54 protein-coding genes (2 of these 54 running past the window's edge) are annotated in these 57050 nt (G+C 61.4%); 18 read left to right on the top strand and 36 right to left on the bottom strand.

Annotated elements, in window-relative coordinates:
• From uvrD to NGM28_RS09430, 3 genes are all read left to right on the top strand, one after another.
• A protein-coding gene (gene uvrD / locus NGM28_RS09420) for a DNA helicase II (protein WP_240064200.1) crosses the window boundary here: on the top strand, positions 1–807 show its final stretch. It extends 1377 nt beyond the left edge of the window; 807 of the gene's 2184 nt are visible here — the last part of the coding sequence; its start codon lies off the left edge, out of view; it ends in the stop codon at positions 805–807.
• Positions 808–1013: 206 nt separating this feature from the next.
• Positions 1014–1859 (top strand): Tim44 domain-containing protein, encoded by an 846-nt coding sequence (locus NGM28_RS09425; RefSeq protein WP_240064199.1) that lies wholly within the window; start codon positions 1014–1016, stop codon positions 1857–1859.
• Positions 1860–1972: 113 nt separating this feature from the next.
• Positions 1973–2380, top strand: a complete 408-nt coding sequence (locus tag NGM28_RS09430) for an SMI1/KNR4 family protein (protein WP_213658949.1) — start codon at positions 1973–1975, stop codon at positions 2378–2380.
• 138 nt (positions 2381–2518) lie between these two features.
• Here NGM28_RS09430 and NGM28_RS09435 read toward each other — a convergent pair whose 3' ends face one another.
• Complete coding sequence (locus NGM28_RS09435) at positions 2519–4279, bottom strand: cation:proton antiporter (RefSeq protein ID WP_240064197.1); 1761 nt, start codon at positions 4277–4279, stop codon at positions 2519–2521.
• Between the two features lie 325 nt (positions 4280–4604).
• Here NGM28_RS09435 and NGM28_RS09440 point away from each other — a divergent pair, with 325 nt between their 5' ends.
• Entirely contained in the window at positions 4605–5090 is a 486-nt protein-coding gene (locus NGM28_RS09440; RefSeq protein ID WP_240064196.1) for an acyl-CoA thioesterase, read from the top strand.
• On the opposite strand, the gene pdxY is transcribed toward NGM28_RS09440, so the two are convergent.
• Positions 5087–5959, bottom strand: coding sequence for a pyridoxal kinase PdxY (pdxY, locus tag NGM28_RS09445; RefSeq protein ID WP_240064195.1), 873 nt, complete (start codon positions 5957–5959; stop codon positions 5087–5089). The two genes, NGM28_RS09440 and pdxY, sit on opposite strands and share 4 nt — an antisense overlap.
• Before the next feature lie 120 nt (positions 5960–6079).
• On the opposite strand from pdxY, the gene NGM28_RS09450 reads away from it, so the two are divergent.
• Complete coding sequence (locus tag NGM28_RS09450; RefSeq protein WP_023629680.1) at positions 6080–6472, top strand: DUF3301 domain-containing protein; 393 nt, start codon at positions 6080–6082, stop codon at positions 6470–6472.
• Here NGM28_RS09450 and NGM28_RS09455 read toward each other — a convergent pair whose 3' ends face one another.
• The 3 genes from NGM28_RS09455 to zigA all read right to left on the bottom strand — a co-directional run bounded on the left by NGM28_RS09455 (position 6473) and on the right by zigA (position 9450).
• Entirely contained in the window at positions 6473–7447 is a 975-nt protein-coding gene (locus NGM28_RS09455; protein ID WP_252089895.1) for a CobW family GTP-binding protein, read from the bottom strand.
• A 177-nt stretch (positions 7448–7624) separates the two neighbouring features.
• Positions 7625–8197 (bottom strand): DUF1826 domain-containing protein, encoded by a 573-nt coding sequence (locus NGM28_RS09460; protein ID WP_240064227.1) that lies wholly within the window; start codon positions 8195–8197, stop codon positions 7625–7627.
• Positions 8198–8241: 44 nt separating this feature from the next.
• A complete protein-coding gene (gene zigA, locus NGM28_RS09465) occupies positions 8242–9450 on the bottom strand; it encodes a zinc metallochaperone GTPase ZigA (RefSeq protein WP_252089896.1) in 1209 nt (402 codons plus the stop codon).
• A gap of 110 nt (positions 9451–9560) precedes the next feature.
• Between zigA and NGM28_RS09470 the strand changes: the two genes are divergently transcribed.
• Both NGM28_RS09470 and folE2 read left to right on the top strand, forming a co-directional pair.
• Entirely contained in the window at positions 9561–9938 is a 378-nt protein-coding gene (locus NGM28_RS09470; RefSeq protein ID WP_240064192.1) for a glutamine synthetase, read from the top strand.
• A 24-nt stretch (positions 9939–9962) separates the two neighbouring features.
• Positions 9963–10844, top strand: a complete 882-nt coding sequence (folE2, locus tag NGM28_RS09475; RefSeq protein ID WP_353620517.1) for a GTP cyclohydrolase FolE2 — start codon at positions 9963–9965, stop codon at positions 10842–10844.
• 5 nt (positions 10845–10849) lie between these two features.
• Here the strand turns inward: folE2 and NGM28_RS09480 are convergent, their stop codons facing one another.
• A complete protein-coding gene (locus NGM28_RS09480; RefSeq protein WP_240064191.1) occupies positions 10850–11377 on the bottom strand; it encodes a DUF3617 domain-containing protein in 528 nt (175 codons plus the stop codon).
• Between the two features lie 130 nt (positions 11378–11507).
• On the opposite strand from NGM28_RS09480, the gene cls reads away from it, so the two are divergent.
• Positions 11508–12947: a cardiolipin synthase gene (gene cls, locus NGM28_RS09485; RefSeq protein ID WP_252089897.1), complete on the top strand. Its 1440-nt coding sequence runs from the start codon at positions 11508–11510 to the stop codon at positions 12945–12947.
• Between the two features lie 35 nt (positions 12948–12982).
• Here the strand turns inward: cls and cfaB are convergent, their stop codons facing one another.
• Positions 12983–14167: a C17 cyclopropane fatty acid synthase CfaB gene (gene cfaB / locus NGM28_RS09490; RefSeq protein WP_240064189.1), complete on the bottom strand. Its 1185-nt coding sequence runs from the start codon at positions 14165–14167 to the stop codon at positions 12983–12985.
• Between the two features lie 209 nt (positions 14168–14376).
• Between cfaB and lpdA the strand changes: the two genes are divergently transcribed.
• Positions 14377–15777 carry a dihydrolipoyl dehydrogenase gene (lpdA, locus tag NGM28_RS09495; RefSeq protein ID WP_252089898.1) on the top strand — a complete coding sequence of 467 codons (1401 nt, stop codon included), beginning with the start codon at positions 14377–14379 and terminating at the stop codon, positions 15775–15777.
• A gap of 56 nt (positions 15778–15833) precedes the next feature.
• On the opposite strand, the gene hcnC is transcribed toward lpdA, so the two are convergent.
• From hcnC to rpmH, 24 genes are all read right to left on the bottom strand, one after another.
• On the bottom strand, positions 15834–17084 hold the full coding sequence (gene hcnC, locus NGM28_RS09500; RefSeq protein ID WP_240064187.1) for a cyanide-forming glycine dehydrogenase subunit HcnC: 1251 nt from the start codon (positions 17082–17084) through the stop codon (positions 15834–15836).
• Positions 17085–17086: 2 nt separating this feature from the next.
• Positions 17087–18481, bottom strand: a complete 1395-nt coding sequence (gene hcnB, locus NGM28_RS09505) for a cyanide-forming glycine dehydrogenase subunit HcnB (RefSeq protein WP_252089899.1) — start codon at positions 18479–18481, stop codon at positions 17087–17089.
• Positions 18478–18792 (bottom strand): cyanide-forming glycine dehydrogenase subunit HcnA, encoded by a 315-nt coding sequence (gene hcnA / locus NGM28_RS09510; RefSeq protein ID WP_240064185.1) that lies wholly within the window; start codon positions 18790–18792, stop codon positions 18478–18480. The genes hcnB and hcnA overlap by 4 nt, the downstream gene beginning before the upstream one ends.
• Before the next feature lie 225 nt (positions 18793–19017).
• The gene (gene glmS / locus NGM28_RS09515) at positions 19018–20853 is read right to left on the bottom strand and encodes a glutamine--fructose-6-phosphate transaminase (isomerizing) (RefSeq protein ID WP_240064184.1); all 1836 of its coding nucleotides are present in this window, start codon (positions 20851–20853) and stop codon (positions 19018–19020) included.
• A 2-nt stretch (positions 20854–20855) separates the two neighbouring features.
• The gene (locus NGM28_RS09520; RefSeq protein WP_240064183.1) at positions 20856–21632 is read right to left on the bottom strand and encodes a DeoR/GlpR family DNA-binding transcription regulator; all 777 of its coding nucleotides are present in this window, start codon (positions 21630–21632) and stop codon (positions 20856–20858) included.
• 311 nt (positions 21633–21943) lie between these two features.
• The gene (gene glmU, locus NGM28_RS09525; protein ID WP_252089900.1) at positions 21944–23311 is read right to left on the bottom strand and encodes a bifunctional UDP-N-acetylglucosamine diphosphorylase/glucosamine-1-phosphate N-acetyltransferase GlmU; all 1368 of its coding nucleotides are present in this window, start codon (positions 23309–23311) and stop codon (positions 21944–21946) included.
• A gap of 122 nt (positions 23312–23433) precedes the next feature.
• The gene (locus NGM28_RS09530; protein ID WP_011536500.1) at positions 23434–23853 is read right to left on the bottom strand and encodes a F0F1 ATP synthase subunit epsilon; all 420 of its coding nucleotides are present in this window, start codon (positions 23851–23853) and stop codon (positions 23434–23436) included.
• 44 nt (positions 23854–23897) lie between these two features.
• Positions 23898–25274: a F0F1 ATP synthase subunit beta gene (gene atpD, locus NGM28_RS09535; protein ID WP_028690019.1), complete on the bottom strand. Its 1377-nt coding sequence runs from the start codon at positions 25272–25274 to the stop codon at positions 23898–23900.
• A 27-nt stretch (positions 25275–25301) separates the two neighbouring features.
• Entirely contained in the window at positions 25302–26162 is an 861-nt protein-coding gene (gene atpG / locus NGM28_RS09540; protein WP_028690020.1) for a F0F1 ATP synthase subunit gamma, read from the bottom strand.
• A 48-nt stretch (positions 26163–26210) separates the two neighbouring features.
• Positions 26211–27755: a F0F1 ATP synthase subunit alpha gene (gene atpA, locus NGM28_RS09545; RefSeq protein WP_050707597.1), complete on the bottom strand. Its 1545-nt coding sequence runs from the start codon at positions 27753–27755 to the stop codon at positions 26211–26213.
• 21 nt (positions 27756–27776) lie between these two features.
• On the bottom strand, positions 27777–28313 hold the full coding sequence (locus NGM28_RS09550; RefSeq protein ID WP_023628561.1) for a F0F1 ATP synthase subunit delta: 537 nt from the start codon (positions 28311–28313) through the stop codon (positions 27777–27779).
• A 12-nt stretch (positions 28314–28325) separates the two neighbouring features.
• A complete protein-coding gene (locus NGM28_RS09555) occupies positions 28326–28796 on the bottom strand; it encodes a F0F1 ATP synthase subunit B (RefSeq protein ID WP_023383136.1) in 471 nt (156 codons plus the stop codon).
• A gap of 57 nt (positions 28797–28853) precedes the next feature.
• Entirely contained in the window at positions 28854–29111 is a 258-nt protein-coding gene (gene atpE, locus NGM28_RS09560) for a F0F1 ATP synthase subunit C (RefSeq protein WP_003097235.1), read from the bottom strand.
• 143 nt (positions 29112–29254) lie between these two features.
• The gene (gene atpB / locus NGM28_RS09565) at positions 29255–30124 is read right to left on the bottom strand and encodes a F0F1 ATP synthase subunit A (protein ID WP_240064181.1); all 870 of its coding nucleotides are present in this window, start codon (positions 30122–30124) and stop codon (positions 29255–29257) included.
• Between the two features lie 16 nt (positions 30125–30140).
• The gene (locus NGM28_RS09570) at positions 30141–30548 is read right to left on the bottom strand and encodes a F0F1 ATP synthase subunit I (protein WP_011536507.1); all 408 of its coding nucleotides are present in this window, start codon (positions 30546–30548) and stop codon (positions 30141–30143) included.
• Between the two features lie 149 nt (positions 30549–30697).
• Positions 30698–31570: a ParB/RepB/Spo0J family partition protein gene (locus tag NGM28_RS09575; protein ID WP_011536508.1), complete on the bottom strand. Its 873-nt coding sequence runs from the start codon at positions 31568–31570 to the stop codon at positions 30698–30700.
• Between the two features lie 9 nt (positions 31571–31579).
• The gene (locus NGM28_RS09580) at positions 31580–32371 is read right to left on the bottom strand and encodes a ParA family protein (RefSeq protein WP_011536509.1); all 792 of its coding nucleotides are present in this window, start codon (positions 32369–32371) and stop codon (positions 31580–31582) included.
• A gap of 18 nt (positions 32372–32389) precedes the next feature.
• Entirely contained in the window at positions 32390–33040 is a 651-nt protein-coding gene (gene rsmG, locus NGM28_RS09585) for a 16S rRNA (guanine(527)-N(7))-methyltransferase RsmG (protein ID WP_011536510.1), read from the bottom strand.
• Positions 33037–34929, bottom strand: coding sequence for a tRNA uridine-5-carboxymethylaminomethyl(34) synthesis enzyme MnmG (mnmG, locus tag NGM28_RS09590; RefSeq protein WP_240064180.1), 1893 nt, complete (start codon positions 34927–34929; stop codon positions 33037–33039). Before mnmG ends, rsmG begins: the two co-directional genes overlap by 4 nt.
• A gap of 544 nt (positions 34930–35473) precedes the next feature.
• Positions 35474–36844: a tRNA uridine-5-carboxymethylaminomethyl(34) synthesis GTPase MnmE gene (mnmE, locus tag NGM28_RS09595; protein ID WP_240064179.1), complete on the bottom strand. Its 1371-nt coding sequence runs from the start codon at positions 36842–36844 to the stop codon at positions 35474–35476.
• An 87-nt stretch (positions 36845–36931) separates the two neighbouring features.
• Positions 36932–38617, bottom strand: a complete 1686-nt coding sequence (gene yidC / locus NGM28_RS09600) for a membrane protein insertase YidC (RefSeq protein WP_011536513.1) — start codon at positions 38615–38617, stop codon at positions 36932–36934.
• A gap of 2 nt (positions 38618–38619) precedes the next feature.
• The gene (gene yidD, locus NGM28_RS09605) at positions 38620–38865 is read right to left on the bottom strand and encodes a membrane protein insertion efficiency factor YidD (protein WP_011536514.1); all 246 of its coding nucleotides are present in this window, start codon (positions 38863–38865) and stop codon (positions 38620–38622) included.
• Complete coding sequence (rnpA, locus tag NGM28_RS09610; protein ID WP_011536515.1) at positions 38858–39259, bottom strand: ribonuclease P protein component; 402 nt, start codon at positions 39257–39259, stop codon at positions 38858–38860. Before rnpA ends, yidD begins: the two co-directional genes overlap by 8 nt.
• Positions 39260–39272: 13 nt before the next feature.
• Complete coding sequence (rpmH, locus tag NGM28_RS09615) at positions 39273–39407, bottom strand: 50S ribosomal protein L34 (RefSeq protein ID WP_003253163.1); 135 nt, start codon at positions 39405–39407, stop codon at positions 39273–39275.
• A gap of 581 nt (positions 39408–39988) precedes the next feature.
• Here rpmH and dnaA point away from each other — a divergent pair.
• The 4 genes from dnaA to gyrB are packed head-to-tail and all read left to right on the top strand — an operon-like array spanning position 39989 to position 46203.
• The gene (dnaA, locus tag NGM28_RS09620; RefSeq protein ID WP_240064177.1) at positions 39989–41515 is read left to right on the top strand and encodes a chromosomal replication initiator protein DnaA; all 1527 of its coding nucleotides are present in this window, start codon (positions 39989–39991) and stop codon (positions 41513–41515) included.
• A 40-nt stretch (positions 41516–41555) separates the two neighbouring features.
• Positions 41556–42659 (top strand): DNA polymerase III subunit beta, encoded by a 1104-nt coding sequence (gene dnaN, locus NGM28_RS09625; RefSeq protein ID WP_248918080.1) that lies wholly within the window; start codon positions 41556–41558, stop codon positions 42657–42659.
• Positions 42660–42674: 15 nt separating this feature from the next.
• On the top strand, positions 42675–43778 hold the full coding sequence (recF, locus tag NGM28_RS09630) for a DNA replication/repair protein RecF (protein ID WP_240064176.1): 1104 nt from the start codon (positions 42675–42677) through the stop codon (positions 43776–43778).
• A gap of 4 nt (positions 43779–43782) precedes the next feature.
• A complete protein-coding gene (gene gyrB / locus NGM28_RS09635; RefSeq protein WP_252089901.1) occupies positions 43783–46203 on the top strand; it encodes a DNA topoisomerase (ATP-hydrolyzing) subunit B in 2421 nt (806 codons plus the stop codon).
• A 73-nt stretch (positions 46204–46276) separates the two neighbouring features.
• On the opposite strand, the gene NGM28_RS09640 is transcribed toward gyrB, so the two are convergent.
• Positions 46277–47578, bottom strand: coding sequence for a sigma-54 interaction domain-containing protein (locus NGM28_RS09640; protein ID WP_240064174.1), 1302 nt, complete (start codon positions 47576–47578; stop codon positions 46277–46279).
• Positions 47579–47824: 246 nt separating this feature from the next.
• On the opposite strand from NGM28_RS09640, the gene NGM28_RS09645 reads away from it, so the two are divergent.
• The 3 genes from NGM28_RS09645 to NGM28_RS09655 are packed head-to-tail and all read left to right on the top strand — an operon-like array spanning position 47825 to position 50846.
• Positions 47825–48709 (top strand): MBL fold metallo-hydrolase, encoded by an 885-nt coding sequence (locus NGM28_RS09645; protein ID WP_240064173.1) that lies wholly within the window; start codon positions 47825–47827, stop codon positions 48707–48709.
• Positions 48710–48750: 41 nt separating this feature from the next.
• Positions 48751–50031, top strand: coding sequence for an NAD(P)/FAD-dependent oxidoreductase (locus NGM28_RS09650; RefSeq protein ID WP_252089903.1), 1281 nt, complete (start codon positions 48751–48753; stop codon positions 50029–50031).
• Positions 50028–50846: a sulfite exporter TauE/SafE family protein gene (locus NGM28_RS09655; protein WP_252089905.1), complete on the top strand. Its 819-nt coding sequence runs from the start codon at positions 50028–50030 to the stop codon at positions 50844–50846. Before NGM28_RS09650 ends, NGM28_RS09655 begins: the two co-directional genes overlap by 4 nt.
• Here NGM28_RS09655 and NGM28_RS09660 read toward each other — a convergent pair.
• A complete protein-coding gene (locus NGM28_RS09660; protein WP_252089907.1) occupies positions 50835–51722 on the bottom strand; it encodes a LysR family transcriptional regulator in 888 nt (295 codons plus the stop codon). The genes NGM28_RS09655 and NGM28_RS09660 overlap by 12 nt on opposite strands.
• A 251-nt stretch (positions 51723–51973) precedes the next feature.
• Here NGM28_RS09660 and NGM28_RS09665 point away from each other — a divergent pair, with 251 nt between their 5' ends.
• Positions 51974–53623 carry a GMC family oxidoreductase gene (locus tag NGM28_RS09665; protein ID WP_252089909.1) on the top strand — a complete coding sequence of 550 codons (1650 nt, stop codon included), beginning with the start codon at positions 51974–51976 and terminating at the stop codon, positions 53621–53623.
• A 97-nt stretch (positions 53624–53720) separates the two neighbouring features.
• Positions 53721–55340, top strand: a complete 1620-nt coding sequence (locus tag NGM28_RS09670) for an MFS transporter (RefSeq protein ID WP_252089911.1) — start codon at positions 53721–53723, stop codon at positions 55338–55340.
• Positions 55341–55560: 220 nt separating this feature from the next.
• On the opposite strand, the gene NGM28_RS09675 is transcribed toward NGM28_RS09670, so the two are convergent.
• From NGM28_RS09675 to glyS, 3 genes are all read right to left on the bottom strand, one after another.
• Positions 55561–56331, bottom strand: coding sequence for a lysophospholipid acyltransferase family protein (locus NGM28_RS09675; protein WP_011531470.1), 771 nt, complete (start codon positions 56329–56331; stop codon positions 55561–55563).
• 65 nt (positions 56332–56396) lie between these two features.
• Positions 56397–56924 (bottom strand): D-glycero-beta-D-manno-heptose 1,7-bisphosphate 7-phosphatase, encoded by a 528-nt coding sequence (gmhB, locus tag NGM28_RS09680; RefSeq protein ID WP_240064168.1) that lies wholly within the window; start codon positions 56922–56924, stop codon positions 56397–56399.
• A 4-nt stretch (positions 56925–56928) separates the two neighbouring features.
• A protein-coding gene (gene glyS / locus NGM28_RS09685) for a glycine--tRNA ligase subunit beta (protein ID WP_252089913.1) crosses the window boundary here: on the bottom strand, positions 56929–57050 show its final stretch. It continues 1933 nt past the right edge of the window; only the last 122 of its 2055 coding nucleotides appear in the window; its start codon lies beyond the right edge, outside the window; its stop codon occupies positions 56929–56931.

A 57050-nucleotide genomic window follows, 5' to 3' on the forward strand; every position in this document is an offset into this window, starting at 1 on the left:
GCCCTGGGGGCGTTCATCGAGCTGCTCGAGAACCTCGCCGCCAAGGTGCTGGACATGCCACTGCACCTGATGACCCAGACGGTCATCGAGCAGTCCGGCCTGATCATCTACCACCAGGAAGAAAAAGGTGAGAAAGGCCAGGCACGGGTGGAAAACCTTGAGGAACTGGTCAGCGCCGCGCGCAACTTCGAGACCAGCGACGAGGATGCCGATCTGACGCCGTTGTCCGCATTCCTCGGCCACGCCTCGCTGGAGGCAGGCGACAGCCAGGCCGACGAGCATGAGGACAGCATCCAGCTGATGACCCTGCACAGCGCCAAGGGCCTGGAGTTCCCCTACGTGTTCCTGGTGGGCATGGAGGAAGGGCTGTTCCCGCACAAGATGAGCCTGGAAGAGCCCGGCCGCCTGGAAGAGGAACGCCGCCTGGCCTATGTGGGCATTACCCGGGCCATGCGTCAGCTGGTCATGACCTACGCCGAGACCCGTCGCCTGTATGGCAGCGAAACGTACAACAAGGTGTCGCGCTTCGTCCGCGAGATCCCGGCGGGCCTGGTGCAGGAAGTGCGCCTGTCGAACTCCGTCAGCCGCCCCTTCGGCGGCGCCAAGACCCCTGCCAGCAGCCTGTTCGCCAACGCCAGCATCCCGCAAACCGCCTTCAGCCTCGGCCAGCGGGTGCAGCACGCGGTGTTCGGCGAGGGCGTGATCCTCAACTTCGAGGGTTCCGGCGCCCAGGCGCGGGTACAGGTGAACTTCTCCGAGGGCAGCAAGTGGCTGATGCTTGGCTACGCCAAGCTCGAAGCCATCTGACGTAGGAGCCAGCCTTGCTGGCGAACCAGGCGACGCGGTGGATGACACCGGCTGCGCCGGTATTCGCCGGCAAGGCCGGCTCCTGCAATGCCACGCCCCTCCTGACTATCAGGCAAAAGCTCGAAACATCTTGTCGCTGGCCATGTCTGCTGCTTCATGTGCACCATGGCGCGCGTGCAATCCACAAAAATGGGAACCCCCAACTTATGCAACGTTTTCTTAGCATCGCTCTGGCGCTTTGCGTCGGCCTGACGCTGAGCCTCGACGCCAACGCCAAGCGCTTCGGTGGTGGCAAGAGCTCGGGCTCCGCGCCAATCCACCAGACCCGCCAGGCCACCCCGACCACGCCAGCCGCCGCACCGACCGTTCCAGGCCGTGCACCGGCCGCCAGCGGCGCTTCTCGCTGGCTGGGCCCGCTGGCCGGCATCGCCGCCGGTGGCCTGCTGGCCTCCATGTTCATGGGCGACGGCTTCGAGGGCATGCAGATCCTCGACTTCCTGCTCATGGGCCTGATCGCCTTCCTGGTCTTCCGCTTCATCGCCGCGCGCCGTCGCCAGCAGCAGCCGCAACACGCTGCCGCCGGTCACGCCCCGTACCAGCGCGAAGCCCAGCCGCAGGCAGCTCCGCAGTCGATCTTCGGTGGCTCCGCCGCACCAGCCGCCGCACCGGTAATCAACGCGCCAGCCTGGTTCAATGAAGCCAGCTTCCTGGCCGCCGCCCGTTCGCACTTCCAATCGCTGCAGCAGCACTGGGATGCCAACGAGATGGACAAGATCGCCGAGTTCGTCACCCCGCAGATGCTCGACTTCCTCAAGCGCGAGCGCGCTGAAGAAGGCGAAGGCTTCCAGTCCACCTACATCGATAACCTCGATGTGCAGCTGGAAGGCGTCGACGACCGCGCCGACAAGACCATCGCCACCCTCACCTTCCGTGGCGTGTCGAAGACCTCGCGCTTCGACCAGGGCGAGGTGTTCAACGAGAGCTGGCACATGGAACGCGCACAGGGCGAGAACCAGCCTTGGCTGCTGGCCGGTATCCGCCAAAACGGTTAACCGTCGCACGTTGCACAAAAAACCCCGGGCCTGTCCCGGGGTTTTTGCTTTTGCCAGAGCGGCCTACTAGGGTATAACGCGCAGCGTTGTCATAAGGTCAGAGGATGTGAACCGTGGAAGAAGTGATCGAACAACTCCGTGAAGCCAACGAGCCGGTGCCGGTGCCACTGGAGCTGCCGGACGAGGATCAGCTGGTCGAAGTCGAGGAACAGCTGTTCATCAACATTCCGTTCGTGTTCAAGGAATTCCTGCTGACGGTCAGTGACGTGGTGTATGGCAGCCTGGAGCCGGTGACCGCCACCGACCCGCAATCCCACACCTACCTGCCAGAAGTGGCGGCCAATGCCTGGGACGCTGGCGTCCCTCGCGATCTCATCCCGATCTGCCAGGACGGCGACGATTACTACTGCGTCGAGGAAGACGGCACCGTGGTGCTGTGGTCCGGCGAAGAAGAGATCGTCACCGAGGAAAGCTGGGAGTCGGTGTGGCACTGGGCCCGGGATGTCTGGCTGGAAAGCTGAATGAGAAATACCCGCACAAAATAATGGCTCTTAGCTATCAAGCCTCGTAGAATCGCCAGGCTCTCTGCGCCTGGCGACATCGCTACCGCTCCATCCCCTCGGACGACGATGAAGTCTCGCGCAGAAGGCGTTAGCCCCTCAGTGCGAACTTTCCCGGTTGTTCTCCAGTGTCTCCAGCAAGGCGACCTGCATCCGGGTATGCACCCGGACGAACCAGCGCCATAGCAACGCCACCACCACTGCCGCGACCACCGCGATGATCAGCAACAGTTCATTGGTTGGCAGGATGCTCGCCGACAACGCCGACAGCAGCAGGAAGATCACCAGCAGCGACAGCAGCGGAATCACCTCGGCGATCACCCGTCGCACGCGCTGGGTGTGCCGCCCGGCCATCTCCGGCTTGACCCCCATTTCCGCCAACAGCATCGACAATGCCTTGAGCTTGCGGTAGGCCGCGATCAGGAACGGCAGCGACAGCAGCAAGGCCGCACCCCAGATCAACGCCTTCTGCTGGCTCAGGTCGTCGACCCACTCGCTGAGCCAGGTACCGATGCGCCCGGCGAAATAACCACCACTGAAGAAGATGGCGATCACCAGCGCCAGGTTCACCCCTACCTGCAACAGGATGCGCCGAATCATCGCTGCCAGCATGGCCCCTTCACCCTGGGGCTGGATGCTCCGCAGCCATTCGCCATACAGCGACAGCACCCGTGCCAGGCGGCTCGGCACCACCTTGCCGAGCTTCAGCGACAACGGGTCGGCCGCGCGGATCAGGTAAGGCGTCAACAAGGTGGTGATGGCCGACACCGCCACCGCGACAGGGTAGAGAAAGTCGCTGGTGACCTGCAGGGTCATGCCCAGCGCGGCAATGATGAACGAGAACTCGCCGATCTGCGAAAGCCCCATGCCCACGCGTAGCGAAGTGCGTCCGTCGTTGCCGGCAATGAAGGCCCCCATGCCGCAGGAAAGCATCTTGCCCAGCACCACCGCCAGGGTGATCACCACGATTGGCCAGGCGTATTCGACGAGGATTGCCGGGTCGATCATCAAGCCGATGGCGACGAAGAAGATGGCGCTGAACAGGTCGCGCACCGGCTCGATCAAGCGTTCGATCTTCAGCAACTGGCGCGACTCGGCCATGATCGCGCCGATCAGGAAGGCCCCGAGCACCATGCTGTATTCGAGTTTGACCACCAGCAGGCAGAAGCCGAAGCACAGCCCCAGCACGGTGATCAGCAGCATCTCGTTGCTTTCGAACTTCGCCACGTAGGCCAACAGCCGTGGTACCAGCAGGATGCCGATGACCAGCGCGACGATCATGAACAGCGACAGCTTGCCCACGGTGGAGAACACCTCGCCGGAGCTGACCGAGCCGCTGACGGCAATGCCCGACAGCAGCGCGATGATGCCGATGCCGAGAATGTCCTCGACGATCAGCACGCCGAAGATCAGCTGGGCGAACCGCTCGTTCTTCATCTTCAGGTCGTTGAGCGCCTTGACGATGATGGTGGTCGAGGAAATCGCCAGGATCGCCCCGAGGAACAGCGAATCCATGGTGCTCCAACCGAACCAGCGGCCGATCTCGAAACCGATCCAGATCATCAGGACGATTTCCAGGAAGGCGGCGATGAACGCCGTGGCCCCCACCTTGAACAGCTTGCGCAGGCTGAACTCCAGGCCCAGGCAGAACATCAGGAATATCACCCCCAGCTCGGCAAGGGTCTTGATCGTGTCTTCGTCGTGAATCAGCCCGAACGGAGGCGTATGCGGGCCGATGATGAAGCCGGCGACGATGTAGCCCAGCACCACGGGTTGCTTGAGGCGGTGGAAGAGAATGGTGACCACCCCGGCGACCAGCATGATCACCGCCAGATCCTGGATGAAGCTGATGGCATGCATGGCGTGGCACTCCTTGTTCTCGATGCACGGGGCGAACCGCTCCTCTGCCGGAAAACCCTGAGCACGGAGCAGGCACATACTGTTCTGATAGACGGAAAAGCCCACGTTGCAGGGGCGTCGTCAGGTTAACATCGCGCCTTGCCACATATGGCCGATGCAATATGCGGAAACAGATCGGCCGATTCGACACCGCCCATGGCAAAATTGTCGTGACGATGGAGCGTCAGCCGACGTCCCGTACCAGGATGGGAAACCTCAAAAGAGGGGAACAGAAGTGTCTGCAGATACCCGCCCCGATTCAGCGCAAATTCACCGTGAGCTCTCTATGGAACCTGGAAACGCCCAGTTGACCATGACCGTCCTGATGACACCGGACATGGCCAACTTCTCTGGCAACGTACACGGCGGCACCCTGCTCAAATACCTCGACGAAGTGGCCTATGCCTGCGCCAGCCGTTATGCCGGCACCTACGTGGTCACCCTGTCGGTGGACCAGGTGATCTTCCGCGAGCCTGTGCATGTCGGAGAGCTGGTCACCTTCCTGGCATCGGTCAACTACACCGGCAACACCTCGATGGAAGTGGGTATCAAGGTGGTTACCGAGAACATTCGCGAGCGTTCGGTGCGCCACTCCAACAGCTGCTTCTTCACCATGGTCGCGGTCGACGACGACCGCCGTCCGGTGAAAGTGCCACCGCGCCAGCCCCAGTCCAGCGAAGAAAAGCGCCGCTTCCTGCAGGGCCAGCAGCGCCGCCAGATCCGCCAGGAGTTGGAGCAGCGCTATCAGGACCTGAAGACCGACACCATCTAGTACAAGAGTCGCTGCGCCTCGAAGCGCACCCGTGGGTGGGCGATGCGATCCTGGGCCCGCACCAGCTGCAGTTCGTAGCTGGCGCAGGCCTGGGTTTCCAGTAGCACCTCATGCACCGCCGCCGCCGCGAACTCGAATGCCTGCACGTCGCTGTCCCCCAGCAGCAGCCGGGCCAGGAACAGCCCCGAGGTCAGGTCCCCCACCCCGACCGGCTGGCGAGGGAAGGCCAGCAGAGGCCGGCGCAGGTGCCAGCTCTCCTCGTTCGTCACCAGCAGCATTTCGAACGCGTCGTCGGCGCGCCCAGGGTAGTTCAGGTGCTTGACCAACACGATGCGTGGTCCACGCGCCAGCAGGCCACGGGCCATGCCCACGCAATCCTCGAGGGACTCGGCACGCCGGCCGCAGAAGCTGTCCAGTTCAAGCTGGTTGGGGCAGAGTATGTCGGCCTTGGCGACGGCCTCTTCGAGCAGGAACTCGCTCACCTCGGCAGGGACGATGCAGCCTTTTTCGGCGTGGCCCATGACCGGGTCGCACAGGTACAACGCCTTGGGGTTGACCGCCTTGATTCGCGCGACCCCGGCCAGGATCGCCCGGCCCTGCTCGGCGCTGCCCAGGTAACCCGACAGCACCGCATCGCAGTTGCCCAGCTCGCCGATATTGGAAATGCCTTCCACCAACGCGGGAATTTGCGCAGGGGCAAGCACTTCCCCGGCCCACTGTCCATACTGAGTATGGTTGGAGAACTGCACGGTGTTGAGCGGCCAGACGTTGACCCCGACCCGCTGCATGGGAAACACCGCGGCGCTGTTGCCGGCGTGTCCAAAGACCACGTGGGACTGAATGGCGAGCAAGTGCGGCGTACGTTTCATGCAGGGCTATTCCGAAACTGTGTGGATAAGTGTGCGGCCCGCAGTATGAACCCGATTGCCATCTGTACGACAGGCCAGAGACGCAGTTAAGCTGGATCGACCTGTCTGGAGCTTACGCAAATGCTGACCCTGGAAAACCTTTTCGTCCTGATGCTGGTGGCGACCGCAGGCGCCTGGCTGTGGCACAACCACGGGCTGCGCGAAAAGGCCCTGGCCCGGGTCAAGCAGCATTGCGCCAAGCTCGACCTGGAACTGCTCGACGACGCCGTGGCGCTCAAGCGCATCGCCTTCGTGCGCGACGCCAATGGCAGAAAGCGGCTTGCGCGCATCTACAACTTCGAATTCACCGTTACCGGTGAGCAGCGCCATCCCGGCACCGTCACGCAGTTCGGCGCCCACACCATGCAGATCGAACTCGCGCCCTATCCCTTCGAGATCAAGACGCCGCCGCGCACCGACAACGTCATCGAAATGCAGCAATGGCGCCAGGAGCACAACCGCTGGCGCAACTGATCAGGCGCACAGCCGGCACGCGGCAAGCGCCTCCTGCAGCTCGTCCACGGGTTGCGCCTCGGCGAAAATCAGTTCCATGCGCGAATCCTTACGCCATTCGCTCGGCTGCCAGTCGGGCAACTGCCCATCGAGCCCATTGAACGACAGCCAGCTCAGGTCGCTGTGGATAACACCCTTGGCCCGGCGCCATGGCCAGGCCTGGAGAAAGGCACGCAATCTCGCCGCGTCGAAGCGTTGGCTGGGGTGCCAGCGCCAGCCGATGCTCCAGCCACCTTCGCCCTGCTGGGCCTGGCATAGCGGCCGGCTTGGATCTGTCCACAGGGCGGCAAGCGCCGGACCTGGATTGTCCACAAGCTGTCGGCTTGTATCAGAACTGCCCTTCCCTTCTGTGGAAAACCCTGGCAGCCGGATCAACGGCAGGGCGCCATGATCAACCCAAACCTTAGGTAGCTCGGGTAGTCTGTCAGTTATCAACAGGCGAGTCTGGCTGTCCACAGGGGACGACTTGTTCAACACCAGCAACCCTGAAGTGGGCAACGCCAATTGCTGCGCTTCAGGCAAGGCTTCGCCATGGGCCAGGGCCTGGGCATCCAGCACCATGAGCAGTGGTTGCACGGCCAATACGTCCGTCCAAGGTACTTGCTCCAGTTGTTGAAGCAACTGCAGGGGATGACCCAGGCCCGAAGGCTCGATGAACAAGCGATCGGGGCGTGCCTTGCGCAGGAGACGTCCCAGCCCGACCTGGAACGGCGCGCCGTTGACGCAGCACAGGCAGCCCCCCGCCACTTCGCCAATGGCAATGCCGTCTTCATCGCCGGCCAACAGTGCGGCATCCAAGCCAATCTGCCCGAATTCGTTGACCAGCACCGCCCAGCGTTCGTTAGCCGGACGCTGGCTCATCAGATGGCGGATCAAGCTGGTCTTGCCGGCCCCCAAAGGGCCGGCGATCACATGAGTGGGAATGTTCTGCAGCATGGCTCGGTGTCGGGTCGGGGTTGATGCAAGTCTATCGCGAGCCAAAGCAACACGACACACACACTCTGTAGGAGCGGCTTCAGCCGCGATCACCCGCCAAGCGGGTGCCAGACACTGCGTTGCCTGCATCGCGGCTAAAGCCGCTCCTACAGTTCCCGGCGCGATAGTGGGTGATACTTAGGCCAACCAATCCAGGCTCAGCAATAGCCGCCGCTCATTTGAAGAAGCCTGCGGCGAACGGTGGATAAGTCCGGCACCCTCGTTACCGTGCCATTTCTCACCCTTGAGCAATGCGACATCACCCACCGCCAGGCGACGAATGTTATCCACAGACGGCTGGTCACCGAGCAAGCGTGATCGATCAATTGCAGCTTCTTCCAACCACTCGCTGCCTGCGCCTGCATAACTGCTCAACAACCGCAGCGGCACATGATCCACATGGAAACGGGGGCACATCGCACTGTCCAGCACACGCAGACGCAACCCGACCCGTCGAGCGCCCAACAGGCAGGTGTAGGCCGCCACCAGCCAGCACACGTCGGCGACAAAGCCGTCATAGCCATGTAGGTCCTGCGTCTCCCTGAGCAAACCTGGCAGCCGGGGTGGCTGACGCTCATCCACCTCGATCACCCGCTCATCCGTCAGCGTCTGGCCAAGGCTGAGTACCAGTGCGGCGAAGTCTTCTACCTGGGCGGGCAGCCGTCGCTGCCATACCGCCAGGTTGACGCCCTCCTGAAGAATCTCCGTCATGACCTGGGGCGACGCACCGAACGCCTGGCGGATATCCACAGCCCTCACGCGGCCACCTCTTCGTGCCAGCCACCGAACGGATCAGGCAGCCGTAACCAGGCCAGCGGTCCCAGTTCCATTTCGTCATCATCCAGCAGACAGGCATCCAGCTCTGTGGATAACCTTGCAAAGTCGATGTTCTGCCCGATGAACACCAGTTCCTGCCGGCAGTCGCCCGCTTCAGGCGACCACTGCTTGAGAATCGCGGCCCGATCGTCTCCATCCTGCGGCCACTGTTCACGTGGCACAAAGCGCCACCAGCGACCTGCCAGGCCATGACGCATCATGCCACCGGCCTGGGACCAACTGCCGGCTTCCTGATACTTGCTGGCAAGCCAGAAGAACCCCTTCGAGCGCAGCAACCGCCCATTGCTCCAGGGTTTGTGGATAAAGTCGTGGAAGCGTTGCGGATGGAACGGCCGGCGCGCCTGCCAGGTGGTCGCGGCGATACCGTACTCCTCGGTTTCCGGCACATGCTCGCCCCGCAGTTCCTGTAACCAGCCCGGTGCCTGGGCGGCCTGGTCGAAATCGAAAAGACCGGTGTCGAGGATGCGCGAAAGCGCGACCTGGCCCATCACCATGGGCAGGATCTGTGCTCGGGCATTGAGGCCGCGCAGAATGGCGATCAATTCTTCACGTTCGTGTTGGCTGATCAGGTCGATCTTGCTCAGCAACAGCACATCGGCGAATTCGACCTGTTCAATCAACAGGTCGCTGATCGAACGCTCATCCTCCTCACCCAAGGTTTCACCACGGCTGGCAAGGCTGTCGGCAGCCTGGTAGTCGCGCAGGAAATTGAGGCCGTCGACTACCGTGACCATGGTATCCAGCCGCGCCATGTCGGAGAGGCTGCGGCCCTGTTCGTCACGGAACGTGAACGTCTCGGCCACCGGCAAGGGTTCGGAGATGCCGGTCGACTCGATCAACAGGTAATCGAAGCGTCCCTCCCGCGCCAGCCGGGCAACTTCCTCCAGCAGGTCTTCGCGCAGGGTGCAGCAGATGCAGCCATTGCTCATCTCCACCAGTTTTTCTTCGGCGCGGTTGAGGCTGACATTGCGCTGGACTTCACTGGCATCGATATTGATTTCACTCATGTCATTGACGATCACCGCGACACGCAGGTCGTCGCGATTGCGCAGGACATGGTTGAGCAGCGTGCTCTTGCCGGCGCCCAGGAAGCCGGACAGCACGGTGACGGGAAGACGGTTGGGCATGACGAACCTCATCGGGCGGGCGCATTCGAAACGATGCATTGCACAATGTTATATTATAACAATACAATTTAGCCAAGCCGCTTTGGCCGAACGGTTGTCTGGAGAGCGCCATGAAATCACTTGGCATCGCTGCATTGCTGCTGGTCATCCTGCCGGCCCCGATATTTGCCATGCCCCACACCGACCTCGCCCTTTGCACCCGCAGCGCCACCTTGCTCGCCTGCCAGGACAGCCAGGGCAACTACTACAGTGTTCGCACCGAAGGCAGCACCTTCTACCTGCGCGGCTATGAAGTGGCAGGCAAACGGTTGTGGGCGCAAACCAACAGCCGCCATGGCCCGCTGACCTTCTTCACCGGCCTGGCCAGCGACGGTGAAGCCTGGGTCGGCTACAGCCGGCGCGTCGGCTGGACCACCCTCAATCGTGTTTCCAGTTCCAGCGGCCAACGCTTTGACCTGCATTGCAGCCTGATCGGCGGCTGCCGCTGAACGCCCCCTTCCCAGGAACTTGCCATGACCAGCCTTACCCTTCCCGATATCGCCAAACAGAGTGCACAACAACCCTTGCCACTGGACTGGGTGGGCATGTGCGGTATTGCCGTGCCGTTGCAGTTCGAGGGGCGCCACCTGAGTGCGTTCGCCGATGCGGGGGTCAGCCTGGATGACGGCTCGGCGCGGGGCATTCATATGTCACGGCTGTACCTGGCGCTGGAGGCGCTGGAAGGAGAAGCGCTGACCCCATGGCTCATTCGCCGGGTACTCGGGCAGTTCCTGCTCAGTCATGAGGGCCTTTCGCACAGCGCTCACCTGCGCCTGCAGTTCGATCACCTGCTCAAGCGCCCTGCTCTGGTCAGCCCGCTGGCCGGTTGGAAACGCTACCCCGTGACCATCGATACGCGACTGAACAATGAAATGTTCCACGTGGAACTATCCGTAGACATTCCCTACTCCTCGACCTGCCCTTGCTCAGCGGCGCTGGCCAGGCAGCTGATCCAGGCGCAGTTCGACAGGGATTTCGCGGAAGAGGTACCGAACAGGCAGAGCATGAGGGCATGGTTGGGCAGCAGCAGCGGTATCGTTGCAACACCCCATAGCCAGCGCAGCATGGCCAAGCTAAAGGTACACCTGGTGGGAGATGAGATGCCGATCACCGCGTTGATCGACAAGGCCGAAGCTGCCCTGGGCACAGCGGTACAGACCGCTGTGAAGCGTGCCGACGAGCAGGCCTTCGCCTTGGCAAATGGACAGAACCTGATGTTCTGCGAAGATGCCGCCCGACGCCTGAACCTGGCCTTGCGCCAGATCGATTGGGTCGCGGGGTTCACTGTGCGCGTGGAACATGCAGAAAGCCTGCATGCCCACGACGCGGTGGCGGTGAGTCGTTTCCAGAGGTGAGGCGATCAGCTGCGCGGCTTCACTGTTCCACAGTCGTTGCCCAGCCATACCGCCCGGGTGTCCATGCTGCCGGCCTGCTGAACCCCAGACGCATTGAAGGTGCCATTGACCTTGGTCAGGAACTCCCGGTCGCTGAGGAACGTGGCCTGGCCTTGCCCCTGAGCCTTCGGGCAGCTGAACTGGAACTTCCAGACATTGCCAGTGCGCTCGGTGATCTTCTGGGTGCACCCGGACTGCGGATCCTGCAGCGGGATGTCATTGGTGCGGACCTGCTCCGGCGTCAGGCACGAGCGCACGCCCTTGCCACCCACGCTAATGCCCTGCTTGGCTAGCACCCCCTCCATCATTGCCCGCTGTTCGGGCGGCAGGTTCTTCAGTTGGCCCAGCATGAAGGCCATGTCCGGCAATGGCTTGCCATCGACCTGCATGTTGCTGGTGGTCAGCTCCCACAAGCCGGGTTGCAACATCTGCGCATGTACCAGCGGGCTGCCCAGTCCCAGGACCAGGGCAAGCAGTGGCAGACGAATCTTCATGGATCTAGGCTCCTCGAAATACCGGCTCCGGCCGGACTGTGCCGTTAGACGTCATTTTCCCCCACAGGTTGCAGCCCACCCCACGAACGTGGTCTGTTAGGCAGCAGTGTGATTGGCAAGCAGGATGCGTATGGATTACCACAGCCCCTACTTCTTCGGTTACTTGATCGGCCTGATTCATCTGCTCGGCATCATCGCTGCGCTACACGCGGTGTTCACCGTACGCACCGCACAAGGTGCGATCGCATGGGCCTTGTCATTGCTGTTCATCCCCTACTTCACCCTCATCCCCTACCTGATCTTCGGGGCCCGTTCGTTCTACGCCTATATCCAGGCGCGCCGCCAGGCCAACCAGGAAATGCACGTGGCCATGGCCAACCTCAACTGGCGCCCCTGGGTGGAAGAGGCGTTGACCGCGCGCGAGTCCGACAGTTACGCAGCCTTGCGAGCGATGCCCAAGCTCGGGCGGATGCCTTGCCTGGCCAATAATGAGGTCAAGCTGCTGATCGACGGCGAAGCCACCTTCAAGGCGATCTTCTCTGCCATCGAAGCCGCCCGGAACACGGTGCTGGTGCAATTCTTCATCATCCACGACGATGCCCTGGGCAGGCAGTTGCAACAGTTGCTGATACGAAAGGCCGCCGAAGGGGTACAGGTATTCGTGCTCTATGACCGGGTCGGCAGCCACGCCTTGCCGGGCAGCTACAGCCAGGTGCTGCGGGACGGCGGTGTGCAGATCCAGGCGTTCGCCACCCGCCGCGGTTGGTTCAACCGCTTCCAGGTCAACTTCCGCAACCACCGCAAGATCGTCGTGGTGGATGGCTTGCGTGGTTTCCTGGGTGGGCACAACGTGGGGGATGAGTACCTCGGCGCCAATCCCCATCTGTCGCCCTGGCGCGACACCCATGTGCAGATCGCCGGCCCGGTGCTGGCCTGCCTGCAGGAGTCGTTCGCCGAGGACTGGTACTGGGCCACGCGCCAGCTGCCGCCGCTGATCCTGCCAGACACCTACCCCGAGAACGGCGTGCTCTGCCAGGCGCTGGCCAGTGGCCCGGCGGACCCGCAGGAAACCTGTGCGCTGTTCTTCCTCGAGGCCATCCACTCGGCCACCCGCCGCGTGTGGATCACCAGCCCCTACTTCATACCCGACGAAGCGATTTTCGCGGCCCTGCGCCTGGCTGTGTTGCGCGGGGTGGATGTTCGCGTCCTGATCCCCTCGCGCCCGGATCATCGCATCGTCTACGCCGCCTCCAGCCTGTTCGCCTTCGAGGCGGTACGTGCCGGGGTGCGCATGTTCCGTTACCAGCCGGGGTTCCTGCACCAGAAGGTGGTGCTGGTGGACGATGAGGTAAGCGCGATCGGCAGCGCCAACCTGGACAACCGCTCCTTCCGCCTGAATTTCGAGATCACCCTGCTGACCGTCGATCGAGCCTTCGCGGACCAGGTGGAGCAAATGCTGCAAACTGACTTCGACCAGGCACGGGAGATCACAGCGGAGGACAGTCGCGATACCCACCGCCTGCAACAGTTGGGGATGCGCATCGCGCGATTGATTTCACCGATCCTTTAAAGCCAAGGGCCTGCTTGAAGCAGGCCCTTGGCGTCTCAGCGGTAGAGATCCTCACGCGTCCACGGCAGGTCATGGTGGCCGTCCGCGTAGGGTTTCACAGCGAGAATCTGGTGCAGGTTGATCCAACCCTTGGAGAACGCGTAGGCACAGCCGGCCAGGTACAGGCGCCAGATACGCAGGGCCTGCTCAGGCACCAGCGCTGCCGCGCGGTGCAGCTGGTTCTCCAGGTTCTCGCTCCAATGGTTGAGGGTCTTGGCGTAGTGCAGGCGCAAGCTCTCCACATCCACCACTTCCAGGCCCACCTCACCAATGCTGGCGCTGATCATCGAGATGTGTGGCAGCTCGCCATGGGGGAAGACATAGCGGTCAATGAACTCACCCGCGCCACGCCCGACCGGGCGGCCGTCCACATGCTTGGCGGTGATGCCGTGGTTCATCACCAGGCCACCCTCGCGCACCGCGCTGAACAACTTCCGGCAATACAGTTCCAGGTTGGCATGGCCGACATGTTCGAACATGCCCACACTGACCACCTTGTCGAAACGGCCATCCTCGGGCAGGTCGCGGTAGTCGAGAATCCGCAGGTCGACCTTGTCGTCCAGCCCCTCTTCCTTGACCCGTTCACGGGCCAACTGCAATTGCTCCTTGCTCAGGGTGATACCGAACACCCTGGCGCCGTATTCACGGGCAGCGAAACGCGCCAGCCCACCCCAGCCGCAACCGACATCGAGCAGGTACTCCCCGGCCTGCAAGCGCAGCTTGCGGCACAGGAGATCGAACTTGTCCTGTTGGGCCTGGGCCAGGGTGTTGTCGGGCTCCTTGAAGTAGGCGCAGGAGTAGGCCATGTCCGGATCCAGCCACAGCTGATAGAACTCATTGGACAGGTCGTAGTGATAGGAGATGGCTTCGGCGTCGGTGCGCTTGTCGTGCGCGGTACGGACGGCCTGCGGTTCGTCTTCACCCTTGAGCAGCGCTTCACTGAGCTCGTCACAGACGCGGATGACCTCCCCGATATCGCCTTCCAGCTCCAGCTTGCCCTCGACGAAGGCTGCACCAAGCTCGGCCAGGCTGGGGTGGGTGAGCTGGGCGATCAGTTGGGGTTCCTTGACCAGGATGGTGACCTGCGGGCTGGGCCCGAGATCGAAGTGGTTGCCGTCCCACAGCTTGACGCGCAAAGGCAAGTGCAGGCTCTGCAACGCGGGTGGAAGTTGCGCAAGCATTCATGACCCTCCCTATCTTTGATTCGGGACGCCACGCCTTACATTACGGACGTCACCGGATCAGGGTAGTTCATTCGTGCGAAGTTTCCGTTAATCGCGACCATGGTCTAGAACTATCTGGCGCAGCGATCTCAACAGATTGTATACAATCTTTCGCGCTCGGACTAACCTTGTGCCCCTCTTCGCTTCCTCACTCTGGAGTAGAACCCATGAAATCCTATGACGTGGTGATCATCGGCGGCGGCCCCGGCGGCTACAACGCAGCCATCCGTGCCGGCCAGCTGGGTCTGAGCGTGGCCTGTGTCGAAGGCCGTTCGACCCTCGGCGGCACCTGCCTGAACGTGGGCTGCATGCCCTCCAAGGCACTGCTGCACGCCTCCGAGCTGTTCGAAGCGGCCAGTGGCGAGGAATTCGCGCACCTGGGTATCGAGGTCAAGCCGACCCTGAACCTGGCCCAGATGATGAAGCAGAAAGACGAGAGCGTGACCGGCCTGACCAAGGGCATCGAGTACCTGTTCCGCAAGAACAAGGTCGATTGGGTCAAGGGCTGGGGCCGCCTGGACGGTGTCGGCAAGGTGATCGTCAAGGCCGAGGACGGCAGCGAGACCACCTTGCAGGCCAAGGACATCGTCATCGCCACCGGCTCCGAACCCACGCCACTGCCCGGCGTGACCATCGATAACCAGCGCATCATCGACTCCACCGGTGCGCTCGCTCTGCCCCAGGTTCCCAAGCACCTGGTGGTGATTGGCGCTGGTGTGATCGGCCTGGAGCTGGGTTCGGTATGGCGTCGCCTGGGCGCCGAAGTGACCGTGATCGAGTACCTGGACCGCATCTGCCCAGGCACCGACAACGAGACTGCGAAGACGCTGCAGAAGGCCTTGGCCAAGCAGGGCATGACCTTCAAGCTCGGCAGCAAGGTGACTCAGGCCACGGCCTCGGCCGACGGTGTCAGCCTGACCCTGGAGCCCGCCGCCGGTGGCACCGCCGAAACCCTGCAGGCCGACTACGTGTTGGTGGCCATCGGCCGGCGCCCATACACCCAGGGCCTGAACCTGGAGAGCGTGGGGCTGGAAACCGACAAGCGCGGCATGCTCGCCAACGATCACCACCGCAGTTCGGTGCCCGGCATCTGGGTGATCGGCGACGTCACTTCAGGCTCCATGCTGGCGCACAAGGCCGAGGACGAAGCGGTTGCCTGCATCGAGCGCATCGCCGGCAAGCCCCATGAGGTCAACTACAACCTGATTCCGGGCGTCATCTATACCCGCCCCGAACTGGCCACGGTCGGCAAGACCGAAGAGCAGCTCAAGGCCGAGGGCCGCGCCTACAAGGTCGGCAAGTTCCCCTTCACCGCCAACAGCCGCGCCAAGATCAACCACGAGACCGAGGGCTTCGCCAAGGTCATCGCCGATGCCAACACCGACGAAGTACTGGGCGTGCATCTGGTTGGCCCGAGCGTCAGCGAGATGATCGGTGAGTTCTGCGTGGCGATGGAGTTCGCCGCCTCCGCCGAAGACATCGCCTTGATCTGCCACCCCCACCCGACCCGTTCCGAGGCCCTGCGCCAGGCGGCGATGAATGTGGATGGCAAGGCAATGCAGATCTGATCGCCCCGCCGGCAGGCTTGCTCCCCCGTAGGAGCCGGCTTGCCGGCGAACCGTCTTCAGCCGTGCGCCAGCTTCTTGTCCACCCCGTCCCGAAACCGCGAGGCCAGGAACGGCGTGATATCCAGCGGCAACGCCTCATTGTGGACAACCTTGTCCAACAGCACCCCGGTAATGGCCGACGTGAGAATCCCGGTACGGAAGTGTCCACAGGCATTGAAATAGCCCTGAACATTATCCACAGGCCCGAGAATCGGCAGCTCATCCGGTGACCCCGGACGCAGCCCGGCCCAGGTACGCTTGAGATTGACCTGTGCCAACTGCGGCACGCAGCGTATCGCCCCCTGCACCAACCCATTGATCTCCGGGAAGGTATTGCTGACATCGAAGCCCTTCTCTTCGGTCGTGCTGCCGATCAGGATCTCGCCGTTGTCCTTCTGCGCCATGTAGCAATCGCTGGTGGTCAGGCAGCCATCGAGCAGCTTGGGCAGGCGCTCGGTCAGGACGATCTGGCCCTTCACCGGCTTGACCGGAATGCTCTCCCCCGTCGCCCACTCACTGAGTTCGGCCGCCCACGCGCCAGCAGCGTTGATCAATGTGCCGCAGTGGAACTCGCCGGCTTCGGCGGTGCGCACGCCCTTGATCCGCGAACCTTCGTGCAGTACGCCGGTGATGTTCACGTTGGGGTACAGGTCGACGCCGTTTTGCCGCGCCGCCTCCATGAACGCATCGCCCAGGCGGAACGGGCTGACCTGGTGATCGCACAGGAACTCCAGCGCACCGGTGGCCTTCAACGTCACCGCTGGCTCAGTGGCACGCAGTGCATCACGGTCAAGCCAGCGTACCTGGTCGGCCAGGTGAGGGATCTGCTTGACGATGTGCTCGGCGTACAACTGGTCCTCTTCATCCTGGATGATGTATTTGAGCCCGGTGCGCTCGAACTTGAAGTCCATGCCGTGGCGCTCGATCAATTCCTGGTGCAGCTGTGGATAAATCGCGTTGGACTGCAGGGCGAAATCGAAAAAGCACTGCGGCAGGATATGCGGCGTGCTGGAATCCACCGCCACGGCCGCGCCGTGGGCCTCGCGCTTGCTACGCGTGGACATCATGCGGAAGAAGATCACCCCGCACCCCAGCCCCACCGATTCACCGATGGCCCATAGCCCGCCCGCCGAAGCTCGGGTGGCGTTGCCTGGGCGCTTGCAATCGATCAGCGCGATCTTCAGGTTGCCGCGCTTGGACAACTGGTAGGCACAGGACGCCCCGATCACCCCGCCGCCCGCAATGATGATGTCGTAATGCTTGTTCATGCTCAGGCCTCCGTGGCAAGTTGTTCGAATGCGGAAAACGGAATCGGGTCCACCGGGAAGCGCGGCCGCAGCCAGCCTACATCCTTGCGCCCGGTGGCGCTGCGCAGGCGATCGCTGCAATAGCCGACGCACATGCGCCCCTGGCAGTCGCCCATGCTCACCCGGGTGCGCATCTTCAGGCTGGCCATGTCCTGCACGCCCTGCTCCAGGGCCAGGTCGATCTGGTCGCGGGTCACGTGCTCGCAGCGGCAGATCACCGTGTCAGCCTGTGGCAGGTCGATCTGTGCGGCGCCACGCGCGGTGTAGCGTTCCACGCCAGAACGGAAACGCTTGATCGCCGCCAGCTTGCCCAGGTACCGCTCGCGCCGTTCGATAGCGTTCTCGGCATCGAGCTTGCCCATCTGCTGGAGCATCGACACCGCGGCGATACGCCCGGTCAGCATGGCCGCCTCCCCGCCACGAATACCGGCCATGTCGCCGGCCAGGTGCACATTGGGTCGGCTGCTCTGCTGCCAGACGTTGCACTCGGCACGCAGGTAGCCGTCCTCGCTGAACCCATGCGCCAGCCCCAATTGCTGGCTGAGCTGGGTGCGCGGGATGAAACCGTAGCCCACGGCCAGCGTCTGCACCGACTCGCGCTGGACGCGGGTCATGTCCGGCTTCCAGTCCTGGGTATAGGGCGCAACGCTGACTTCGCGCAACTCCCCTTCCCCAGTGGCGCCAACCACACCCCAGCCATAGTGCATGGGGATACCGTTTAGCTTCATGTAGGCGAGCATGCTCAAGCCATCGAGGAACAACTGCGGCTTGTTCATCAGCGCCAGGCTTTCCTTGGCGATGCGGTTGAACGAACAGGCTTCGTACACGCCAGCGACCTTGGCGCCAGCGGCGTGCAGCTGGCAGGCCACCAGCGGCAGCAGCGGCCCGGTGCCGGCGATCAGGGTGCTGCCCAGAGGTTTGACCACGCCGCTCTTGATCTGCAGTTGCAGCCCACCCAGCAGGATGACGCCCGGTAGCGTCCAGCCCGGGAACGGCACGTTGCGTTCATGACAGCCGGCGGCCAGCAGCAGGTGGGAATAGTCGATCTCGTGCAGTTGCTCATCGCCGTCGAGCACCATCAGGCGCTGGTCATCCCCACCCACCACTCGGTGGTTCAGGCGCAGGTCGATGTGTTGGGCGCTGGCGGCAAAATCCTCGTGCAGCTTGTTCAGTGCCTTGGTGTAGCGTGGCCCCAGGTACCCCAGGTCGACACCCGCGCGCAGCGGGCCGCGATAGACCACCCCGCCAGGGCGCGACGCTTCATCGAACAACAGGCAATCGACACCATGCTCGGCCAGCTCGATGGCCGCGCCCATGCCAGCCGAACCACCACCAACGATCACAGGACGCAGGCTCATGGACGCTCCTCCTCTTGCACGCGGTTGACCTCGGTCTCCACGCGCATGCCGGGCCTCACCACGGTCTGGCAGGCTCGACGCTTGGGCCGGCCATCGATCTGCACCAGGCAGCAGTGGCAGACACCCATGCCGCAATAAGCACCGCTGAGCTGCCCGTGATCATTGATTGCCAATTGGCGCAGGCCGACCGCGTTGAGCACACTGAGGACGGTTTCACCCGCGCTCGCCACGGTGGGCAGACCGTTGACCAGCAAGGTCATCTCGGCGTCCTCCAGCGGCTGAATATCGTACTTTCGTTCCAGAATCTGCATTTCTTGTCGTCCTTGGTTGCTGGTGAGACGGCGACGTTAGGTGAAACGCAGTGTGAAAACATTGATCCATGCCAGATGCCGGTCGTAGGGGTTTTCCTCAGATGACGAACTGCAACCTGGGTCACGATCCGGACAACATGTTTGGTCATGCCGATGTGGCTGCCGCAAATGAAAACGCCCCTGGCTAGCAGGGGCGTTTTCTCGACAGTGGATGTTGCGATGGCCTTACTCGACCGTCACCGACTTGGCCAGGTTGCGCGGCTGGTCGACATCGGTGCCCTTGAGCACGGCGACGTAGTACGACAGCAACTGCAGCGGGATGGTGTAGAGGATCGGCGCCAAGGCGTCGTTGATGTGCGGCACCTTGATCACGTGGGTGCCCTCGCCATTGCTCATGCCGGCGTTCTCATCGGCGAATACCACCAGCTCGCCACCACGGGCGCGCACTTCCTGCAGGTTGGACTTGAGCTTTTCCAGCAGCTCATTGTTCGGCGCCACGGTGACCACCGGCATGTCATTGTCCACCAGCGCCAGCGGGCCGTGCTTGAGCTCACCGGCCGGGTAGGCTTCAGCGTGGATGTAGGAGATTTCCTTGAGCTTGAGCGCGCCTTCCATCGCCACCGGGTACTGGGCACCGCGGCCGAGGAACAGGGTGTGGTGCTTGTCAGCGAACAGCTCGGCGGTCTTCTCGACCACGCTGTCCATCGCCAGGGCTTCACCCAGGCGCGCAGGTAGGCGACGCAGCTCTTCCACCAGCTCGGCTTCGACACCGGCTTCCAGGGTGCCGCGCACTTGGCCCAGGGCCAGGGTCAGCAGCATCAGCGACACCAGCTGGGTGGTGAACGCCTTGGTGGAAGCCACACCGATTTCCGGACCCGCCAGGGTCAGCAGGGTCAGGTCGGATTCACGCACCAGCGAGCTGATACCAACGTTACAGATCGCCAGGCTGCCCAGGAAGCCCAGCTCCTTGGCATTGCGCAGGGCTGCCAGGGTATCGGCGGTCTCGCCCGACTGGGAGATGGAGACGAACAGGGTGTCTGGCTGTACAACGACCTTGCGGTAGCGGAACTCACTGGCCACTTCCACCTGGCACGGGATACCGGCCAGGCTTTCGAGCCAGTAACGGGCAACCATGCCGGCGTGGTAGCTGGTACCGCAGGCGACGATCTGCACATTACGCACTTTGGCGAACAGCTCGGCCGCTTTCGGGCCGAAGGCTTGGACCATGACGTGGTCTTTGCCCAGGCGACCTTCCAGGGTACGCTGCACCACGGTCGGCTGCTCATGGATCTCCTTGAGCATGAAGTGGCGGAACGCGCCCTTGTCGGCGGCTTCGGCGCCTTCGTGATACTGCACGGTTTCACGCTGGACGGGGTGGCCGGCCTGATCCCAGACCTTCACCTGGTCGCGGCGGATCTCGGCGATGTCGCCCTCCTCCAGGTACATGAAGCGGTCTGTGACCTGGCGCAGGGCCAACTGGTCGGAGGCGAGGAAGTTTTCACCGAGACCCAGGCCGATCACCAGCGGGCTGCCACTGCGCGCGGCCACCAGGCGATCGGGCTGAGCCTTGTTGATCAACGCCAGGCCATAGGCGCCGTGCAGGCGCTTGACTACAGACTTGAGGGCATCGGTGAGGTCCGGGATGCTCTTGAGGGTGTGGTGGATCAGGTGGACGATGACCTCGGTGTCAGTCTGCGAGACGAACACATAACCCAGCCCCTTGAGTTCCTCACGCAGCTCTTCGTGGTTTTCGATGATGCCGTTGTGCACCACCGCTACATCGCTGCCAGAGAAGTGCGGGTGGGCATTACCCTCGGTCGGCGCACCATGGGTGGCCCAACGGGTGTGGGCGATGCCCAGCTGGCCGATCAGCGGGTCGGCGGCATTGGCGGCGTCCAGTTCGGCGACCTTGCCGATGCGGCGGCGACGCTGCAGTTCACCCTGCTGGGTGTAAACAGCCAGGCCGGCGCTGTCATAGCCGCGGTACTCGAGGCGTTTGAGGCCTTCGATGAGGATGGCTGTGATGTTGCGCTCGGCTACGGCACCAACGATTCCACACATGGTTATTGCTCCTGGCTGATCGCGGCACAGATCAAGTTGATGCCGCGGGCTTGAATGTGTTCGCGTGCCGCTGTGGGCAGGCGTTCGTCTGTAATAAGGGTGTGCACGCTGCCCCAGGGCAGCTCGAGGTTGGGGATCTTGCGTCCGACCTTGTCGGACTCGACCATCACGATCACCTCACGGGCCACTTCGGCCATGACCCGGCTCAGGCCGAGCAGTTCATTGAAGGTCGTAGTGCCACGGTTGAGGTCGATGCCATCGGCACCAATGAACAACTGGTCGAAATCGTAGGAGCGCAGAACCTGCTCGGCGACCTGCCCCTGGAACGATTCGGAATGCGGATCCCAAGTGCCACCGGTCATCAGCAGCACTGGCTCGTGCTCGAGCTCGCTGATGGCGCGGGCCACGTTCAAGGAATTGGTCATCACCACCAGCCCCGGCTGGCGCCCCAGCTCCGGGATCATGGCGGCCGTGGTGCTGCCGCTGTCGATGATGATGCGCGCGTGTTCGCGAATCCGGCCCACGGCGGCCCGGGCGATGGCTTTCTTGTAAGCAGAAACGGGCTGTGCGGGTTCGCCCAGCATTTCTTGCGGAACGGGTACTGCACCACCGTAGCGGCGCAGCAACAGGCCGTGGGATTCAAGCGCCGCGAGATCCTTGCGGATAGTCACTTCCGAGGTTTCGAAGCGCTTGGCCAGCGCATCCACACTTACCTCGCCCTGCTCGCTGAGCAAGGCCAGTATGTTACGGCGGCGTTGGGGCGTGTTTCGTTTCGACATTGGCTCTTAAGTTTCGATTCGAAAGATAATGGTTGCAATCAAAACTCAAGTTTGGGGATTCGTCAAGGTTAGCGATCAGAAATCGCAGGCTGTGTATAAGTGGCCGATGTTCATAAGACGCATTCGCTCTGCGAGAGTCTCTTCGCCGTATAGACCCGCTTTCATGGAACTAACTGTTGTAGGAGCGGCTTTAGCCGCGATCACCCGCGAGCACCGCGTTGCCTGTATCGCGGCTAAAGCCGCTCCTACAGACAATAAAAAAGCCGACTTATTCACATAAGTCGGCTTTCGATCGAAAGGGCTGTGGATAATCAGCTCTTCTTGATCTTCTCTGGCCGTTTCCAGCCGTCGATATTGCGTTGACGGGCCCGTGCTACAGCCAGTTGCCCGCCTTCCACCGCCTGAGTGATGGTCGAACCCGCCGCCGTGGTGGCCCCGGCCTGGATTTCCACAGGTGCCACCAGCGAGTTGTTGGAACCGATGAACACATCCTCGCCCATTACGGTGCGGAACTTGTTGGCACCATCGTAGTTGCAGGTAATGGTACCGGCACCGATGTTGGTGCGCGCGCCGATCTCGGCATCCCCCAGGTAGGTCAGGTGACCAGCCTTGGCGCCCTCGCCCAGGTGCGCGTTCTTCAGTTCGACGAAGTTACCCACATGGGCCTTGGCGTCCAGCACACTGCCTGGACGCAGGCGAGCGAACGGGCCGGCGTCGCTGCCTTCGCCCATCACCGCGCCTTCGATATGGCTGTTGGCCTTGATCACCACGCCCTTGCGCAGGGTGCTGTCCTTGATCACGCAGTTGGGGCCGATCTGCACGTCATCCTCGATGACCACCTTGCCTTCGAGAATCACGTTGATATCGATCAGCACATCGCGGCCGACGATGACTTCGCCACGCACGTCGAAACGCGCAGGATCACGCAGGGTCACGCCCTGGGCCATTAGGCGGCGGCCTTCACGCAGCTGGTAATGACGCTCAAGTTCGGACAGCTGGCGGCGGTCGTTCGCCCCTTGCACCTCCATTGGATCGTGGGGTTGCTCGGTGGCTACCACCAGGCCGTCGGATACGGCCATGGCGATCACATCGGTGAGGTAGTACTCGCCCTGGGCGTTGTTGTTGGACAAACGGCCCATCCAGTCGGCCAAGCGCGCTGCGGGCATGGCGAGAATGCCGGTGTTGCCTTCCTTGATCGCCTTCTGCGCTTCGCTGGCGTCCTTGTGCTCGACGATAGCAGTCACGTTACCCGCCGCGTCGCGCACGATGCGACCGTAACCCGTCGGGTCCTGCAACGTCACGGTGAGCAGGCCCAATTGCTGCTCGCTGACCTTGGCCAGCAGGCGCTGCAGGGTTTCCACCTCGATCAACGGCACATCGCCGTACAGCACCAGCACGGTTTCAGAAGCAATTGCCGGCAGCGCCTGAGCCACGGCATGGCCGGTACCGAGTTGTTTGTCCTGCATGACGAAGTTCAGATCGTCTGCGGCCAGTCGCTCGCGTACCTGCTCGGCGCCATGGCCGATGACCACGTGGATACCTTGGGGCTGCAGCTGGCGCGCGCTGTGGATAACATGGCCAAGCATGGAGTTGCCGGCGACCGGGTGCAGCACCTTGGGCAGTGCGGAACGCATACGAGTGCCCTGGCCTGCGGCGAGAATGACGATATCGAGGGACATGACTGGCTACCAATCCTGGGCGGTCAGGGACGTGACCGAAGAGGGAATTTCAGAAAAAGAAAAAGGGTAGCCGAGGCTACCCTTTAACTCAATCGCAATGGAAGTGACCGGCCAAAGCCAGATTACTTGCCTTTGCGCAATTGCTGGACAGTGCGCAACTGAGCTGCAGCCTCGGCCAGACGTGCGGCAGCAGCGCCGTAGTCGAAGTCCGAGCTTTTCGCATTCAGGGCGTTCTCGGCAGCCTTGAGGGCTTCCTGAGCCTGAGCTTCGTCCAGGTCGGCAGCACGCTGCACGGTGTCGGCAAGAACCTTGACCATGTTCGGCTGCACTTCGAGGAAGCCACCGGAGATGTAGAACACCTCACGATCGCCACCTTGCTTGGTCAGCGTGATCGGACCTGGCTTGAGATTGGTGATCAGCGGCGCGTGGCCTGGAGCGATACCCAGATCGCCCAGGTTGCCGTGCGCTACTACCATCTCGACCAGGCCGGAGAAGATCTCTCCTTCCGCGCTGACGATATCGCAATGGACTGTCATAGCCATCTGCTTGCCTCAACCTGAAAAGCGCCCCTTGCGGGGCGCCGGGATTACAGTTTCTTGGCTTTCTCGATCGCTTCGTCGATGCTGCCGACCATGTAGAACGCTTGTTCTGGCAGGTGGTCGTAGTCACCTTTGAGGATGCCGCTGAAGCCAGCGATGGTGTCCTTGAGCGAAACGTACTTGCCTGGCGAGCCGGTGAAGACTTCGGCCACGAAGAACGGCTGCGACAGGAAGCGCTGGATCTTACGAGCGCGGGCAACCAGTTGCTTGTCGGCTTCGGACAGTTCGTCCATACCCAGGATCGCGATGATGTCCTTCAGCTCTTTGTAGCGCTGCAGAACATACTGAACGCCACGAGCGGTCTCGTAGTGCTCGGTACCGATCACGTTCGGGTCCAGCTGGCGCGAAGTCGAGTCCAGTGGGTCGACCGCTGGGTAGATACCCAGGGAAGCAATGTCACGGGACAGAACGACGGTGGCGTCCAAGTGGGCGAAGGTAGTCGCTGGCGACGGGTCGGTCAGGTCGTCCGCAGGTACGTATACGGCCTGGACGGAGGTGATCGAACCTTCCTTGGTCGAAGTGATGCGCTCTTGCAGAACGCCCATCTCTTCGGCCAGGGTCGGCTGGTAACCTACTGCCGAAGGCATACGGCCCAGCAGTGCGGATACTTCGGTACCGGCCAGGGTGTAACGATAGATGTTGTCGACGAACAGCAGAACGTCGTTACCTTCGTCACGGAACTTCTCAGCCATGGTCAGGCCGGTCAGCGCTACGCGCAGACGGTTTCCTGGTGGCTCGTTCATCTGACCGTAGACCAGCGCTACCTTGTCGAGAACGTTGGAGTCCTTCATCTCGTGGTAGAAGTCGTTACCCTCACGAGTACGCTCACCCACACCAGCGAACACGGAGTAACCGCTGTGTTCCATGGCGATGTTACGGATCAGTTCCATCATGTTCACGGTCTTGCCGACACCGGCACCACCGAACAGGCCAACCTTACCGCCCTTGGCGAACGGGCAGACCAGGTCGATAACCTTGATGCCGGTTTCCAGCAGGTCGTTGCCGCCTGCCTGGTCAGAGAACGAAGGCGCTGGCTGGTGGATACCGCGACGCTCTTCTTCGCCGATTGGGCCGGCTTCGTCGATCGGGTTGCCCAGGACGTCCATGATGCGGCCCAGGGTTGCCTTGCCGACAGGTACCGAGATGGCAGCCTTGGTGTCGACGACATCCAGACCGCGCTTCAGACCTTCGGTCGAGCCCATCGCAATGGTACGAACCACGCCGTCGCCCAGCTGCTGCTGAACTTCCAGGGTGGTTTCCGCGCCTTGTACTTTCAGCGCGTTGTAAACACTCGGCACGGCGTCACGTGGGAATTCCACGTCGATGACGGCGCCGATGATTTGAACGATACGTCCGCTACTCATAGCTGGATCCTCTGAATTTTTGAACCGTTAAACCGCGGCAGCGCCGCCGACGATTTCCGAGATCTCCTGGGTGATCGCAGCCTGACGCGCCTTGTTGTAGATCAACTGAAGCTCTTTGATCAAATCACCGGCGTTGTCTGTGGCGTTCTTCATGGCGATCATCCGGGCCGCTTGTTCAGCAGCGTTGTTCTCGACCACCGCCTGGTAAACCTGCGACTCCACGTAACGCACCATCAAGCCGTCCAGCAGCTCTTTTGCGTCGGGTTCGTACAGGTAGTCCCAGTGGTGCTTGAGTTCCTGATCCGGGGTTGCCACCAACGGTACCAACTGCTCTACCGTCGGTTTTTGGGTCATGGTGTTGATGAACTTGTTCGAAACCACCGAGAGGCGATCGATACGGCCGTCCAGGTAGGCGTCCAGCATCACTTTGACGGAGCCAATCAGATCGTTGATCGATGGCTCTTCGCCCAGGTGGCTGATCGCGGCTACGACGTTGCCGCCAAAGATGCGGAAGAAAGTCGCACCCTTGCTGCCGATCACGCACAGGTCGATTTCCACGCCCTGTTCGCGGTTTTCGTTCATGTCCTTGACCAGGGCCTTGAACAGGTTGGTGTTCAAGCCACCGCACAGACCACGGTCACTGCTCACCACGATATAACCGGCGCGCTTCACAGGGCGCTCGATCATGAACGGGTGGCGGTATTCCGGGTTGGCGTTGGCCAGATGACCGATCACCTGGCGGATACGCTCCGCGTAAGGACGGCTAGCAGCCATGCGCATTTGTGCCTTGCGCATCTTGCTTACCGCCACTTTCTCCATGGCGCTGGTAATTTTTTGCGTGCTTTTGATGCTCGCAATCTTACTGCGAATCTCTTTTGCGCCTGCCATGTATCACCTATCAGGTTAGCAAGCGGGGGCCGCAGCCCCCGCTGCGGCTTACCAGGTCTGGGTGGCCTTGAACTTCTCGATACCGGCTTTCATGCCAGCGTCGATTTCGTCGTTGAAGTCACCCTTCACGTTGATCTTCGCCATCAGTTCGGCGTGATCACGGTTGAAGTAGGCGATCAGAGCTTGCTCGAAGCTACCGACCTTGGCGACTTCTACGTCGGTCAGGAAGCCACGCTCAGCGGCGTACAGCGACAGGGCCATGTCGGCGATCGACATTGGCGCGTACTGCTTCTGCTTCATCAGCTCGGTAACGCGCTGACCATGCTCCAGCTGCTTGCGGGTAGCCTCGTCCAGGTCAGAAGCGAACTGGGCGAATGCCGCCAGTTCACGGTACTGAGCCAGAGCGGTACGGATACCACCGGACAGCTTCTTGATGATCTTGGTCTGGGCGGCGCCACCAACACGGGATACCGACACACCGGCGTTAACGGCAGGACGGATGCCTGCGTTGAACATGGCCGATTCCAGGAAGATCTGACCGTCGGTGATCGAGATCACGTTGGTCGGAACGAACGCGGAAACGTCGCCAGCCTGGGTTTCGATGATCGGCAGAGCGGTCAGCGAGCCAGTCTTGCCGGTTACGGCACCGTTGGTGAACTTCTCGACGTACTCTTCGGAAACGCGCGATGCACGCTCCAGCAGACGGGAGTGGAGATAGAACACGTCGCCTGGGTACGCTTCACGTCCTGGTGGACGGCGCAGCAGCAGGGAGATCTGACGGTAGGCAACGGCCTGCTTGGACAGGTCATCGTAAACGATCAGCGCGTCTTCACCGCGGTCACGGAAGAATTCGCCCATGGTGCAGCCGGCGTATGGCGCCAGGAACTGCAGTGCGGCGGATTCCGAAGCACTGGCAACGACCACGATGGTGTTGGCCAGGGCACCGGCTTCTTCCAGCTTGCGAACGATGTTGGCAACGGTGGAGCGCTTTTGGCCGACTGCAACATAAACACAGAAAATACCGGAGTCTTTCTGGTTGATGATGGCGTCGATGGCCATGGCGGTCTTGCCGATCTGACGGTCACCGATGATCAGCTCGCGCTGGCCACGGCCGACAGGGATCATGGCGTCGACGGACTTGTAGCCAGTCTGTACAGGCTGGTCTACCGACTTACGCCAGATCACGCCTGGAGCCACTTTCTCGACCGCGTCGGTCTGGGTGTTGCCCAGAGGACCTTTGCCGTCGATCGGGTTACCCAGTGCGTCGACGACGCGACCCAGCAGTTCCTTACCAACCGGAACTTCCAGGATGCGACCGGTGCACTTGGCGCTCATGCCTTCGGCGAGGGTGTCATAGGCACCCAGGATCACTGCACCTACGGAGTCTTGCTCCAGGTTCAGTGCCATGCCGAATACGCTGCCAGGGAACTCGATCATTTCGCCGTACATGACGTCGGCCAGACCGTGGATCCGCACGATGCCGTCGGAAACCGAAACGACGGTACCTTCGTTACGGGCTTGGGAGCCGACATCGAGGTTGTCGATGCGGCCCTTGATGATTTCACTAATTTCGGAAGGATTGAGTTGCTGCATTGCTCTGCTGCCCCTTCAAACTCAAGATTTCAAGGCTTCGGCCAGTTTCGCGATTTTCCCGCGAACCGAACCGTCGATTACCAGGTCGCCAGCGCGGATGACGACGCCGCCGATCAGGCTGGCATCCTCCGACGCGTGCAGGCGCACTTCCTGGCCTAACCGTGCACTGAGAACCTTGGCGAGTTTGTCTTGCTGTTCTTGGTTCAACGCAAAAGCACTGGTGACTTCCACGTCCACGGACTTCTCTTGCTCGGCCTTGTACAGGTCGAACAGAGTCGAAATCTCCGGCAGAAGCAGGAGACGTTCGTTTTCCGCGGCAACATGAATGAAATTCTGTGCCTTAGCGTCAAACTTGTCACCGCACACTTCAATGAATGCGGCGGCCTTTTCTGCGCTAGTCAGTTGCGGGGCCTTGAGCAGGCGCTGCATGGTGTCGTCTTGCGACACCGCAGCAGCCAGGCCGAGCATGGCTGACCAATTGGCCAGTTGCTGATGGGCCTGGGCATGCTCGAAGGCAGCCTTAGCGTAAGGTCGGGCCAACGTGGTCAGTTCTGCCATGATCGCCCTCGCTTAAATTTCAGCGGCCAGTTTGTTAACCAGCTCCGCATGCGCGTTTTGATCGATTGTGGCGCCAAGGATCTTTTCAGCACCGCCAACGGCCAGGGCACCCACTTGGGCACGCAGGGCGTCTTTGACGCTGTTCAGTTCCTGTTCGATCTCGGCTTGAGCCTGAGCCTTCACACGGTCAGCTTCGACGCGGGCCTGTTCACGGGCTTCCTCGACAAGCTGAGCAGCGCGTTTCTTGCTTTGCTCAATGATTTCGGCTGCCTGTGCCTTCGCTTCACGCAGTTGCTGACCCGCTTTCTCTTGGGCCAGCTCCAGGTCGCGAGCTGCGCGGTTGGCAGCGTCCAAGCCGTCGGCAATCTTCTTTTGGCGCTCTTGCAGGGCAGTGATGACCGGAGGCCATACGTACTTCATGCAGAAGAGTACAAAAATCAGGAAAGCAACGGATTGGCCAATCAGGGTTGCATTAATGTTCACGCCAACACCTCGCTCGGTCTTTGTCCATCACACCAATCAACTCGTAAGAACGAGTGATTAGCCGGCGATCTGACCAACGAAGGGGTTCGCGAAGGTGAAGAACAGAGCGATACCAACACCGATCATGGTGACGGCGTCGAGCAGACCGGCAACGATGAACATTTTGACCTGCAGCATCGGAACCATTTCTGGTTGACGAGCAGCGCCTTCCAGGAACTTGCCGCCCAGCAGGCCGAAACCAATGGCGGTACCCAGAGCACCCAGGCCGATCAGCAGAGCAACAGCGATAGCGGTCAGACCAACTACAGTTTCCATCTTTCCTCCCGACTTTTACGTCGTATTGGTTAGGTTTTTAGTTTGAAGCGGTAAAACAAATCGTTTGGTACAGCTGCCCTTGCGGACATTTTAAGCCCTCCCCCCAAACGGGCGGGGAAGGCTATCAGACACGCCAGGCGGTCTTAATGGTTATCTTCGTGAGCCATCGACAGGTAGACGATGGTCAGCATCATGAAGATGAAGGCTTGCAGGGTGATGATCAGGATGTGGAACACCGCCCACGCCCACTGCAGCACCACACCCAGGCCGCTGAGCCAGAGGATGCCGGCGCCGAACATCACGGCGATCAGGATGAACACCAGCTCGCCGGCGTACATGTTGCCGAACAGACGCAGGGCCAGCGAGATCGGCTTGGCGATCAGGGTGACGAATTCGAGCAGGAAGTTCACCGGGATCAGCAGGATCTGAACGAAGATGTTCTTGCTGCCGAACGGGTGCAGGGTCAGTTCGCCAAGGAAGCCGCCCAGGCCCTTGACCTTGATGCTGTAGAAGATGATCAGGGCGAAGACGCTGAAGGCCATGGCCAGCGTGGCGTTCGGGTCGGTGGTCGATACAGCACGGAACGGAATGTGCGGATCACCGGAGATCAGGATCGCCAGCTGAGGAATCCAGTCGACCGGTACCAGGTCGATGGCGTTCATCAGGAAGACCCAGACGAAGATGGTCAGTGCCAGCGGAGCAATTACCGGGCTACGGCCGTGGAACGAGTCCTTGACACTGCCGTGGACGAAGTCCACCAGCACTTCCACGAAGTTCTGCAGACCGCTCGGTTGGCCGGAAGTCGCCTTCTTGGCCGCCATGCGGAAGATGAACAGGAAGATCAGACCCAGCGCAACGGACCAGCCGAGGGTGTCCACGTGGAACGCCCAGAAGCCCATTGCCTTGGCTTCTGCAGCCGAATGGGCGAAGCCCCAGCTGCCGTCTGGTAGTTGACCGTAGGTCAGGTTCTGCAAGTGGTGCTGGATATAGCCCGAAGCGGTTTCTGCTGCCATGGTTGCCTCAAACGCCCTAAGGTCTCGAAAGTCTTTTATTCATCAGCAGGGGCGCGAACCAGCTGACCAAAAGGGTCAGCACGAAGACGCCGAATACTGCCAACGGCGCCAATGGCTTCACTCCTGCGAAGGTCAGTGCAAACAGCACTGCCGTCAAAATCATCTTGCCTGCCTCGCCAGCGTAGAACGACTTGACGATGGCCTGCGCCGCCCGGGCTCCGCTGAAGCGAAAAGCCTTCCAGGCGAAATACACATTGGGCAGCCAGGCAATCAGCCCTCCGCAGAGACCTGAATATCCACTGACCACCCCTTTCCACTGCCACAACACCAACGTTGCCAGCAGCAGCACGACAAATTGAGCCAGCAGTACCGGAAAAACCGCCCAGCGATGGAAAGGCAGGCGGTTTGGCGTGCGGATTTCCATCACAACTGCTCCTCGAAAGTCGACCGCCTAGTCAGCAATGACTTGGCATAATTTGTGCCGACAAAATGCGCGCAGAGTATAGGGGTGGATTAACCCCTATTCAACTCTTCGGTAGTGATTTCCGACTGCGCGCTACAACGGGAATTGTTTCAGCGGATGTGAGCAAGCACACCTTGCAACTCGTCAAGCGAGTTGTAGCGAATAACCAACTGGCCCTTGCCCTTGTTGCCATGGCGAATTTGCACCGCCGAGCCCAGCCGCTCTGCCAGACGCTGTTCGAGGCGCGCGATATCCGGATCTGGTTTGCTCGCTTCGACCGGCTCAGGCTTGCCGTTGAGCCACTGGCGCACCAGTGCCTCGGTTTGGCGCACGGTGAGGCCGCGTGCGACAACATGACGCGCCCCTTCTTCCTGGCGATCTTCCTCGAGGCCGAGCAAGGCGCGGGCGTGGCCCATCTCCAGGTCACCGTGGGCAAGCATGGTCTTGATCGCCTCGGGCAGCGAGATCAGGCGCAGCAGGTTGGCCACGGTCACCCGCGACTTGCCGACGGCGTCGGCCACTTGCTGTTGCGTAAGCTCGAACTCTTGCTGCAGGCGCTGCAGGGCAAGCGCCTCTTCCAGCGGGTTGAGGTCCTCGCGCTGGATGTTCTCGATCAGCGCCATGGCGATGGCGGCTTCGTCGGGCACTTCGCGGACCATGGCCGGGACGGTGTCCAGGCCGGCCTGCTGCGTGGCGCGCCAGCGGCGCTCACCAGCGATGATCTCGTAGCGGTTGTCGCCGATCGGGCGCACCACGATCGGTTGCATGACGCCATGGGTGCGGATCGAATGCGCCAGTTCTTCCAGCGCCTCGGGATCCATGTCGCGGCGCGGCTGGTACTTGCCGCGCTGGATCAGCTCGACCGGCAGCTGTTGCAGTTCTTTCTGGTCGATCTTGACAGCCTGCGCCTCGAGCGCGCTGACGGAAGGACCACTGAGCAGTGCATCCAACCCACGTCCGAGACCGCGTTTCTTGATGGCCATGCGGATTCCTTAAGTTGTTTGTGCAATGCGTGATGGACGGCGCTGGCGGCGCACCAGTTCCCCGGCCAGGGCCAGGTAGGCGAGCGCGCCACGGGATTGCTTGTCGTAGGCCAGGGCCGGCATGCCGAAGCTCGGCGCCTCGGCCAGGCGGATGTTGCGCGGGATCACCGTGTCGTAGAGCTGGTCGCCGAAGTGTTCCTTGAGCTGGGCCGAAACATCGTTGTTCAGGCTCAGGCGCGGGTCGTACATGGTCCGCAGCAGGCCTTCGATCTTCAGCTCCGGGTTCAACCGGGCGGCGATGCGCTTGATGTTATCCACAAGGTCGCTGAGACCTTCCAGTGCGTAGTACTCGCACTGCATGGGAATGATCACGCCATCGGAGGCGACCAGGGCGTTGAGCGTCAGCATCGACAGCGACGGTGGGCAGTCGATGAGGATGTAGTCGTAGTTCTCGCGGATCGGCGCCAGCGCGTTACGCAGGCGGCTCTCCTTCATCTGCATCTCCAGCAGGACCACTTCCGCGGCGGTCAGGTCGCGGTTGGCCGGCAACAGCTGGTAACCGCCGTGCTCGGAATAGTGCATGGCCTGGGCCAGGTCGCATTCCCCGATGAGCAGGTCGTACACCGAGTGCTCGAGCTCGTGTTTATCCACACCGCTGCCCATGGTGGCGTTGCCCTGTGGATCGAGGTCGATCAGCAGCACGCGACGCTTGGTCGCGGCCAGCGATGCGGCGAGATTGATGCAGGTGGTGGTCTTGCCCACACCACCTTTCTGGTTCGCGATTGCGAATACCTTAGCCATTGTTGCGTGTGTTCCCAGTCATGCCTTGCGGCGCAGTATCAGCAGATGGCGCTGGCCCTGGCAACCTGGAACGGTCAGGGCCTGCTCGCTTTCCACTGTGAAGTCTGCGGGCAATGCTACCAGTTCATCGGCAGGATGCAGCCCCTTCATTGCAAGCCATTGCGTGCGGCTGTCACCCAGGTGGCGGGTCCAGTTGGTGAAATTCTCCATGCTGCTGAAGGCGCGGGAGATGATCCCGCAGAACGGCTGCTCGGGCTGGACCTCTTCCACCCGGCTGTGGATAACCGTGAGGTTGTCCAGTTTCAGTTCCATCTTCACTTGCGTCAGGAAGCGCGTCTTCTTGCCGTTGCTGTCGAGCACGGTCACCTGCTTGTGCGGATGCAGGATGGCCAGCGGGATGCCCGGCATGCCGCCGCCGCTGCCCACATCCAGCCAGCGTTGGGTGTCATTGTGGATAAACGGCATGACACTCAGGCTGTCGAGCAGGTGGCGCGAGACCATCTCGTCCGGGTCGCGCACCGCGGTCAGGTTGTAGGCCTTGTTCCATTTGATCAACAGGGCCAGGTAACCCAGCAGCAGTTCGTGCTGCTGCGCGCTCAGCTCGACACCGAGCTGGCGCGCACCTGTGGACAACTCTTCGGCGTGTTGCGGGGTGACCAGGGAACTCAAGCGCTTTGCTCCAATTCGCGGCCTGCGCCGCGTTTTTTCAAGTGAATCAGCAACAGGGAAATCGCCGCCGGGGTGACGCCCGGGATGCGCGAAGCCTGGCCCAGGGTTTCCGGACGGGTCTGCCCGAGCTTGCCCTGGATCTCCTTGGACAGGCCGGAAATCGTGGTGTAGTCGATATCCACAGGCAGGCGCGTGTCTTCGCTGGCGCGCAGACGGGCGATCTCTTCCTGCTGGCGGTCGATGTAACCGGCGTACTTGGTCTTGATCTCGACCTGCTCGGCGACCTGTGGATCGATGACCTCGCCCCCCGTGGCCTCGATCAGCCCAGCGTAGTCGACTTCTGGACGGGCAAGCAGGTTCAGCAGGCTGTATTCATGCGCCAATGGGGTGCCGAACTTATCCACAACGGCCTGGCCTTGCGGCGTACCTGGGCGAACCCAGGTGCTCTTCAGGCGCTGTTCTTCACGCTCGATACCCTCGCGCTTGGCACAGAAGGCCGCCCAGCGGGCGTCGTCGATCAGGCCCAGCTCACGGCCTTTCTCGGTCAGGCGCAGGTCGGCATTGTCCTCGCGCAGGATCAAACGGTATTCGGCACGCGAAGTGAACATCCGGTAGGGCTCTTGGGTGCCCAGGGTGATCAGGTCATCGACCAGTACACCGATGTAGGCCTCGTCGCGACGTGGACACCAGCTTTCACGGCCCTGCGCACGCAGCGCGGCGTTGGTGCCGGCCAGCAGGCCCTGGGCGCCGGCTTCTTCGTAACCGGTGGTGCCGTTGATCTGGCCAGCGAAGAACAGACCGCCGATGACCTTGGTCTCGAGGCTGTACTTCAGGTCGCGGGGGTCGAAGTAGTCGTACTCGATGGCATAGCCCGGGCGCACGATGTGGGCGTTCTCCATGCCGCGGATCGAGCGCACGATCTCCAGTTGCACATCGAACGGCAGCGAAGTCGAAATACCGTTGGGGTACAGCTCATGGGTGGTCAGGCCTTCCGGCTCGATGAACACCTGGTGGCTTTCCTTGTCGGCGAAGCGATGGATCTTGTCTTCGATCGAGGGGCAGTAGCGCGGGCCAATACCTTCGATCACGCCCGAGTACATCGGCGAACGGTCGAGGTTCGAGGCAATGATCTCGTGGGTGCGGGCGTTGGTGTGGGTGATCCAGCAGCTCACCTGGCGCGGGTGCATCTCGGCGTTGCCCATGAACGACATCACTGGGATCGGCGTGTCGCCCGGTTGTTCGGTCATCACCGAGAAGTCCACCGAACGGCCATCGATACGCGGCGGGGTGCCGGTTTTCAGCCGGCCGACGCGCAGCGGCAGTTCACGCATGCGCTGGGCCAGGGCGTTGGCGGGCGGATCGCCGGCGCGGCCACCGGAGTAATTCTGCAGACCGATGTGGATAAGTCCACCGAGGAAGGTGCCGCTGGTCAGCACCACCGAGTCGGCGAAGAAACGCAAGCCCATTTGCGTGACCACACCCTTGACCTGGTCCTGCTCGACGATCAGGTCATCGCACGACTGCTGGAATATCCACAGGTTCGGCTGGTTTTCCAGGATCTCACGCACCACAGCCTTGTAGATGGCGCGGTCGGCCTGTGCACGGGTGGCGCGCACGGCTGGGCCCTTGCGGTTGTTCAGAACGCGGAACTGGATGCCGCTCTTGTCGGTTGCCAGCGCCATGGCGCCGCCGAGCGCATCGATCTCCTTGACCAGGTGGCTCTTGCCGATGCCACCGATAGCCGGGTTGCAGCTCATGTGACCGAGGGTTTCCACGTTATGGGTCAGCAGCAGGGTCTTCACACCCATGCGTGCGGACGCAAGCGCAGCCTCGGTACCGGCATGGCCGCCGCCGATGACGATCACTTCAAAACGGGAAGGGAAATCCACCACGCACCTCGTGCCTGTTTTTGCGAATAGAGAAGGTAAGCGGACAAGTATAGGGACTTCCCCCCCCTCAAAGGAACCTTCTGAGCAAAATTTGACCAGGCTGTGGATGAGTGGCAGGCAAAAGTAAACAAAGAGGAAAAATTTATAAAAGCTTTGTTTTTATGTTTATGTTTAGGCACCTATCCACATGTGGATAAGTAGCTTGAGCCCAAATTCTACGTGCCTTTGCAGGAATCATAACCCTGTGTTGTAGTGGGCCTGAGGGTTATGGATAACGGCGTGTAACCTGTGGATTAAAGTATCGCTTACCCACAGGTGGGTTTGTCCTCAGAAAAAAAGGCCACTTATCAACGGAGCTGATGGTGAGTTTTCCACAGAGCTCCTGAGCGACGTTTTGTATCTGTTGATGAAATGCATCCCTGTAGGAGCGGGTTTACCCGAGATCACCGGCATCGCCGGTGTCATGCAACGCGCAGAGCTGTAAATCACAGGCAAAAAAAAGCCGCTCCAGTCGGGAGCGGCCTCGATATCGCGCAGCTGCGGGCTACTTGCCGATGCAGAAGCTCGAGAAGATCCTGCCAAGCAAGTCATCCGAACTGAACGCTCCGGTGATTTCCCCCAACGCCTGCTGCGCCTGGCGCAGATCTTCTGCCAACAGTTCTCCCGCGCCAGCCAGGGTCAACTGCGCCCGACCATGCTCCAGGTGCTCGCTGGCCTGGCGCAGCGCTTCCAGGTGCCGGCGACGGGCGCTGAAGCTGCTCTCCGCAGTCTGTTCGTAACCCATGCAGGCCTTGAGGTGGTCACGCAGCAGGTCCAGGCCCATGTCACTCTCGCGGGCGCTCAGGGTGATGGTCACGTGGCCGTCGTCGCTCTTTTCCATACCAACGCCTTCACCACTCAGGTCAGCCTTGTTACGGATGAGCGTCACCTTTGCCACATCTGGGCGCTGATCGAGGAACTCCGGCCACAGCGCGAAGGGATCACTGGCTTCCGGAGCGGTCGAATCGACCACCAGCAGCACACGATCAGCTTCGCCGATGGCCTTGAGCGCCCTTTCCACCCCGATCTTTTCCACATGATCGTCGGTGTCGCGCAAGCCCGCAGTGTCGACCACATGCAGCGGCATCCCATCGATGTGGATATGTTCACGCAGAATATCCCGGGTGGTGCCGGCGATATCGGTGACGATCGCTGCCTCGCGCCCGGCCAGCTGGTTGAGCAGGCTGGATTTGCCTGCATTCGGACGGCCGGCGATGACCACGGTCATGCCATCGCGCAACAGGGCACCTTGCCCGGCCTCACGCTGCACTGTGGACAACTCGCTGCGCACATCATCGAGCATGCGCAACACATGGCCGTCAGCGAGAAAGTCGATCTCTTCCTCAGGGAAGTCGATCGCCGCCTCGACGTAGATGCGCAAGGCGATCAACGCCTCGGTCAGCCCGTGCACGCGCTTGGAGAACGCTCCTTGCAGCGAACGCAAGGCGTTTCGGGCAGCCTGGGTGGAACTGGCTTCGATCAGGTCGGCAATGGCTTCGGCCTGGGCCAGATCGAGCTTGTCGTTGAGGAACGCACGCTCGCTGAACTCGCCAGGCCGTGCCAGGCGGCAGCCCAACTGCAGGCAACGCTGCAACAGCATGTCCATCACCACCGGGCCGCCATGGCCCTGCAGTTCCAGCACATCCTCACCGGTGAACGAGTTCGGGCCCGGGAAGAACAAGGCAATACCTTCATCGAGGACCAGGCCATCGGCATCACGGAACGGGCCGTAGTGGGCGTGCCGCGGCGTCAGCGTGCGGCCTGTGATGGCCAGCCCGGCCTGGCTGGCCAACGGCCCGGACAAGCGGACGATACCAACCCCACCCCGGCCCTGGGCGGTGGCGATGGCGGCAATGGTTTCACGCACAGTATTCATGCTCGAAAGCCTCTACAACGAATTCGTCAGATAGCAAAAACGCCCCACTAGGGGGCGTTTTTATTCACAGGCAAACCGGGTTGCCCGTCAAGCGGCAGCTTTTTTGGTGGCCGCTTCGATGCTACGGGTGATGTACCACTGCTGTGCGATCGACAGGCAGTTGTTCACAACCCAGTACAGCACCAGACCGGCCGGGAACCACAGGAAGAAGAAGGTGAAGATGATCGGCATCATTTTCATGACCTTCGCCTGCATCGGATCCGGCGGCGTCGGGTTCAGGCGCTGCTGGATGAACATGGTGGCACCCATGATGATCGGCAGGATGAAGAATGGATCCTTGATCGACAGGTCGGTGATCCACAGCATCCATGGGGCCTGGCGCATCTCGACGCTTTCCAGCAGTACCCAGTACAGGGCCAGGAACACCGGCATCTGCACCAGGATCGGCAGGCAGCCGCCCAGCGGGTTGATCTTCTCTTTCTTGTACAGCTCCATCATCGCCTGGGACATCTTCTGGCGATCGTCACCGAAGCGTTCCTTGAGCTGGGCAAGCTTCGGCGCTACGGCGCGCATACGCGCCATCGAGCGGTAGCTGGCGGCCGACAGCGGGAAGAACAGGCCCTTGATGAGCATGGTCAGGACGATGATCGACCAACCCCAGTTGCCCAGCAGGCTGTGGATATGTTGCAGCAGCCAGAAGATCGGCTGGGCGATGAACCACAGGAAGCCGTAGTCGACGGTCAGTTCCAGGCCTGGGGACAACTCCTTGAGCTTGGACTGGATCTTCGGGCCGGCATACAGCATGGCGCTGGTTTCGACCTTGCCGCCGGCAGGGACGTTAAGCGCAGGGCCGGTGTAGCCGATGATGTAGTTGCCCTGGCTGTCCTTGCGGGTCTGGACGGCATTGTTGTCCGACTTGCTCGGGATCCAGGCGGTCACGAAGTAGTGCTGCAGCCAGGCGACCCAGCCGCCAGCGACGTTTTCCTGCAGGCCGCCCTTGTCCATGTCCTTCATCGACACTTTCTTGTACGGCTCAGAAGCTGTCCACAGGGCGGCGCCCAGGTAGGTAGCAGTACCCGTGGCGGTGCTCGACGACGGATCGGAGCTGGCGTCACGCTTGAGCTGGGCAAACATGTTGCCGCTCCAGGCCTGGGCGCTCTGGTTATCGATCAGGTAGCTGACGGTCAGGTCGTACTCGCCGCGCTTCAAGCTGAAGCGCTTGATGTAGTTGACGCCGTTCTCGCTGAACTTCAGGTCGACCACCAGTTGGTCCTGGCCATCGGCCAGCTGGTAGCTCTTCTGCTCGGTGGCGTACAGCGGTCGGCCGCTAGCGCGGTCCGGGCCGTCGGTGCCGATCAGGCCACTCTGTGCCAGGTAGACACGCTCGCCGCCGTTATCGAACAGCTGGAACGGAATCTCTGGGTGGTCCTGGCGACGCGGGAACTTGGGCAGGGTCAGTTGGACGATATCGCCGCCAACCGGGTCGATAGCCAGGTTCAGGACATCGGTCTTGACCTGAATCAGGTCCTTGCTGACCGCAACTGGCGCCGGAGCCAGGCCGGTGGTGCCGTTTTGCGCATTGACGCTCGGCAAATCAGCGTTCGCGCCGTTGTTGCCGGCGGGCACGCTGTCCGGCAAGGACGCGTTGGCGGTGCTGGCAGCAGTATTCTGAGTCGGCAGGGCAGCCTGGCCGTAGTCCTGGTTCCACTTGAGGACCATGACGTAGGACACGATTGCCAGGGCGACGATCAGGATCGTGCGTTTAATATCCATGATTACTCGGCTATCGAAGAAGTTCGGGAGGAAGGAGCAGGTGGAACGGGATCGAAACCGCCGTCGTTCCACGGATGACAACGCCCCAGGCGACGAACGGCCAGCCACCCACCACGCAAGAGGCCATGGTTTTCGATGGCTTCATAGGCGTAACAGGAACAGCTGGGATAGAAACGACAGTGACTGGCCATCAGTGGACTGATGGCATAACGGTAGAACTGGATCGGAACGAGGGCCAGTTTACGCATTGTGACTGTCTACCCCTGCGGAATCGGCGACCGCTGGAGAGGGCCGACTGCGGACCAGTCGCTTCCAGAGCTTGCCAAAGTGTTGGTGCAATTCTGGGTTTTCCACTTCGCCCAACCCCTTGCGCGCGACGATCACGATATCCAGCCCTGCCAGCATTTGCTGGTTGAGGCGGAACGAATCACGCATCAGGCGTTTCAGGCGATTGCGTTGAACGGCGAGCTTGACGCTCTTCTTGCCGATCACCAGGCCGAGGCGTGGATGATCGAGGCCGTTCTCGCGGGCAAGGATAAGCAGGTTTTTCCCTGGAACCTTGCCGGTTGGGGAGTCGAAGACCGCTTTGAAGTGCCGGGGTGTAAGCAGTCGCTTGTCCCGACTGAAGTCCTGACTCACCACCTGTGCCGAAAAATCAAATTGCCAGACGCTTACGGCCTTTGGCACGGCGACGCGACAGAACAGCACGGCCGTTCTTGGTAGCCATACGGGCACGGAAACCGTGGGTGCGGGCGCGCTTGATGGTGCTTGGTTGGAAAGTACGTTTCATGGCGTGTTACCTGGGTTGGTCGACAACGGGCCGGATGGGCCCCCTTTTTAAGAGATCGGCGATTCTAGAGAAAGCAAGCCAATAGGTCAATTTCCAACCAGCCTTTCCTTATGGAAGGTCATGACGAACCTGTTGCCGGGTTTTGCTTGATGACACGGACAAGAGACACCAACATGAAAAAAAGATAGAGGCATATAAAAAGCTTTTCTGAAGAACTTATAGAGCTTATGTGGACAACCATCTGTGGATAACCATCTCAAGGCCACAATTATCGCCATGTACAGAGATTCACAACCTTGTCGGTAACAGGTGCTCTGCTTGTGCCGGGCATGGGTAAAACCTGTGCAGCAATAAGCTGTTTATCCACAGGTGAATTATCCACAGATCAGAACCCAGGGTTGTGCATAGCCCTCAATGGCGTTTATCCACAGGGCTTATTCACAGTGTAGAGTGTCATTTCTGTCTTTTTTTGGCGTGTCAGCCCCTGTGTCTGGTGCTGCCACGTGTGGATAACTGGTCGTCCGCCCGGTACAATGGCGGTTTGTTTTTGCCTCATCCGGCTTTCAACTCAGGGGATATCCGTGTCAGTGGAACTTTGGCAGCAGTGCGTGGAGCTTCTGCGCGATGAACTGCCTGCCCAGCAATTCAACACCTGGATCCGTCCGCTACAGGTCGAAGCCGAAGGCGACGAGTTGCGCGTCTATGCGCCAAACCGCTTCGTGCTCGACTGGGTCAACGAAAAGTACCTGGGTCGTCTGCTCGAGCTGCTGGGCGAACACGGCAATGGCCTCGCGCCCGCTCTGTCTCTATTAATAGGCAGCCGCCGCAGCTCGGCACCGCGCGCCGCCCCGAACGCGCCAGTCAGCGCAGCGGTCGCAGCGACCATGGCGCAGCAGACACAACACGCCGCGCAGATCGTGGTTCCGAGCGAACCCATCGTCGTGCCGGTGGCTGAGCCTGTGCTGAGTGAGGTAGAAGAGCCGTCCAGCCGGGACAGCTTCGACAGCATGAGCGATACGGGTTCGGCGCCCGCAGCCAGCGGCCGTACCGAACAGCGCACCGTGCAGGTTGAAGGGGCACTCAAGCACACCAGCTACCTGAACCGCACCTTCACCTTCGAAACCTTCGTGGAAGGCAAGTCGAACCAACTGGCGCGCGCCGCCGCCTGGCAGGTCGCCGACAACCCCAAGCACGGCTACAACCCGCTCTTCCTTTATGGCGGTGTCGGCTTGGGTAAGACGCACTTGATGCACGCTGTGGGTAACCACCTGCTCAAGAAGAACCCGAATGCAAAGGTGGTCTACCTGCATTCCGAGCGTTTCGTCGCCGACATGGTCAAGGCACTGCAGCTCAACGCCATCAACGAGTTCAAGCGCTTCTACCGCTCGGTCGACGCACTGCTCATCGATGACATCCAGTTCTTCGCCCGCAAGGAGCGTTCGCAGGAGGAGTTTTTCCACACCTTCAACGCCCTGCTCGAAGGTGGCCAGCAGGTGATCCTCACCAGTGACCGCTACCCGAAGGAAATCGAAGGCCTGGAAGAGCGCCTGAAGTCGCGTTTCGGCTGGGGACTGACGGTGGCCGTCGAGCCGCCGGAGCTGGAAACCCGCGTGGCGATCCTGATGAAGAAGGCCGACCAGGCCAAGGTCGAACTGCCGCACGACGCCGCGTTCTTTATCGCCCAGCGCATCCGCTCCAACGTGCGTGAACTCGAAGGTGCCCTGAAGCGGGTAATTGCCCACTCGCACTTCATGGGCCGCGATATCACCATCGAGCTGATCCGTGAATCGCTCAAGGATCTGCTGGCGCTGCAGGACAAGCTGGTCAGTGTGGATAACATTCAGCGCACCGTGGCCGAGTACTACAAGATCAAGATCTCCGATCTGCTGTCCAAACGTCGGTCGCGCTCGGTGGCGCGCCCACGCCAGGTGGCCATGGCGTTGTCGAAAGAGCTGACCAACCACAGTCTGCCGGAGATCGGCGACATGTTCGGCGGCCGCGACCACACCACCGTGCTGCACGCCTGTCGCAAGATCAACGAATTGAAGGAATCCGACGCGGACATCCGCGAGGACTACAAGAACCTGCTGCGCACGCTGACGACCTGATGGCCGTCTGCGCAGCTAATTGAAGGCAAGGGACTAGACCATGCATTTCACCATTCAACGCGAAGCCCTGTTGAAACCCCTGCAACTGGTCGCCGGTGTCGTCGAGCGCCGCCAGACCTTGCCGGTCCTGTCCAACGTCCTGCTGGTCGTGCAAGGCCAGCAGTTGTCGTTGACCGGTACCGACCTGGAAGTCGAACTGGTTGGCCGCGTTCAACTGGAAGAGCCTGCGGAGCCGGGCGAAATCACCGTTCCGGCGCGCAAGCTGATGGACATCTGCAAAAGTCTGCCCAGCGATGTGCTGATCGATATCAAGGTCGATGAGCAGAAGCTGCTGGTCAAGGCCGGTCGCAGCCGTTTCACCCTGTCCACCCTGCCGGCCAATGACTTCCCGACTGTCGAAGAAGGCCCCGGCTCGCTGACCTGCCAACTGGAGCAGAGCAAACTGCGCCGCCTGATCGAGCGCACCAGCTTCGCGATGGCCCAGCAAGACGTGCGCTACTACCTCAACGGCATGTTGCTGGAAGTGTCCCCCGGTACCCTGCGTGCCGTGGCCACCGACGGCCACCGCTTGGCGCTGTGTGCCATGCAGGCACCGATCGACCAGGCTGATCGCCACCAGGTCATCGTGCCACGCAAAGGTATCCTCGAGCTGGCGCGCCTGCTGACCGATCCGGAAGGCACGGTCAGCATTGTCCTGGGCCAGCACCACATTCGTGCCACCACCGGTGAGTTCACCTTCACCTCCAAGCTGGTCGATGGCAAATTCCCGGACTACGAGCGTGTATTGCCCAAGGGCGGCGACAAGCTGGTAATCGGCGATCGTCAGGCGCTGCGCGAAGCGTTCAGCCGTACCGCGATTCTGTCCAACGAGAAGTACCGCGGTATCCGTCTGCAACTGGCTGCTGGCCAGCTGAAGATCCAGGCCAACAACCCGGAGCAGGAAGAAGCGGAAGAAGAAATCAGCGTCGACTACAACGGCAGCTCGCTGGAGATCGGTTTCAACGTCAGCTACCTGCTGGACGTGCTGGGCGTCATGACTACTGAACAGGTTCGCCTGATTCTGTCGGACTCCAACAGCAGTGCCCTGCTGCAGGAAGCTGGCAATGACGACTCGTCCTACGTTGTCATGCCGATGCGTCTGTAACCCATAGCAGGCGACATGTCCCTTCGACGTCTTTCGGTCACCGCGGTGCGCAACCTGCACCCGGTGACCCTCTCACCCTCTCCCCGCATCAACATCCTTTACGGCGCCAATGGCAGCGGCAAGACCAGCGTGCTCGAAGCCGTGCACCTGCTTGGTCTTGCTCGGTCATTTCGCAGCACCCGCTTGAACCCGGTCATCCAGTACGAGCAGCAAACCTGCACGGTATTTGGCCAGGTCGAGTTGGCTGAGGGTGGTACCAGCAATCTCGGGGTATCCCGGGAGCGTCAGGGGGAGTTCACTATCCGTATCGACGGACAGAATGCGCGCAGCGCGGCGCAGCTGGCCGAGATGCTGCCACTGCAGTTGATCAACCCGGACAGTTTCCGCCTGCTCGAGGGCGCCCCCAAAGTACGGCGGCAGTTCCTCGATTGGGGCGTGTTCCACGTGGAACCCCGTTTCATGGCGACCTGGCAGCGCCTGCAGAAGGCCCTGCGGCAGCGGAACTCATGGCTGCGGCATGGTACACTTGACGCCGTTTCGCAAGCCGCCTGGGATCGGGAGTTATGCCTCGCCAGTGCGGAGATAGATGAATACCGTCGCAATTACATCAAGGCCTTGAAGCCTGTCTTCGAGCAAACCCTGAGCGAGCTGGTCGAACTGGACGGGCTGACCCTGAGCTACTACCGAGGCTGGGACAAGGACCGGGAACTCAACGAAGTCCTCGCGACCTCTCTCCTCCGTGACCAGCAGATGGGGCACACCCAAGCCGGACCTCAACGTGCTGATCTGCGCCTTCGATTGGGTGCGAACAACGCGGCTGACATTCTCTCGCGGGGTCAGCAGAAGCTGGTGGTGTGCGCCCTGCGGATTGCCCAAGGGCACCTGGTCAGCCAGGTTCGCCGCGGTCAGTGTATTTATCTGGTGGATGACTTGCCGTCCGAGTTGGACGAACAGCATCGCCGCGCCCTGTGCCGCTTGCTTGAAGAATTGAACTGCCAGGTATTCATCACCTGTGTAGACCACGAATTTCTGAGGGAAGGCTGGCAGACGGAAACGCCAGTCGCTTTGTTCCACGTGGAACAGGGCCGTATCACCCAGACCCACGACCATCGGGAGTGAAGGCATGAGCGAAAATCAAACGTACGACTCCTCCAGCATCAAGGTGCTGAAAGGGCTGGATGCCGTACGCAAGCGTCCCGGCATGTACATTGGCGACACCGATGACGGCAGCGGCCTGCACCACATGGTGTTCGAGGTGGTCGACAACTCGATCGACGAAGCCCTGGCCGGGCACTGCGATGACATCACCGTCATCATTCACACCGACGAATCCATCAGCGTCCGTGACAACGGTCGTGGCATTCCGGTCGACGTGCATAAAGAAGAAGGCGTATCCGCAGCCGAGGTCATCATGACCGTGCTGCACGCCGGCGGTAAGTTCGACGACAATTCCTACAAGGTTTCCGGCGGTCTGCACGGTGTAGGTGTTTCGGTGGTGAACGCCCTGTCCGAGAAGTTGGTACTTACCGTTCGCCGAAGTGGCAAGATCTGGGAACAGACTTATGTCCACGGTGTTCCACAAGCACCGATGGCCGTGGTGGGTGAAAGTGAAACCACCGGTACCCACATTCACTTCAAGCCTTCGGCTGAAACCTTCAAGAACATCCATTTCAGCTGGGACATCCTCGCCAAGCGTATTCGCGAGCTGTCGTTCCTGAACTCTGGTGTCGGCATCCTGCTGAAGGATGAGCGCAGCGGCAAGGAAGAGTTCTTCAAGTATGAAGGCGGCCTGCGTGCTTTTGTTGAATATCTGAACACCAACAAGACCCCGGTCAACTCCCAGGTCTTCCACTTCAACGTCCAGCGTGACGATGGCGTGGGTGTCGAAGTCGCCCTGCAATGGAACGACAGCTTCAACGAGAACCTGCTGTGCTTCACCAACAACATTCCCCAACGCGACGGTGGTACTCACCTGGTTGGTTTCCGTTCCTCGCTCACCCGTAGCCTGAACAGCTACATCGAGCAGGAAGGCCTGGCGAAGAAGAACAAGGTTGCCACCACCGGTGACGACGCGCGTGAAGGTTTGACCGCGATCATTTCGGTCAAGGTGCCGGACCCAAAGTTCAGCTCGCAGACCAAGGACAAGCTGGTTTCCTCGGAGGTAAAAACCGCCGTGGAACAGGAGATGAATAAGTACTTCGCCGACTTCCTGTTGGAGAACCCCAACGAAGCCAAGGCCGTGGTCGGCAAGATGATCGACGCTGCCCGTGCCCGTGAAGCGGCGCGTAAAGCACGCGAGATGACCCGCCGAAAAGGTGCCCTGGACATCGCCGGCCTGCCAGGCAAGCTGGCCGACTGCCAGGAGAAGGACCCTGCCCTTTCCGAACTGTACCTGGTGGAGGGTGACTCCGCGGGTGGTTCGGCCAAGCAAGGTCGTAACCGCCGTACCCAGGCGATCCTGCCGCTCAAGGGCAAGATCCTCAACGTCGAGAAGGCACGCTTCGACAAGATGATCTCCTCGCAGGAGGTCGGTACGCTGATCACCGCGCTGGGCTGTGGCATCGGCCGTGAAGAGTACAACATCGACAAGCTGCGTTATCACAACATCATCATCATGACCGATGCTGACGTCGACGGTTCGCACATCCGTACCCTGCTGCTGACCTTCTTCTTCCGTCAGTTGCCGGAGCTGGTCGAGCGTGGCTACATCTATATCGCCCAGCCGCCGCTGTACAAGGTGAAGAAGGGCAAGCAGGAGCAGTACATCAAGGACGACGAGGCCATGGAAGAATACATGACCCAATCGGCCCTGGAAGATGCCAGCCTGCACTTGGACGAGTCTGCGCCAGCGGTTTCGGGCGTGCAGCTCGAGTCGTTGGTGAACGAGTTCCGTGCCGTGATGAAGACCCTGAAGCGTCTGTCGCGCCTGTACCCGGAAGAGCTCACCGAACACTTCATCTACCTGCCAGAAGTCACTCAGGAGCAACTGGCCAACCATGCCGTCATGCAGGTCTGGCTGAGCAAGTTCCAGGAGCGCCTGAACAACAGCCAGAAGTCCGGTCTCAGCTATGTGACCAGCCTGCGCGAAGACAAGGAGCGCAACATCTGGCTGCCTGAAGTGGAGATCACTTCCCACGGCCTGGCCAGCTACGTCACCTTCAACCGTGAGTTCTTCGGCAGCAACGACTACCGCTCGGTGGTCAACCTGGGCGCCAAGCTTGGCACCTTGCTCGGCGAAGGTGCCTACGTTCAGCGTGGCGAGCGTCGCAAGGCGGTCACTGAGTTCAAGGAAGGCCTGGACTGGCTGATGAACGAAAGTACCAAGCGTCATACCATCCAGCGATACAAAGGGCTGGGTGAAATGAACCCGGACCAGCTGTGGGAAACCACCATGGACCCGACCGTGCGCCGTATGCTCAAGGTGACCATCGAGGACGCGATCGCCGCCGACCAGCTGTTCAACACCCTGATGGGTGATGCGGTGGAGCCACGCCGTGACTTCATCGAGAGCAACGCGTTGTCGGTGTCCAACCTGGACTTCTGATTCGCGGGCGGTACAAAAAAGCCAATCCCTAGGGATTGGCTTTTTTTTGTCTGCACAAATGTTCCACGTGGAACTATGAGATTCCCAGTGCCTTCAGCCGACGGTACAACGTGCGTTCGCTCATCCCGAGATGATCTGCCAGCTCGCTACGGGAGCCATTGAAGGTTTCCAAGGCATGGGCCAGATCGGCCATCTCATTCCTGCCCCGCCCTCGCGAACCTGCCGGCTTTGCGGCCGAGTACATATCCTCTGGAAGGTGCTCAGGACGGATCAGGCCGTCATCCGTGAACAGCCGAGCGCGCTCCAGAATATTCCTGAGTTCGCGGATGTTGCCTGGAAAGGTGTGCAGGTTCAGCCGCTCGAGCGCCTCAGGCGTAAGCGTTGGTGACTGCTTGCCGGCCATTCTTTGCAGCAGACTTTCACAAAGTAATGGCAAGTCTTCGACCCGTTCGCGCAGTGATGGCAAGCGGATCGGGAAGCCGCTGATGCGGTAATAGAGGTCTTCGCGGAAGGTCCCTTCTGCAGCCATCTCTTTCAGTGGTTTGTGTGTGGCTGAGACCAGGCGAAAATCTGAATGGACCGTGCGTGTGCTGCCGACCGGGCGAAAGCTGCCGGACTCGATCAAGCGCAGCAATTTCACCTGCATGGCCAGCGGTACCTCACCGATCTCATCGAGGAACAGCGTGCCACCGTGAGCGGCTTCGGCCAGACCGATCTTGCGTTGAGTCGCGCCGGTGAAGGCACCTTTCTCATAGCCGAACAGTTCACTCTCGAACAACGACTCGGTCAGCCCGGTGCAGTCCACCACTACCAGGGGGCCGTTGGCGCGTGGGCTGCCCAGGTGCAAGGCACGGGCGAACAGTTCCTTGCCGGTGCCGGATTCACCCTGGAGCAATACAGGAATTTGTGCAGGCGCCGCGCGCTGCAAACTGGCCACGGCGGCCTTGAAGGCAGGTGCTCGGCCAACCAACCCCTGCTGTTGAGGTTGAGCCGACGCCAGGGTGACGCTGGTCAGGCGCTCGACGAAGGCTACTACCCTACCCTCGTCATCGAGGATCGGGCGCAGTTCCACATCCACATGTTCCGGCCCTCGCGGGGTGTGATGGATATGCAGCACGCGTTCCGGCACCTTGCTGTCCAGCGACTTGCGCAGAGGGCAATGTTCTCCTGCCTGGTCGCAGGGCACGGCATAGTGGTGCGAGACTCGGTGGCATTTTTCGCCGATCGGCGCCTGCTCCGCGTTGCCAAACTGGCGACGGTAGGCGGCATTGGCGGCCAGGATGTTGTAGTCGGTGTCCAGCACGATGCTGGGGAGCATATCGTGTTCGAGGTAGGACACCAGCGCGAGGATCGCGGGATGGGAAGCAGCTAGCATGACAGCACCGGATGAAGGACCTGGCGAGGGTAGCAAGGACTGCCAAACACTGCCATCGGCTGACAGTCGACTGCCAGGAACTGTCACCTTTGGCTGACAGGCCGGGGGCTGCTGCGCAGCCCATCGCGGCTCAAGGCCGCTCCTACAGGGCGCGGCGGTCGTCGAAAAGGTATGGCATGCATCTTGATAAAGCACCCTTCACTGCCTATGCCTTCAAGGAGGCCCGGTGGATAACTGGAGAGTGCAATGATCATCGGCAACAACCTTCACGTCGAAGCGTTCTTCGACAAAGCGACCTGGACCATCAGCTACCTGGTCATGGATGGCGAGACCCGCCAGTGCGCGCTGATCGACAGCGTGCTGGACTACGATCCAAAGTCGGGACGCACCTGCAGCCATTCAGCGGACCAGTTGATCGCCCGCGTCGAGGCGCTGGGCGCCAAAGTGCAATGGCTGCTCGATACCCATGTGCACGCCGACCATCTGTCTGCGGCGGCCTATCTCAAGCAAAAGCTTGGCGGCAGCATTGCCATTGGTGCGCAGATCACCCAGGTGCAGAAAGTCTTCGGCACCTTGTTCAATGCCGAGCCTGGCTTTGCCCGGGACGGCAGTCAGTTTGATGTCCTGTTCGAAGATGAAGAGGGTTTTCGCATCGGCAACCTGCATGCGCGTGCACTGCACACCCCTGGCCATACGCCGGCTTGCATGAGCTACATGGTCGAGGACGCAGGCGAGATCGCCGTGTTCGTAGGCGACACCTTGTTCACGCCCGACTACGGCACCGCCCGTTGCGACTTCCCGGGCGCCAGCGCGAGAACCCTGTACCGGTCGATTCGTCGCCTGCTCGCCTTCCCCGACCAGACTCGCCTGTTCATGTGCCACGACTACCTCCCCGGTGGCCGCGAGCTGCGCTATGAAACCACCGTGGCCGAGCAACGTGCCGCCAACATTCATATCCATGAAGGTGTCAGTGAAGAGAGCTTCGTAGAGATGCGCGAAGCCCGCGACAAGACCCTCGACATGCCGGTGCTGATCCTGCCCTCGGTACAGATCAACATGCGCAGCGGGCAATTCCCCGAACCCGAAGCGAATGGGGTGAGCTACCTGAAGATCCCGCTGAACAAGCTGTAAGCCACGCCGTATCTATAACGAAGATCCAAAGGAACACCGCCATGCCTGCCTTGCTGTCCCCTGCCGATACCTCCCGCGCCGACCACCATAAGGTGGTGATCGTCGGCGCCGGTGCCGCCGGCATCGCCACTGCCTCCAGCCTGATCGCCCGTGATCCGTCGTTGGATATCGCCTTGATCGACCCTGCCGAAGTCCACTACTACCAGCCCGGCTGGACCATGGTCGGCGCGGGTGTGTTCAAGGCACCGAGCACCGCCCACACCATGGCCGCGACCCTGCCCCGTGGTGTGCGCTGGATCAAGGCACGGGTCGAAGGTTTCGACCCCCAGGGGCAACTGGTGATGCTCGATGATGGCCGTGCCGTCAGCTATGAACAGCTGGTGGTCTGCCCAGGGCTGAAGCTGGATTGGAATGCAATCGAAGGCTTGAGCGAAACGCTGGGGCGCAACGGCGTCACCTCCAATTACCGGTACGACCTGGCGCCCTACACGTGGCAACTGGTGCAGAAGCTCAAGCACGGACGCGCCCTCTTCACCCAACCACCAATGCCGATCAAGTGCGCGGGAGCACCGCAGAAAGCGTTGTACCTGTCCTGCGACCACTGGTTGCGCAACGGCCACCTTGGCAATGTCAGGGCCAGTTTCTTCAATGCCGGTGCCGTGCTGTTCGGGGTAGCGGACTATGTCCCGGCCCTCATGCGCTACATCGACAAGTACGCGGTCGACCTTAATTACCAGCATCGCCTGGTGGCTGTGGACGGCCCGAACAAGCGCGCCACCTTCATGCGTACCCTTCCCGATGGCAGCACCGAGACCCGCGTCGAAGCGTTCGACATGCTGCATGTGGTACCGCCGCAAGTGGCCCCGGATTTCATCCGACAGAGCCCGTTGGCCGACGCCGCCGGCTGGGTGGACGTCGATCCGCACACCCTGCGCCATCGCCAGTTCGGCAATGTCCATGCCCTGGGTGACGTAGCCAATACCACCAATGCCAAGACCGCCGCCGCCGCGCGCAAGCAGGCGCCGGTGGTAGCCAACAATGTGCTGGTTGCGCTCGGCCGGTTGTCGACCCTGGCGCAGTACGACGGCTATGGCTCATGCCCGCTGACAGTGGAGCGCGGCAAGATCGTCCTCGCCGAGTTCACCTACGGTGGCAAGGTGGCACCGAGTTTCCCGCGCTGGCTGCTCGATGGACGCAAGCCGACCCGCCTCGCCTGGCTGCTCAAGGCCCGGATCCTGCCACCGCTGTACTGGAAGGCGATGCTCAAGGGGCGTGAATGGCTCGCACGGCCGCAACCCCTGGCAGCCGAGGCGCAGCAGTGATCGAGCATCAATTGCTGGGCGCTGGGCTAGGCGCGATCATTGGTGCGGTACTGGCCTTGACCGGTGCTGGTGGTGGCATCCTCGCGGTGCCGTTGCTGGTCTTCGGGCTTGGGCTGAGCATGGTCGAGGCGGCACCGATCGGTTTGCTGGCCGTGGGGTTGGCGGCGGCGGTCGGTGGTGTGTTGGGTTTGCGCCAGGGCCTGGTGCGCTACCGCGCGGCATTGTTCATTGCCGTGATCGGTATCGCCTGCGCACCGTTTGGCCTGATGCTCGCGCACCGCTTGCCCAATGCACCGCTGGCGCTGGTGTTCGCCGGGGTGCTGGTCTATGCCTGCCTGCGCATCTGGCGTAAAGCTGCCCGCGAGTTGCGCGGTGAATCACCCTGCGGTGATCGGCAGATCATGCCCTGCGTGCTCAACCCGCTGCAGGGGCGCCTGCGCTGGACCCTGCCCTGCGCCCGGGCTTTGGCGTTCACCGGCATGTTGTCGGGGCTGCTGTCCGGCCTGTTGGGTGTCGGTGGCGGCTTCGTGATCATTCCGGCCTTGAACCGCTACACCAACCTGAACATGAAGAGCATCGTCGCCACCTCGCTGGCGGTGATCGCCCTGGTGTCCACCGGCAGTGTGGTCAGCGCCAGCGTGGCGGGCGTGATGCATTGGCGGGTCGGAGCACCGTTTGCCGTGGGCGCGGTACTGGGCTTGCTGCTGGCGCGGCCATTGGCAAGCAAGCTGGCCGGCCCGCGCCTGCAACAGCTGTTCGCCGTGGTGGGGTGCGGCGCCGCAGTGCTGCTGGCCGGCAAGGCGCTATTCGGCTAGCAATTCGTCCTGCTCGGTGGCGCACAGCGCCAGAAGGTAGTCCCACACCACCCGCAGGCGTACTGACTTGTGCAGTTCGCGGCGGGTGCAGATCCAGTAGCTGCGCTGGATGGTTTCACTGGGCAGCACGCGCACCAGCTTCGGGTCGTGGCGGGCCATGTAGTTGGGCAGCACGGCGATGCCCAACCCGGCCTGGGCGGCGTGCTGCTGGGCGATCACGCTGGTGCTGCGGAACACCACGTTGGGTGCCCGGCAGAAGCTGTTGAGGAACAGCAACTCCTGGCTGAACAGCAGGTCATCGACGTAACCGATCCAGCTGTGCCGGGCCAGGTCTTCACGGCTGTGCAGCGGTGGAGCGCGGTCCAGGTAGTCCTGGCTGGCATAGAGCGCCAGCCGGTAATCGGTGAGTTTGCGGGTAATCAGCAAGTCGGCGTTGGGGCGTTCCAGGTGGATGCTGATCTCGGCTTCGCGGTTGAGGATGCTGACGAAGCGTGGCACGGCCACCAATTCCACTTCGAGCCCTGGGTAGCGCTGGAACAAGGCTTTCATGCGCGGGGTGAAGAACATGATGCCGATGCCTTCGGTCACCCCCAGGCGAATCTTGCCCAGTGGCGTGATGGCCTGGGTGATCTCTTCTTGTGCCAGCAAGGCAACGTTCTCCATGGCTTCGGCGTGCTTGAGCAGCGCCTGGCCGGAGGGGGTGAGTTCGTAGCCTTGGGCATGCTGGACGAACAGTGCGGTGCCCAGGTGCTTCTCGATGCTCTCGATATGCCGGGCCACAGTGCTGTGGGTGGTGTTGAGGCGTTTAGCGGCGGTGCGCAGGCGGCCGCTGCGCTGCAACTCGAGGAAAAACCGCAGATCGTTCCAGTCGAACATGCTGATCCTTGTGCCGTTCATGAGGCCCTTTCGCTGTAGGAGCGGCTTTAGCCGCGATCATCCGCGAAGCGGATGCCAGGCACCGCGGAGGCTGCATCGCGGCTGAAGCCGCTCCTACAGGATTAGCGCCGATCATGGGTGCGGCGCTGTGCTAAAACGCACAACGGCTGCGCGAAATCTCGTGTTTCCTCGGCGAAATTAATCAATAAGATGGAGCGGGACAAGAATAATAATCAGGCGCGAGGTTGCACATGCCATCAGCCGATTCTGTCTACGACTATGTGGTCGTGGGTGCCGGGCCCGCCGGTTGCCTGCTGGCCAATCGTTTGTCCGCCGACCCTTCGTGCCGCGTATTGCTGCTCGAGGCGGGTGGTCGTGACAACTATCCCTGGATACACATCCCTGTCGGTTACCTCTACTGCATCGGCAATCCACGCACCGACTGGTGCTTCAAGACCGAGAGCCAGCCCGGCCTGAACGATCGCAGCCTGGGTTATCCGCGGGGCAAGGTGCTGGGGGGCTGCTCGTCGATCAACGGCATGATCTACATGCGTGGCCAGGCCGCCGACTACGACCGCTGGGCCGAGCTAGGCAATGACGGCTGGGCGTGGAAGGATGTGCTGCCGTTGTTCAAGGCCAGCGAGAACCACTTCGCCGGCGCCAGCGATAGCCACGGCGCCGAGGGGGAATGGCGGGTCGAACAGCAGCGCTACAGCTGGCCGATCCTCGATGCCTTCCGCGATGCCGCCGAGCAGAGTGGCATCGCCAAGGTGGCCGACTTCAACACAGGCGACAACGCTGGCTGTGGATACTTTCAGGTCAACCAGCGCAGCGGTGTGCGCTGGAACTCGGCCAAGGCGTTTCTCAGGCCTGTCCTCAAGCGCCCGAACCTCACCGTCTTGACCGGTGTTCAGGTTGACCAGGTGCTGCTCGACAACACCCGAGCCCGAGCGGTGAAGGCCTTGTGGCAAGGCGCCTGGCATGAGTTCGCGGCTCGCCGCGAAATCATCCTGTGTGCGGGTTCCGTCGGCTCGCCCGGCATTCTCCAGCGCTCCGGTATCGGCCCGCGCAAGCTGCTCGAGGAGCTGGGCATCGGTGTGCGCCACGATATGCCGGGTGTCGGCGGCAATTTGCAGGACCATCTGCAATTGCGCCTGATCTACCAGATCCACAACACCCGCACCCTCAACCAGATGGCCAACAGTTTGTGGGGCAAGCTGGAGATGGGTTTGCGCTATGCCTATGACCGTAGTGGTCCGTTGGCCATGGCACCCAGCCAGTTGGGTGCCTTCGCGCGTTCGAGCGCCGAGCAGGCGACGGCCAACCTGCAATATCACGTGCAGCCATTGTCGCTGGACCGCTTCGGCGAACCGCTGCACCCGTTCCCGGCCTTTACCGCTTCGGTGTGCAACCTGCGCCCGGCCAGCCGCGGTCGGATCGATATCCGTTCGGCGGACATGAACACCGCGCCGCTGATCGACCCCAATTACCTCAGCGCTCCCGAGGACCTGCGCGTCGCCGCCGATGCCATCCGGCTCACCCGGCGTATTGTCCAGGCCCCTGCCCTCGCCGCCTTCGCTCCACGTGAATACCTGCCTGGCCCTGCCCTGCAGAGCGAGGAGGATTTGCACCAGGCAGCCGGCCAGATCGGCACCACCATCTTCCACCCGGTGGGCACCTGCCGCATGGGCAGCGGGCCGCTGGATGTTGTGGATAACCAGCTGCGCGTTCACGGCATCCCGGGCCTACGCGTGGCCGACGCCTCGATCATGCCGCAGATCGTCTCCGGCAATACCTGCTCACCCACGTTGATGATCGCCGAGAAGGCGGCGCAACTGATCCTCAAGGGGGCCAATACCCAGACCAACCTCAACGACGCCAGCGCGATACCGACGCCCTGACCCGGGTGTTTGCAACAGCGGCGGCTTGTGAGCGGAAGTCGCCGGCAGTGGAACAACAAGAATAATCACTGTGGCCCGCGGGCCGAGGACAGCAACGATGTCGGATTACATCCAGGAACACGGCGCGGCGGCGAGCAGCCCCAGCCGCCGTGAAGAGCGCAAGATCATTTTCGCGTCATCCCTCGGGACGGTGTTCGAGTGGTATGACTTTTTTCTCTATGGCGCGCTGGCTGCTGTCATCAGCAAGCAGTTCTTTGCCGGCGTCAACGACACCACCGCGTTCATCTTCGCCTTGATGGCCTTCGCCGCCGGCTTCCTGGTGCGCCCGTTCGGCGCGCTGGTGTTCGGCCGGCTGGGTGACATGATCGGACGCAAGTACACCTTCCTGGTGACCATCGTGCTGATGGGGTTGTCCACCTTCGCAGTAGGCCTGTTACCGACCTATGCCAGCATCGGCATCGCCGCGCCGATCATTCTGGTGGTGCTGCGCATGCTCCAGGGCTTGGCACTGGGCGGTGAGTACGGTGGTGCGGCGACCTATGTCGCTGAGCACGCGCCCCACGGCAAACGTGGTTTCCACACCGGCTTCATCCAGTCCACTGCGACGCTGGGCCTGCTGTTGTCGCTCACCGTGGTCCTGGCCAGCCGCTATATCAGCGGTGACCAGTTCGAAACCTGGGGTTGGCGCCTGCCGTTCCTGCTGTCGATCGTGCTGCTGGCGATCTCCACCTGGATCCGCATGAGCATGCACGAGTCGCCGGCCTTCGTGAAAATGAAGGCCCAGGGCAAGGTGAGCAAGTCGCCGATCCGCGAGTCCTTCACTTCCTGGCCCAACCTCAAGGTGGTGCTCACTGCGCTGTTCAGTATCAACGCCGGGCAGGCGGTGACCTTCTACACCGCGCAGTTCTACGTGCTGTTCTTCATGACCCAGATGCTCAAGATGGACCCCGCCCAGGCCAACACGCTGCTGATCATCAGCGTGGTGATCGGCGCGCCGTTCTTCGTGTTCTTCGGCTGGTTGTCGGACCGCGTGGGGCGCAAGCCGATCCTGATGCTCGGTCTGCTGCTGGCGACGGTGCTGTACTTCCCGCTGTTCAAGGCCCTGAGCCATTACGCCAACCCGCAGATCGATGCCGCCAGCCGCCAGGCGCCGATTGTCGTCACCGCCGACCCCAAGGGTTGCACCTTCCAGTTCGACCCGGTGGGCAAGGCGCGCTTCGACAGCCCGTGCGACAAGGTCAAGACGTTCCTGGTCAAGCAGGGCTTGCCCTATAGCTCGGTGAATGTCGGCGGCAGCGAGGTGATTGTCAGCATCGGTGACAAGACCATCAATGGCTTCGACGAGACGGCCATGCGCAGCGCCATCGACGCAGCGGGTTATCCGGCCAAGGCAGACCCTGCAAACGTGAACCAGGTGATGGTGGTGCTGCTGATCGTCGCCATGATCCTGATCGCCACCATGACCTACGGGCCACTGGCGGCGGTGATGGTCGAGCTGTTCCCCACGCGTATTCGCTATACCTCGATGTCCCTGCCCTACCACATCGGTAACGGTTGGTTCGGGGGCTTCCTGCCGACGGTGTCGTTTGCGTTGGTGGTGTATACCGGGGATATCTTCTATGGGCTGTGGTACCCGGTGTTGATTACCTGGGTGAGCCTGGTGGTGGGGATCTTCTGTTTGAAAGAGACCCGGGATGTGGATATCGACAAGGTGTGAGGCCCGTTCGCCGGCAAGCCGGCTCCTACAGGGTATTCGTACACCATCGATTACAAGGCACAAAAAAACCGGCGTAAAAGCCGGTTTTTTTATAGCGCGAAAAAACTTATGCACGATTTTCAGAAAAACGTCATACAGAGAAATAAATAGCTAATTCAACAGCTTAGCTATGTTCTGACACCCGTAATCCAAAAATTGCTAACAAGTTATCCACAGAACGTCAGGCGTGCTGCTGTTCCGGATTTTCCGCCACCGGCGGCAGCGAACCCATGGCCCGCTGGGCCGCCTCGTTCCACGCCTGGGCGCGGTCGTTGAGCTCGGCAATGGCTCGTGGCCCAGTCCCTTCCGGGTACATCGGCGCGCCAATCACCACCTCGATGGTGCCCGGGCGCTTGCCCCAGCCTTCACGGGGCCAGAACTTGCCGGCGTTGTGGGCGATTGGCAGCACCGGCAGGCCGGCATTCACCGCCAGGGCGGTACCTCCGCGGGAGAACTTGCCCATCTGGCCGTGGGGTACCCGGGTGCCTTCGGGGAAGATCAGCACCCAGGTGCCCTGCTTGAGCAGTTCGTCACCCTGGCTGGCAACCTGGCGCAAGGCCTCTTTCGGGTTCTTCCGGTCGATGGCGATCGGCCGCAGCATGGCCATGGCCCAGCCGAAGAACGGCACATACAGCAGCTCACGCTTGAGCACCTGGCTCAGTGGCGAGAAGTAGGCCGACAGGAAGAACGTTTCCCAGGTGCTCTGGTGGTTCGACAGGATCACGCACGGCACATCAGGCACATGCTCGGCGCCGGTGATCTTGTAGTCGATCCCCAGGATCGTCTTCACCAGGAACAGTGCGCAGCGGCACCAGTACACGTTGATGAACTTGTAGCGCTTGGGGAATGGCAGGAAAGGCGCGACGAAGAAGCTCAGCGAGCACCACAGCAGCGAACTGGTGCCCAACAGCAGGTAAAAAAGAAAGATTCTGATCGCCTGCAGGATCGACATAGTGGCATGTACCGTTGCGGGGCGTGCCCGCCTAATGAAAAGTGCGCCGTTCCTGGCGCACTCATTTAAATAAGTTCTCTGGCGATGGCTGCCAGATCGTCGAAAATCAGTGTAGTTTCCGGGACGCCTTTTTCCAGGGTCCTTTCGCCCTTGCCGGTTTTTACCAACACGGGTTGTGCATCGACGGCCAGGGCCGCCTCCAGGTCACCTTTGCTGTCACCGACGAACCATACGCCGGCCAGCGGCACCTGGTAGTGCTCGGCGATCGCTCGCAGCATGCCGGGCTTGGGCTTGCGGCAATCGCAGCCTTCGTCCGGGCCGTGCGGGCAATGCACGATCAAGCCGACTTCGCCCCCCTGCTCGGCCACCAGCGCGCGCAGGCGCGCGTGCATGGCTTCAAGCGTGGCCGGCGAATAGTAGCCGCGGGCAATGCCGGACTGGTTGGTGGCCACGGCCACCGTCCAGCCCGCCTTGCTCAACTGCGCGATGGCCTCGATCGAGCCGGGGATGGGGATCCACTCCTCCAGCGACTTGATGTAGGCGTCGGAGTCGTGGTTGATCACTCCGTCTCGATCAAGAATCAGCAGTTTCAACGACTTACCCCAGCAGCGAGATATCGGCCACGCCCAGGAACAGGCCACGCAGGCGGCTGAGCAGGGCATAACGGTTGGCGCGTACCTTGGCGTCCTCGGCGTTGACCAGTACGGCCTCGAAGAAGG

The organism is Pseudomonas sp. MWU13-3659 (assembly GCF_023757525.1).
Lineage (GTDB): Bacteria > Pseudomonadota > Gammaproteobacteria > Pseudomonadales > Pseudomonadaceae > Aquipseudomonas > Aquipseudomonas entomophila_E.

Bases quoted from the DNA above. Each gene is read 5' to 3' on its own strand.
- NGM28_RS09425 (WP_240064199.1), top strand. From the start codon at position 1,014: ATGCAACGTTTTCTTAGCATCGCTCTGGCGCTTTGCGTCGGCCTGACG.
- NGM28_RS09435 (WP_240064197.1), bottom strand. From the start codon at position 4,279: ATGCATGCCATCAGCTTCATCCAGGATCTGGCGGTGATCATGCTGGTC.
- NGM28_RS09440 (WP_240064196.1), top strand. From the start codon at position 4,605: ATGGAACCTGGAAACGCCCAGTTGACCATGACCGTCCTGATGACACCG.
- pdxY (WP_240064195.1), bottom strand. From the start codon at position 5,959: ATGAAACGTACGCCGCACTTGCTCGCCATTCAGTCCCACGTGGTCTTT.
- NGM28_RS09450 (WP_023629680.1), top strand. From the start codon at position 6,080: ATGCTGACCCTGGAAAACCTTTTCGTCCTGATGCTGGTGGCGACCGCA.
- NGM28_RS09455 (WP_252089895.1), bottom strand. From the start codon at position 7,447: ATGCTGCAGAACATTCCCACTCATGTGATCGCCGGCCCTTTGGGGGCC.
- NGM28_RS09460 (WP_240064227.1), bottom strand. From the start codon at position 8,197: ATGACGGAGATTCTTCAGGAGGGCGTCAACCTGGCGGTATGGCAGCGA.
- zigA (WP_252089896.1), bottom strand. From the start codon at position 9,450: ATGCCCAACCGTCTTCCCGTCACCGTGCTGTCCGGCTTCCTGGGCGCC.
- NGM28_RS09470 (WP_240064192.1), top strand. From the start codon at position 9,561: ATGAAATCACTTGGCATCGCTGCATTGCTGCTGGTCATCCTGCCGGCC.
- folE2 (WP_353620517.1), top strand. From the start codon at position 9,963: ATGACCAGCCTTACCCTTCCCGATATCGCCAAACAGAGTGCACAACAA.
- NGM28_RS09480 (WP_240064191.1), bottom strand. From the start codon at position 11,377: ATGAAGATTCGTCTGCCACTGCTTGCCCTGGTCCTGGGACTGGGCAGC.
- cls (WP_252089897.1), top strand. From the start codon at position 11,508: ATGGATTACCACAGCCCCTACTTCTTCGGTTACTTGATCGGCCTGATT.
- cfaB (WP_240064189.1), bottom strand. From the start codon at position 14,167: ATGCTTGCGCAACTTCCACCCGCGTTGCAGAGCCTGCACTTGCCTTTG.
- lpdA (WP_252089898.1), top strand. From the start codon at position 14,377: ATGAAATCCTATGACGTGGTGATCATCGGCGGCGGCCCCGGCGGCTAC.
- hcnC (WP_240064187.1), bottom strand. From the start codon at position 17,084: ATGAACAAGCATTACGACATCATCATTGCGGGCGGCGGGGTGATCGGG.
- hcnB (WP_252089899.1), bottom strand. From the start codon at position 18,481: ATGAGCCTGCGTCCTGTGATCGTTGGTGGTGGTTCGGCTGGCATGGGC.
- hcnA (WP_240064185.1), bottom strand. From the start codon at position 18,792: ATGCAGATTCTGGAACGAAAGTACGATATTCAGCCGCTGGAGGACGCC.
- glmS (WP_240064184.1), bottom strand. From the start codon at position 20,853: ATGTGTGGAATCGTTGGTGCCGTAGCCGAGCGCAACATCACAGCCATC.
- NGM28_RS09520 (WP_240064183.1), bottom strand. From the start codon at position 21,632: ATGTCGAAACGAAACACGCCCCAACGCCGCCGTAACATACTGGCCTTG.
- glmU (WP_252089900.1), bottom strand. From the start codon at position 23,311: ATGTCCCTCGATATCGTCATTCTCGCCGCAGGCCAGGGCACTCGTATG.
- NGM28_RS09530 (WP_011536500.1), bottom strand. From the start codon at position 23,853: ATGGCTATGACAGTCCATTGCGATATCGTCAGCGCGGAAGGAGAGATC.
- atpD (WP_028690019.1), bottom strand. From the start codon at position 25,274: ATGAGTAGCGGACGTATCGTTCAAATCATCGGCGCCGTCATCGACGTG.
- atpG (WP_028690020.1), bottom strand. From the start codon at position 26,162: ATGGCAGGCGCAAAAGAGATTCGCAGTAAGATTGCGAGCATCAAAAGC.
- atpA (WP_050707597.1), bottom strand. From the start codon at position 27,755: ATGCAGCAACTCAATCCTTCCGAAATTAGTGAAATCATCAAGGGCCGC.
- NGM28_RS09550 (WP_023628561.1), bottom strand. From the start codon at position 28,313: ATGGCAGAACTGACCACGTTGGCCCGACCTTACGCTAAGGCTGCCTTC.
- atpE (WP_003097235.1), bottom strand. From the start codon at position 29,111: ATGGAAACTGTAGTTGGTCTGACCGCTATCGCTGTTGCTCTGCTGATC.
- atpB (WP_240064181.1), bottom strand. From the start codon at position 30,124: ATGGCAGCAGAAACCGCTTCGGGCTATATCCAGCACCACTTGCAGAAC.
- NGM28_RS09570 (WP_011536507.1), bottom strand. From the start codon at position 30,548: ATGGAAATCCGCACGCCAAACCGCCTGCCTTTCCATCGCTGGGCGGTT.
- NGM28_RS09575 (WP_011536508.1), bottom strand. From the start codon at position 31,570: ATGGCCATCAAGAAACGCGGTCTCGGACGTGGGTTGGATGCACTGCTC.
- NGM28_RS09580 (WP_011536509.1), bottom strand. From the start codon at position 32,371: ATGGCTAAGGTATTCGCAATCGCGAACCAGAAAGGTGGTGTGGGCAAG.
- mnmE (WP_240064179.1), bottom strand. From the start codon at position 36,844: ATGAATACTGTGCGTGAAACCATTGCCGCCATCGCCACCGCCCAGGGC.
- yidC (WP_011536513.1), bottom strand. From the start codon at position 38,617: ATGGATATTAAACGCACGATCCTGATCGTCGCCCTGGCAATCGTGTCC.
- yidD (WP_011536514.1), bottom strand. From the start codon at position 38,865: ATGCGTAAACTGGCCCTCGTTCCGATCCAGTTCTACCGTTATGCCATC.
- rpmH (WP_003253163.1), bottom strand. From the start codon at position 39,407: ATGAAACGTACTTTCCAACCAAGCACCATCAAGCGCGCCCGCACCCAC.
- dnaN (WP_248918080.1), top strand. From the start codon at position 41,556: ATGCATTTCACCATTCAACGCGAAGCCCTGTTGAAACCCCTGCAACTG.
- recF (WP_240064176.1), top strand. From the start codon at position 42,675: ATGTCCCTTCGACGTCTTTCGGTCACCGCGGTGCGCAACCTGCACCCG.
- gyrB (WP_252089901.1), top strand. From the start codon at position 43,783: ATGAGCGAAAATCAAACGTACGACTCCTCCAGCATCAAGGTGCTGAAA.
- NGM28_RS09640 (WP_240064174.1), bottom strand. From the start codon at position 47,578: ATGCTAGCTGCTTCCCATCCCGCGATCCTCGCGCTGGTGTCCTACCTC.
- NGM28_RS09645 (WP_240064173.1), top strand. From the start codon at position 47,825: ATGATCATCGGCAACAACCTTCACGTCGAAGCGTTCTTCGACAAAGCG.
- NGM28_RS09650 (WP_252089903.1), top strand. From the start codon at position 48,751: ATGCCTGCCTTGCTGTCCCCTGCCGATACCTCCCGCGCCGACCACCAT.
- NGM28_RS09660 (WP_252089907.1), bottom strand. From the start codon at position 51,722: ATGTTCGACTGGAACGATCTGCGGTTTTTCCTCGAGTTGCAGCGCAGC.
- NGM28_RS09665 (WP_252089909.1), top strand. From the start codon at position 51,974: ATGCCATCAGCCGATTCTGTCTACGACTATGTGGTCGTGGGTGCCGGG.
- NGM28_RS09670 (WP_252089911.1), top strand. From the start codon at position 53,721: ATGTCGGATTACATCCAGGAACACGGCGCGGCGGCGAGCAGCCCCAGC.
- NGM28_RS09675 (WP_011531470.1), bottom strand. From the start codon at position 56,331: ATGTCGATCCTGCAGGCGATCAGAATCTTTCTTTTTTACCTGCTGTTG.